This is a genomic window from Stenotrophomonas sp. GW821-FHT02D01 (assembly GCF_059421765.1).
The window spans coordinates 57,672-115,342 of record NZ_JBWKVP010000005.1; the positions used below are offsets into that span (position 1 = coordinate 57,672).

Below are 57,671 nucleotides of genomic sequence, written 5' to 3' on the forward strand. Positions count from 1 at the left end.
CGGTGCGTCAGGCCGCGCAGTCGATGGGCAACTTCGGTGTGCAGTACCTGCGGCACCAGAAGGGTTATACGCCCGGCCAGCAGGCGCACTACATCCAATTGGTACAGACCCTGGCGGCCTGGGCACAGGACGCGCCCATCAGCGACCGTGCCAGGGCCCGCAGCAGCATCGCCGCCCTCGTAGGCGCCGCGGCCAAGGTCGGTTTCCATGACGACGCCGGCCTGCAGGCCGCAGGCATGGAAGGCAGCCTGCAGCAGCTGGCGCCGTTCATCCAGACGGTGAAGGCCGTGCTGGCCAGCTACGGGCTGGGCGTGGACGAGGCGCTGCGCAGCGTGCGTGGTGAGCTGTTGTCGGTGGAAGGCGACAATGCCCTGGTGCGCCTTCAGTACGAGCTCGCCGGCCGCGCGATGACCGTGCAGGTGCCGCTGAGCCGGCGTGAGGGCCACTGGTACCTGACCCGCACCCTGGCCGATACCGACGCCCTGCTGCGTCAGGCTGATGCGGCGCGCGCCGCCGCTGCTCCGGACCCTGTCACCCCCCCGGCAACCGATGGGGAAGCGGCAACGCCATCGGCTAAGCCATAATGACGTCGATGTCGAAACAGAACCCGCTGCCGTTCCCCGGCGAAGAATCCCAGCCGACGCCCGCCGATACGGCGCCGGCGTCCCCCTCGACCGACGCCGGCACGCCGCCGGCGGCGACGCCTGTGCACGCGCGTCCTGCCGGCCGCCGCCCGCTTTGGGCGCGCCTGCTCGGGCGCCTGGTGGAACCCTGGCTGTCGCTGAAGATCGAGCCGGAAGACCCGGGCCAGTACAACGATGGCCGCCCGGTCATGTACGTGCTGGAAGACTACGGCCTGTCCAACGCGCTGATCCTGGACAAGGCCTGCCGCCAGGCCGGCCTGCCCTCGCCGCTGGTACCGCTGGCCGGTGACCCCACCGGCCGCAAGCGCGCCTATCTGGCCCTGTCGCGCCGCAGCTCCAGCAACTCGCTGATTCCCGAGCAGCGCGGCGCCAAGACCCATTCCGATTCGCTGGCCAAGGTCCTGCAAGCCCATCGCGTGCGCGACGACCTGGATGTGCACCTGGTGCCGGTGTCGATCTTCGTCGGCCGCGCCCCGGACAAGCAGAGCGGCTGGTTCGCCGTGTTGTTCTCGGAAAACTGGGCGCTGGTCGGCCGCTTCCGCCGCCTGCTCGGCCTGCTGCTGAACGGCCGCAACACCATCGTCCGCTTCGCACCGCCGATCTCGCTGCGCAGCACGGTCGACGAGGGCCTGGAGCCCGAGCGTACGGTGCGCAAGCTGCAGCGCGTGCTGCGTACCCATTTCCGCCGCATCCGCGAGTCGGTGATCGGTCCGGACCTGTCGACCCGGCGCCTGCTGGTGGACCAGGTGCTGGCCGCCGAGACGGTGCGCGAGGCGATCGCCTCGCAGGCCAAGCGCGACAACAGCAAAACCAGCGATGCCTGGAAGAAGGCGCATGCCTACGCCTGGGAAATCGCCGCGGACTATTCCAGCCCGGTGGTGCGCTCGGCCAGCTTCATGCTCAGCCATGTGTGGAACCGCATCTACGCCGGCGTGCTGGTGCACCACCTGGACAAGTTCAAGGCCGCAGCGCCGGGCCACGAAGTGGTCTACGTGCCCAGCCACCGCAGCCACATGGACTACCTGCTGCTGTCCTACCTGCTGTACGACCGCGGTATCGTGCCGCCGCACATCGTGGCCGGTATCAACCTGAACCTGCCGGTGGTGGGCACCCTGCTGCGCAAGGGCGGTGCGTTCTTCATCCGCCGCTCGATCCGCGGCAACGCGCTGTATTCGGCGGTGCTCAGCGAGTACGTGGCGCAGCTGGTCGCCGGTGGCTATTCCATCGAGTACTTCGTCGAGGGCGGGCGCTCGCGTACCGGCCGGTTGCTGCAGCCCAAGGGCGGCATGATCTCGATGACCCTGCGCGCGTTCCTGCGCCAGCCGCGCAAGCCGGTGCTGTTCCAGCCCATCTACATCGGCTACGAGAAGCTGATGGAGGGCGGCAGCTACCTGGATGAACTGTCCGGGCGGCCCAAGGAGAAGGAATCGATCTGGCAGCTGCTGTGGGGCATCCCCAAGGTGCTCAAGCAGAACTACGGCCAGGTGGTGGTGAACTTCGGCGAACCCATCGCGCTGAACGATGTGCTGGCCGAGAAGGCTCCGGAGTGGGGTGGCGAGGCGGTGTCCGAGGACGAGAAGCCCTCGTGGCTGTCGACCACCGTCGACACCCTGGCCGAGCGCATCCAGGTGCGCATCAACGGCGCCGCCGACGTCAATCCGATCAACCTGCTGGCGCTGGCCCTGCTGTCCACGCCCAAGCATGCGATGGGCGAGGCCGACCTGATCGCGCAGATCGAGCTGTGCAAGACCCTGCTGGTGGAGATGCCGTATTCGGGCCGGGTGACAGTGACCCCGCACTCGCCGGAGCGGATCATCGCCCACGCCGAAGAGATCAACGTCCTCACCCGCATCAAGCACCCGCTGGGCGATGTGCTCAGCGTCAGCGGCGACACCGCGGTGCTGCTGAGCTACTTCCGCAACAACGTGGTGCACCTGTTCACCGCGTCGTCGTGGGTGGCCTGCTGCTTCCAGAACAACCGCCGCATGAGCCGCACCGGCCTGGTCCAGCTGGGCCGCACGGTGTACCCGTTCCTGCAGGCCGAACTGTTCCTGCCGTGGACCGAGGACGAGTTCGCCCAGCGCATCGACCAGACCATCGACGTGTTCGTGCGTGAGGGCCTGCTGCAGAACGTCAACGAAGACGACGGCGGCATCCTTGCGCGCAACACCGGGCAGACCGACGAAGTGTTCCGCCTGCGGGCGATCGGCCATTCGCTGCAGCAGGCGTTCGAGCGCTATTACATCGCCATTTCGGTGCTGGTGAAGAACGGCCCGGGCACGCTCGGCGCCGCCGAGCTGGAGAGCCTGTGCCAGCAGGCCGCACAGCGCCTGAGCCTGCTCTATGCGCCGGCCGCGCCGGAGTTCTTCGACAAGTCGCTGTTCCGCGGCTTCATCCAGAAGCTGCGCGAGCTGCGCCTGGTGTGGCCGGACGAGAACAGCAAGCTGCTGTTCGACGAGCGCCTGGATGCCTGGGCCAAGGATGCCAAGTTCATCCTCGGCCGCGAACTGCGCCACACCATCGAACGGGTCAGCCCGGAAGCGGCGCGCCCGGACGAACCGGCACCGCAGGATTGAACCTGCGGCGCCTGTCGGGCCTGGCCGCGTTGATCGCGGCCGGAGGCCTTGCGGTTACTTCGGTGCAGGCTGCAGAAGCCTGCGTTGACGACAACCTGCCCGGGCGACTGGCCGATGCGCCGGTGCGCCTGTGTCTGCAGGCAGAGACCGGGCAACAGGCGCACTACCGCCTGTGGCTGGCCGGCGAGGTGCGTATCAGCGGTGATGAATCCGCCGCTCGGCAGGGTCTTGCCGGCGACTGGTACGGGCACCCGCTGGGGCTGCGCTGTTCCGGTGCCGACAACGTGCGGCGCTGCGACCTGACCGTGGACGGTGAGGCGGCCTGGAGTGCGGAGCTGGCGCTGCCGCGTTGATGCAGGGTCCCATCCACGCATGGCGTGGGTCCATAGGTGGCCGCTGTGCCATCGGCGTTCGGGGCGGCGTGGGCCAGTAGATCCACGCCATGCGTGGATGGGCCACCGGTTACGCCGGTTCGTCCGGAATCTGCAGGCTTTCCAGCTTGGTGATGCAGTCCTTCAGCTGCAGCTTGCGCCGCTTCAGGCGCTTGAACTCCAGCTCATCTTCGCCGTTGGCGGCCATGCGCGCGATCTGTTCATCCAGCGACCGGTGCTCGGCGCGCAGGGCGACGAGGTGTTCGACGATTTCGGCGGGGTTGTAGGTGTCCACGGTCTCCGAGCATACACAGCGACGATGACTGCCGGGAGAGGGGAATCCCGACCCCGGGTCCGGGCTGCCACAAGCCGGTAGAATGGCGCCATGTCCGCCGTGATCTCCCTGCCCGATCCCCCGCAGCGCGTTCCGCGCGATCCGCGCGTGGACGGGCTCGGGGCGGACAAGCTGGGCAAGCGCCTGCGCCGCCAGGTCGGCCAGGCCATCGCCGACTTCGGAATGATCGAAGCAGGCGACAAGGTCATGGTCTGCCTGTCCGGCGGCAAGGACAGCTACACCCTGCTGGACATGCTGCTGCAGCTGCAGAAAAAGGCGCCGGTGCCGTTCGAACTGGTGGCGGTGAACCTGGACCAGAAACAGCCCGGTTTCCCCGAGCATGTCCTGCCGGAGTACCTTGCCGGGCTGGGCGTGCCGTACCAGATCATCGAGCAGGACACGTATTCAGTGGTCAGCCGGGTCATTCCGGAGGGGCGCACGATGTGTTCGCTGTGCTCACGCCTGCGCCGTGGCGCGCTGTACAACCATGCCAGGACGCATGGCTTCAGCAAGATCGCACTGGGCCACCATTGTGATGATGTGGTGGCCACGTTTTTCCTGAACCTGTTCCACCATGCCAAGCTGGCCGCCATGCCACCGAAGCTGCTCAGCGACGATGGCCAGCACGTGGTGATCCGCCCGCTGGCGTACGTGCGCGAGCACGACATCGCGCAGTACGCGCAGGCACGCCGTTTCCCGATCATTCCCTGCACCCTGTGCGGCAGCCAGGAAAACCTGCAGCGTCGGCAGGTCGGCCTGATGCTCAAGCAGTGGGACCAGGACCATCCCGGGCGCATCGAACAGATCGCACGGGCGATGGCCGACGTGCGACCTGCGCAGCTGGCCGATGCCGCCTTGTTCGATTTCATGGCCCTGGGCCGCCGTGGCGATGCGGCACATGCCGATGCCTGGCTGGCCGACGCAGTTCCCGAGACGCCTGCCGTTTAAGGTCGGGCGCCCTTCTTCTTCAGACACCGGAATTCCATGTTCTTTCGCAACCTGACGTTCTTCCGCTTCCCGACCTCCACTGATTTTTCCGAAGTCGACACCCTGCTGCCGCACGCCCTGCTCAAGCCGGTCGGCGCGCTGGAAATGAACTCGCGTGGTTTCATCTCACCGTTCGGCCGCGAAGAGAAGGAAGCTCTCTCGCACCGCATTGCTGAACACCTGTGGCTGACCGTCGGTGGCGAGGACAAGATCCTGCCCGGCGCGGTGGTCAACGACCTGCTCGAGCGCAAGCTGGAGGAGATCGAAGAGAAGGAAGGCCGCCGCCCCGGTGGCCGCGAGCGCAAGCGCATGAAGGACGACCTGCTGCATGAACTGCTGCCGCGCGCCTTCGTGAAGTCCTCGCGCAACGATGCCTTCATCGACCAGCTGCATGGCTACGTGGTGGTGGACACCTCCAGCCGCAAGACCGGCGAATACTTCATGTCCGACATTCGCGGCCTGCTCGGCAGCTTCCCGGCGATGCCGCTGAACGCCGAAGTCGCGCCGCGTTCGATCCTGACCGGCTGGATCGCCGGCGAGCCCCTGCCCACCGGCTTCAGCCTGGGCGAGGAGTGCGAGATGAAGGACCCGGTGGAAGGCGGCGCGGTGGTCAAGTGCCAGCACCAGGAACTGCGCTGCGACGAGATCGACAAGCACCTGGATGCCGGCAAGCAGGTGACCAAGCTGGCCCTGGTGTTCGAGGACAACCTGTCCTTCGTGCTGGGCGACGACCTGATCGTGCGCAAGCTGAAGTTCCTGGACGGCGCGCTGGACCAGCTGGAACATGCCGACGAAGACGGCCGCCGTGCCGAGTTCGACGCCCGCTTCGCCCTGCAGAGTGCGGAGATCCGTCGCCTGTTCCTGCTGCTTGAAGAAGCCTTCAAGCTCAGCAAGGCTGACTGAACAGGCAGGCCGTCGGCCGCCGGTCATCCGGCGGCCTCGCACGGCGCTATGCTGGGACCATGAGCCGTCTGCTGCGCCGCCTGATCTCGCCGGTCCCACCCGCCACCGTGCAGCGCGATACCGTTCGCCTGCGCCTGGATGATGTCGAGATCGAGATACTGCGCGTGCGTGATCCGCGCGCGCGCCGGATCAAGCTCAGCGTCGATGAGCGCGGCGCACGACTGACGTTGCCGCCACGTGCCAGCCTGGTGATGGGCGAGCGCTTCCTCGAACTGCATCGCGAATGGCTCGGGCTGCAGCTGCGCCACTACCAGGGGCATGGTCTGCCCGCCGCGTTGCAGCCCGGCGTTGAAGGGGTGCTGCCGCTGCGCGGCGAGTTGTTGCCACTGCGCTGGCAGGAAGGCCGCTACGCGCGGCTGGAAATCGACGGGCACGGTGCCTGTGTGCAATGGCCGAGCCGGGGCGGCGATGCGACCCTGCGCCGCCTGCTGCGCGAATTCTACGAAGCACAGACCCGCGCCGATGTCGGCCGCTGGTTGCCGAAGTACCTGCCCGGCCTGCCGCGCGCGCCCAGTCGCCTGCGGTTGAAGGTGATGTCCTCGCAATGGGGCTCGCTGGCCCCCGACGGCAGCATGGCGCTGGACCTGGCACTGGTACTGGGCCGTCCCGCCGCCTTCGAGTACGTGCTGGTGCACGAACTCTGCCACCTGATCCAGGCCAACCACTCGCCCGCGTTCTGGCACGAAGTGGAACAACGCTTCCCCGACTGGCGCGAGCAACGCGACTACTTCCAGCTGGAAGGGCGCAGATTGAAAGCAATGCTTCGGCAGCTGCTGTAGTGCCTGCGCTACAGCACCTGCCCACGCATTCCTCCTCTACCCCCGCCTTCGGCGCGCCCCTTCAACAGAAGGGGCTCCACTCCATAGAGCCGGCGGCGCAGTCGAGCAAAATCGGCTCTACAGAAGCGCGCATAGCGCGCGACCCGCTTTGCTCCTGCTCTTCCTTTTCTCTTCCGTGGTCAGCACGGAAACCATCCGTGGCCGGGCGGGGTGGGTTGCGCAGGGGCGTGAGCCGCATGGATGCGGCGACCGAGCTTACATGGACGTACTTGCAGCGACCCCTGCGCAATCCACCCCGCCCGGCCAAGCACGGCTTTTGATCTGAACGGCCACCACGAGGGGCTCAGCCGTTGGCCGCAAACCTCATCGACCCGCGCGCAGGACCGCCGCCTCCGCCCACCGCGCCGCCACGCGCGGCGCAGTGATGCACACCGCCTGATCGGTCACCGTGGTCACCGCCCGCTCCAGCAGCTGGATGTCCGCTTCGTGCTGGCGCGCCACATGCGGATCCTCGAAGAAGATCGCGCGCTGGCAACGACCTTCCAGCACGCGGTCGGCAATCTGTGCATCGCCGCCCAACGGGCCGCTCTGGTAGCGCGTCACCCACGCCGCATCCGCTGGCCAGCCGCGGCTCCAGGCCAGCTCGTTCAAGCGCTGGCCGGTGGTACCGGTGGCGACGCGTTCGCCGAAGCGCGCCAGTACGTCGAAGTGTTCATCGGCGAACGCCAGCATCGCCGGCTTCATCGCATCGTGCGCGATCAACGCCAGCGTCTGCCCTTCGAATGCATGCAGGTCGTCGGCGCCGGCATCGGCGGCCAAGCCCGCATGGAGGCGCTCCACCTCGATCCAGTCGCGGGCCGTGGCTACGGTGGAAATGAAAGGCTTGCCGTGAATCACGCACTGGCGCTTGAGCGCGGTCGCTTCAGGGAACACCGAGGAAGGGTCCACCGGATCCATCAGATAGACCGCACCATCCAGCGTACGCTCGGCACCCATGCCCACCACTTCGGCCACCAGCTTCATCAACCCGCCTTCGCGACCGTACGGATAGCGCTGCAGGCCGTCGTAACCGGCAAGGAAACCGTTGCGCTGGATCGCATCATGGGTACGGCCGACCGCACACAGTGTCACGCCCAGTTCGCGCAGCCCCGGTTCGCTGGCGCGCAGCCAGCGGAACAGTGCGGCGCGCGCGTCGTTGTGATGGAGACGGTTGGCGGCCAGGCCGATGCGCATCGAAAGCTCCGGGATCGGTAGAAGCGGCAGTGTATGTCGCTATTGGCGGTTTCGGAGGGTTTTACAAATTTCCTCATTGTTGCTGGGAAGGGCGTCGCTAGCGTGGCAGGAGGTCGTATCGCGATGCGGCCACGCCCCTGGCTGCGACATGAGGATGTCCACCGTGAATGTCGCTGGCCGCCTGGCCCGCATCGTCGCCCTGTCGCTGTTGTCGGCGCCGGCCTGGGCCGGGCAGTGCGAAGGTCCCATCCTGCTTGCCTATCCGGGCGATCGTGCACCGTTGTCGTCCAGTCTGGACGACCAGCCCCACGGCCTGGTGGCCGCCTACCTGGCGCTGCTGCAGGAACAGTACCCCACGCTGCGCGCCACACCGGTCGCGGCGACGGCGCTGGCCGCCGCTGCGCTGCCTGCCGGGACCCACGCCGTGCTCGGTTGGCCGCGTGCGCAGAAGCCGAAAGGCTGGGTGGCCAGCGTGCCCTACCTGCAGGTACCGCAGGTGATCGTGCGACGCCCCGATACGCGGTCGATCATCGGCCTGGACGGACTGCACGGTCAGGGCGTGGCCAGCCCCGACATCGTGCCGCTTGCCAAGGTACTGGAGGAAACGGGCGCGGATGTGCCGCTGCTGCAGGTGGCGGCATTGGACAAGGCACTGCAGCTGCTGATCAGCGGGCAGATCGATGCGGTGGTGGGCAACCTGGTGGAAGTGGAAGCCACCCTGCGCAATCAGCCTGGCGACGTGCTGGACGTGGCGGCGCCAGCCGGCTTCAGCGACGCACTGGTCCTGGCCGCGCTGCCGGCGTGCGCGCATCTGGTAGCCCGCTTCAACCAGTTGCAGGCAGGCATGACGCACGAGCAGCGCGAGGCATTGCAGGCACACTGGATCTCGACATCCCCTCGCCCCGGCCACGCGCCGGTGTCGCCGCTGCGCGGGTCGATCGCGGTGCTGCTGGTGCTGCTGACAATGGGCCTGGTGTATGCGTTCGGACACTGGCGACTGCACCGCGAAGGCCTGCGCAGGCAGGCGTTGGAGCAGCGGCTGCAGGAGGTCACCGCCAACCTGCCGGCGGTGGTGTACCGGGCGCGGCGCAGCAGTACCGGCGAGTACAGCGTTCCCCACATTGCCGGCGATGTGCATGCCCTGTTCGGGATCAGCGTGGATACCGCACGGGTTGACCATGGAAGCCTGCTGGCGGCAGTCCATCCACAGGATCGCCGCCCGGTGCTGGCCTGCGTCGATGCCGCCGCGCTGTTGCGCGGGCCAATCGACATCACCTTCCGCACGCGCGGTCCGAACGGCTGGCGCTGGGTACGTTCACACGGGCGACCGATTGCCTGCAGCGACAGCGGCGTGGAATGGAGCGGGTACTGGATGGACGTTACCGAGGCGCGCACGCGTACGCAGGCATTGAACGATGCCCGGCGCGACGCGGAGCAGGCCGCTGCCGCAAAGACCCATTTCCTGGCCACCATGAGCCACGAGATCCGCACGCCAATGAGCACCTTGCTGGGAATGCTGGAGCGCTTCGGCAGCGGTGCACTGGATGCGCGCCAGCGTCAGGTATTGGCGACCATCGATGATGCGGCGCAGATGCTGCGGCAGATCCTCGATGACGTGCTGCACAGCCAGCGCCTGCAGTCTGGCCCACAGCCATCGCAGTGCATGCCCATCGACCTGGCCGAGCTGTTGCGGGCGGTACAGCGACTGCTGGTGCCGGTGGCGGCAAGCAAGGGATTGCATCTGCGCTGCGAGGTGGATCCTGCGCTGCAGCGGGGATCGTTGGCGGATGGGCTGCGCCTGCGCCAGATCCTGTTCAACCTGACGGGCAACGCGCTGAAGTTCACTCTACAGGGTGGCGTGGATCTGCAGGTGCGGGTGCAGCAGCAGCGCGAGCATGGCCAGCTGGTGCGGCTGCAGGTGACCGATACCGGTGTGGGCATCAGTCGAGAGCGCCAGCGGGCGGTGTTCGCAGCGTTTACCCAGGCCGATGCCTCCACCACCCGTCGCTTCGGTGGCAGTGGCCTGGGCCTCGCGATCTGCCGGGAACTGGCGGCGTCGATGGGCGGGCAACTGCAGCTGTGCAGCACGCCGGGCGCGGGTACCACGGTGTGGCTGGACCTGTACCTGCCGGCCTGCGACGCGCCATCGGCGGAGCATCGTGGCGAGGCCGCTGACCTGCCAACGCTGCCGCCGGTGCGGGTACTGGTTGCCGAAGACCATCCCACCAACCTGCAGCTGCTGGTCCGGCGCCTGCGGGAACTGGGCCTGCAGGTGCATGCCACCGCCAATGGCGAGCAAGCCTGGCAGGCGTGGCAGACACAACGGTTCGCGTTGGTCATCACCGACTGCCACATGCCGGGCATGGACGGCTTTGCCCTGGCCCGCGCGATCCGCGCCGATCCCCGTGCCGACGCGGCAAGGGTGCCGATCATCGCGTTGACCGCCAGCGTGCTCGACAGTACCCGTCAGGCCTGCCTCGACGCTGGCATCGATCATTTCATCGCCAAGCCGGTCGACCGCCAGGCACTGCATGCCACCCTGGCCGCAGTGCTGATGCCGCTCGATCTGTCAGTGCGCCAGTAGCCGGGCGATGCTGGCGGCGGCGTCGCGACCTTCGGCCACGGCGGTCACCACCAGATCGGCACCGCGCACTGCGTCACCACCGGCGAACAGGCGGGGATGGGCGGTCTGGAAGGGCAGCTTGCCCTTGCCTCCGGCGAGGATGCGGCCGTTGGCCTGGCCCTCCACGCCATGCTCGGCCAGCCACGACGGCACGCTGGGCGAGAAACCGAACGCGATGATCACCACGTCCGCTTCCAGCAGCGACTCGCTGCCCTCGATCGGCACGGCGTTCTGGCGGCCGTTGGCATCGGGTTCGCCCAGGCGCGTCTCGACCACCGTCACCCCGATCACTTCGTCATCGGCGCCGGCTTCGATCGACAGCGGCTGGCGGTTGAACAGAAAGCGCACGCCTTCCTCGCGAGCGTTGGCCACTTCGCGCGCGCTGCCCGGCATGTTGGCTTCGTCGCGGCGGTAGGCACAGGTGACCTTGGCCGCGCCCAGTCGCACCGCGCTGCGCACGCAGTCCATGCCAGTGTCGCCACCGCCGAGGACTACCACGCGCTTGCCATTGAGGTCGGGCAGGGCGATCTGGTCTTCCCAGCCGGCGATCGGCCGACCCTGCGGATCATCGCCGCCGACGATGCGGCTGTTCTGCACCAGGAACGGCAATGCCGGCAGCACGCCCTTCAGGTCCTGGCCGTCGAGGCCCCCATCGGTGTAGCGATACGCGCCGGTACCGACGAACACCGCATCGTGGGTGTCCAGCAGCTGCTGCAGGCTGATGTCGCGGCCGATCTCCACGCCGAGGCGGAACTGCACGCCCATGCCTTCAAGCACGTCGCGACGACGACGGATCACGTCCTTGTCCAGCTTGAAACTGGGGATGCCGAACTGCAGCAGGCCACCGACCTGTTCGTAACGGTCGTAGACCACCGCGGTGATGCCGGCATGCGCCAGGCGGTCGGCACAGGCCAGCCCCGCGGGGCCGGCACCGATCACCGCCACCGTGTGGCCGGTGGGCTGCACCGCCGTCATGTCCGGCCGCCAGCCGGTAGCCAGCGCGGTATCGACGATGTACTTCTCCACCGCGCCGATGGTGACCGCACCAAACTCTTCCAGCGTGCAGCTGCCCTCGCACAGGCGATCCTGCGGGCACACCCGGCCGCACACTTCCGGCAACGGGTTGGTGCTGTGGCACAGCGTGGCTGCTTCGTGGATGCGGTTTTCCTGCACCAGCTGCAGCCATTGCGGAATGGCGTTGTGCACCGGGCACTTCCAGCTGCAGTACGGGTTGCCACAGTCCAGGCAGCGACCGGCCTGGTACTGCGCATCCTCCTTGCCGAATTTTCCGTACAGCTCGCCCCAGTCGCCGGAGGTGCGCAGTTCAACCGGGATGCGCTGCGGCATGGTCCGGGGCAGGTCGAGGAACTGGAAGGCGTGCTTGCGGCTCATGGCGGACTCTGTGGATTTCCGGATGCCGGCCAACGGCCGGCACTACAGCGGTGGGGAAGCCGGTGCGCCCAGTGCATGCGGCGCATCCGTCACGTGCGGTGTGTCACGCCGCGCGGCGCAGGGTTTCGGTCAGCGACTCGATGCTGGCGGCCTTGGGTTTGACCAGCCAGAACTTGCCGATGTAATCGCGGAACTCGTCCATGATCTGCTGCGCCCAGATGCTGCCGGTCAATTCGCGATGACGGCCGATCAGGCGGTGCAGGTGCTGGCGGTAGTTCTCGAACCCTTCGGCGGAGACGCGATGGATGTCGATCAGCTCGTGGTTGTAGCGGTCGACGAAATCGCGGTCCACGTCCAGCACGTAGGCCAGGCCACCGGTGAAGCCGGCACCGAAGTTCAGGCCGACCTTGCCCAGCACCAGCACCACGCCGTCGGTCATGTACTCGCAGCAGTGATCGCCTGCGCCTTCCACTACCGCCAGTGCGCCGGAGTTGCGCACGGCGAATCGTTCACCGGCACGGCCAGCGGCGAACAGCTCGCCACCGGTTGCGCCATACAGGCAGGTGTTGCCGATGATGGCGGTGCTGCGCGCCTCGAAGCGTGCGCCACGCGGCGGACGCACCACCAGGCGGCCACCGGCCATGCCCTTGCCGACGTAGTCGTTGGCTTCACCTTCCACTTCCAGGTGCAGGCCGCCGACGTTGAAGGCGCCGAAGCTCTGCCCGGCGCTGCCGCGGAAGCGCAGTTCCAGCGGCGATTCGGCCATGCCCTGGTTGCCGTGCGCGCGCGCCACGGCGCCGGCCAGGCGAGTGCCGATGCTGCGGTCGGTGTTGTGGATCAGGAAGCGATGCTCGCCACCGCGCTTGTGTTCGATGGCCTCGGCCAGCAGGCCGTCCATCTGCGTGGCCAGGCTGTCCGGAGATTCATACAGGCGCTGTGCGGCGCAGTGGCTGCCTGGGTAACTGGCGTCGGCCAGCAGCCGCGACAGGTCCACGCGCACGTCCTCGCGCGGCGAGACCTCCAGCTGGCGCAGCAGGTCGGTGCGGCCGACGATTTCCTGCAGCGAACGTGCGCCCAGTACCGACAGCCAGCCGCGTACTTCCTCGGCCAGCAGGCGGAAGAAGTTCTCCACGCGCTCGGGTTGGCCGGTGAAGTGGTTCTCGCGCAGGCGCTCGTCCTGGGTGGCGACGCCGGTGGCGCAGTTGTTGAGGTGGCAGATGCGCAGGTACTTGCAGCCCAGCACGATCATCGGCGCGGTGCCGAAGCCGAAGCTGTCCGCGCCCAGCAGCGCAGCCTTGACCACGTCCAGGCCGGTCTTCAGGCCGCCATCGGTCTGCAGCAGGGTGCGCCCGCGCAGGTCGTTGGCCACCAGCGCCTGGTGCGCCTCGGCGATGCCCAGTTCCCACGGCACGCCGGCGTAGCGGATCGAGCTGACCGGCGAAGCACCGGTACCGCCGTCATGGCCGGAAATGGTGATCAGGTCAGCACCGGCCTTGACCACGCCCGCCGCGATCGTGCCGACGCCGGCATGGCTGACCAGCTTCACCGACACCAGCGCGGTCGGGTTGACCTGCTTGAGGTCGTAGATCAGCTGCGCCAGGTCTTCGATGGAGTAGATGTCGTGGTGCGGCGGCGGCGAGATCAGGCCGATGCCCGGCCTGGCATAGCGCAGGCGTGCGATCAGTTCATTGACCTTGTGCCCGGGCAGCTGGCCGCCTTCGCCGGGCTTGGCGCCCTGCGCAACCTTGATCTGCAGCACTTCAGCATTGACCAGGTATTCGGCGGTGACGCCGAAGCGGCCCGAGGCCACCTGTTTGATCTTGCTGCGCTTGTCGGTGCCATAGCGCGCCGGGTCTTCGCCACCTTCGCCGGAATTGCTGCGGCCGCCGAGGCGGTTCATCGCAATGGCCAGCGCTTCATGCGCCTCGGGAGAGAGCGCACCGAGGCTGATCGCGGCGGTATCGAAACGCGGGAACAGATCGCTGGCGGGTGCCACTTCGTCCAGCGGTGTCGGCGTTGCCGCCGGCACCAGCTGCAGCAGATCGCGCAGCGCCGACGGCGGGCGCGCATGCACGGCATCGCAGTACTGCTGCCACGCGCGCGGGTCACCGCTGCGCGCTGCGCGCTGCAGGGTGGTCACCACGTCCGGGTTGTACATGTGGTACTCGCCGCCGTGCACGTACTTCAGCAGGCCGCCGACATCCACGCCCTGCTGGGCGTCCCAGGCCTGCGCGCACAGTTCGCGCGCGTCGGCATCCAGGCGCGCGAAGCCGGCGCCACCGATGCGCGACGCGGTATCGGGGAAGCACAGGTCCACGACCTCCGGCTCCAGGCCGATGATCTCGAACAGCTGCGCACCGCGGTAGCTGGCCACGGTACAGATGCCCATCTTCGAGATGATCTTGGACAGGCCCTTGTAGATGCCCTTGCGGTAGCGGCGGCCGATCTGCGACTGCTCACCGCCCTTGCTGAGCTTGAGGATGCCGCGTCGGCCGAGGTCGAACAGGGTCTGGTAGGCCAGGTACGGATACACCGCCGTGGCACCGAAGCCGAGCAGGCAGGCCATGTGGTGCGCATCGCGCGCGGTGCCGGTCTCGACGATCAGGTTGACGTCGCAGCGCAGGCCCAGCCGTGACAGGTGGTGGTGGATGGCGCTGGTGGCCAGCAGCGCATGCACCATCGGCCGCCCGGCCACCGGGTAGCGGTCGGACAGCAGCAGCATCACCATGCCGTCGCGCGCAGCCTGTTCGGCCTCGACGCAGATGCGTTCAATGCCCGCACGCAGGCCTTCCTCTTCGCTGTAGGACAGGTCGAGCAGGCGGTTGGCCTGCACGTACTGGTCCATCTTCAGCAGCTGGCGCAGCTTGCGCTGGCTCAGCACCGGCGAGTTGAGGATGACGTGGTTCACCGTCTCCGGGCCGGCATGGAAGATGTTGGTCTCCTTGCCGAGCTGGGTGGACAGGGACATCGCGCAGTCTTCGCGCAGCGGGTCGATCGGCGGGTTGGTGACCTGCGCGAAGGCCTGGCGGAAATAGTCGTACAGCGGACGGCTGCGCTGGCTGAGCACGGCCATCGGCGTGTCATCGCCCATCGAGCCGGTGGCTTCCTGCTCGGTCTCGGCCAGCGGCCGCAGCACCTGTTCCACTTCCTCGCTGCTGAGCTGGTACAGCTTGTGGTAACTGCGCAGCGTGCCTTCGTCGAACGGCTCTTCCACCAGCGACGGATCGATCAGTTCGGTCTGCAGGTAGGTGACGCCCTGCTGCAGCCACTGCTTGTACGGTGCACGGCCGCGGTTGATGCGGTCGATGGCCTCCGAATCGAGCAGGTCACCGCGCTTGAGGTCGATGGCGATCATCTCGCCCGGGCCGAGCTTGCCCTTGCGCACCACGCGCTCGGTCGGTACTTCCCAGACGCCTGCTTCAGAGGCGACCAGGAAGTGGCGATCAGCGGTCAGCATCCAGCGCGCCGGGCGCAGGCCGTTGCGGTCGAGGGTGCACACCGCGTAGCGGCTGTCGCAGGCGACGATGCCGGCCGGGCCGTCCCAGGGTTCGCTGTTGAGGCCGTGGAACTCGTAGAACGCGGCCAGGTCCGGGTCCTTGAACTCCAGCGACTGCGTTGCCGGCGGCACCAGGATGCGCAGCGCCTGGATCAGCTCCATGCCGGCGGACACCATCAGTTCCAGCATGTTGTCCAGGCTCTGCGAATCGGAGCCGTGCATGGAGATGACCGGGTCGAACTCGCCGATGTCGAAACGGGGTGTCTTCCACACCTTGCTGCGCGCCTGTGCCCAGCGCCGGTTGCCTTCGATGGTGTTGATCTCGCCGTTGTGGGCGAGCATCCGGAACGGGTGCGCCAGCGGCCAGCGCGGCAGCGTATTGGTGGAGAAGCGCTGGTGGAACACGATGGCGCTGGAGGCCAGTTCGCGCCGCTGCAGGTCCGGGAAGAAGCGGCTGAGCTTGTCCGGCAGCACCATGCCCTTATAGCTGATGGCGTTGGGGCTGAGCGTGGTGACGTAGTAGTCGGCGTGCGCGCGCAGCTGCTGTTCGCTGCGGCGGCGGGCCAGGAACAGGGCCAGGCCGAAGCCGGCGTCATCCTGGCCGACGCCGGCATCGACGAACACCTGCTCGATGCGCGGCAGAGTGTCGCGTGCCAGTTGGCCGCAGACGCTGTCGTCGGTGGGGACTTCGCGCCAGCCGGCCACCTTGCAGCCGACCGCCTCGATCTGCTGCTGCAGCTGTACGCGGCAGGCCTGCGCGGCGTCGGCATCGTGCGGCAGGAACACCAGGCCCGCAGTGAAGCGCGCGCCGACGGCGATGCCGGCTTCACTGGCCAGCAGTTTCAGGAAGGCATCGGGGCGGCGCAGCAGCAGGCCACAGCCATCGCCGGTGAGCCCATCGGCGGCGACACCACCACGGTGGGTCATGCGCGAGAGCGCAGCGATGGCGGTATCCACCAGCAGGCGCGAAGGCTGGTCGTCGAGCTGGGCGACCATGCCAAATCCACAGGCATCGCGCTCGGAGCGCGGGTCGTAAAGCCCTTGGCGGTTGCGGGGGGCCATCTCTACCTCGATGCAGATTGAAATGAACGGGGACACTCCTGCCCGCCCAATCCTTGGAGCGCATCATGAGGCCACCGGATGCCTCGACTAGATCACAGGTTGCTGCAACGCCGCAATACACGGTTGCAGGCGCAACCAAAGCGCCGGCAAACGCTTTGCCGGCGCGGGGTTCCTCAGCCGCAGCGGACGCCGCTGACCACGTCCTTTGCGTCCACTTCGATGTTCAGGCGGTCGCCCAGGAACTCCATCGTGGTGACGTCATTGGGGTGCAGCACGCGCAGCTGCTTGGCCGCGGCATCTTCCTGGGCCTGCTTGCCGAGCGTTTCGGTATAGGGCTGTCCGACCAGGCTCTGCACCTGGCTGGCGTCACAGTTGCCGACCGGCGGTGCTTCGGTGGCCTTGCCGGCTTCGTCGGCCGGGGCCTTGGCGGCTTCGGCGGCCTGCTGTGCGTGGGCGGTGGCCGAATCCTGCTCATCCAGCGACGGCGCCTGGCAGGCGGTCAGGGCCAGCACGGCCGGCAGCAGCAGGGCGGAGAGGGAACGGGCGCGGATCGGGAACGACATCATGACTCCGGAATGGAAGGGACGGTGAAAGGCCGAGCATAGCGGCGAACCCGCCCTCACGTGTTTGTCTTGCGTTATTGACGTGGCCACGCCGCGCCGATCGGCAGACTGCAGGCATGCCAGCAACCTCCACACCCGAACGCACCGCCGCGCGCGCCGCCGGTCTGCGCTACGTCGATGACACCCAGCCTGGTTTCAGCCGCGTCCGCGCCGGTAAAGGCTTCTCCTATCGCGATGCCGATGGGCACGCCGTGCGCGATGCCGCCACGCTGCAGCGCATCCGTTCGCTGGCCGTGCCCCCGGCCTACACCGCCGTGTGGATCTGCGCGCATGCCAACGGCCATCTGCAGGCGACCGGCCGCGACGCACGGGGGCGAAAGCAGTACCGCTACCACCCCGATTGGGCGGCCGTTCGCGATGCGGGCAAGTTCGACCGCACCATCGCCTTCGGGGAAGGGTTGCCGAGCCTGCGCCGGCGGCTCAGCCGCGACCTCAAGCGCAGTGGCTTCCCCCGTGAGAAGGTACTCGCGGTGGTGGTGGCGCTGCTGGCCGACACGCTGGTGCGGGTGGGCAACGAGACCTATGCCAAGGAAAACAAATCCTACGGCCTGACCACCCTGCGTAACCGGCACCTGGACCTGTTGCGGGGCGGCCGCGTGCGGATGCGTTTCCGGGGCAAATCAGGACAACTGCATGAGGTGACAGTGGGCGACCGCAAGCTCGGCGCTCTGGTGCGCGGCGTGCAGCAGCTGCCGGGGCAGGCGCTGTTCCAGTACCGCGACGACGAGGGTGTCGTGCAGCCGGTGGATTCAGGAGCGGTGAACGACTACCTGCGCGAAGTGATGGGCGAAGACTTCACCGCCAAGGACTTCCGTACCTGGGGCGGAACGCTGGCGGCCGTGCAGACCTTCGCCGCCACCGAGCTGCCAGAACCGGCCAGCCAGCGCGCGCTGGCCAAGGCGCAACGCGAGGTGGTGTGCCAAGTGGCTGCGCGGCTGGGCAATACGCCAGCGGTATGCCGCAAGGCCTACATCGATCCGTGCGTGTTTGCCGGTTGGGAAAGGGGCGAGCTGACTGCACTGGCGGGCCTGCGCGGCCCGCGGCAGTGGGAGCAGGCGACATTGAAGGTCCTGCGCCGCGCGCGCCGCTTGGCCAAGCGCGCCGGCGCGTCGTAACGGTCAGCCGCAGTAGATGGCAGTGATGTTGTTGGTGCGGCCCTTCTCGATGGTGAGTCGTTCACCGCCTTCGCTGGCGGGCGGCACACGCGGACCGTCGTGACGCAGCACCTGCACGTGCAGGCTGTCGCTGTCGACGCGGGCGCGCTCGACGGTCGCATCCGATGCCGCCAGGCCCACCGCGCCGCGCACCATATCGGAATGGCACTGGCCGGAAATCACGCCATCGATGGGCTGGATCTGGGCGACGGGGCTGCTGCTGCAGGCGGCGAGGGCGAAGCAGACGGCGGCGGTGGCAATGACATGTTTCATGGGGGGCGTTCCTCGTGTTGTGGCCTGCAGGGTGCGACGACACGCGTGGTGGCGGAATGAATGCCGTGCACGCGATGGACACAACGCGCTCACTGCCGCCAACAGCCTGCGTGGAGACACTGCACGAGCGGCGCACGCCGCCCCCGGTACTGCGGCGCACGCGCCCCGGTAGTGCCGGCCGCTGGCCGGCAACCCCCATCCTCCCGAGGAGACCTGCATGGCCACCACCAAGAAGACCCCCGCCCGCCGCAAGGCATCGCCGAAGGTACGCAAAGGCACCCAGGCAGCGCCCGCCGCCGCCGAAGCCACCACGGCCGAGCGCCCGCGCGTGGTGAAGACCGCCACCCGCAAGGCCGCCGCTTCCGATCCGCGCGCGGCGCGTGTCGCAGCACGGCAGCGGCGCCTGCAGGACCAGGAAAAGGCGAAGGATGTACGCGTAGCGAAGAAGGCGGCAAAAAAGAAGACCGCCACCCAGGCCGGACCGCGCCATCAGCCGGAGAAGATGCCGGCGCAGCATCTGGCCAAGCCCGGCCATGAGCACGCACTGGAACTGGCGCCGCGCTTCCTCGCGCCGGATTACGTCGGCAGCGGCAAGCTGCAAGGGATGCGAGCCATCGTCACCGGTGGTGATTCCGGCATCGGCCGTGCGGTGGCGGTACTGTTCGCCCGCGAAGGCGCCGACGTTGCCGTGCTGCATCTGGACGAAGCCAAGGACGCCGAGTTGACGCGTCAGCACGTGGAAAAAGAGGGCGGCCGCTGCGTGGTGATCGCCGGCGACGTGCGCGACCCGCGCTTCTGCAACAAGGCAGTGAAACAGGTGGCCAAGGCGTTTGGTGGCATCGACATCCTGGTCAACAACGCGGCGTTCCAGCTGCACTGCGAGCGCCTGGAAGACCTGGAAGACGCGCACCTGCAGGAAACCCTGCAGACCAACATCGGCGGTTACATCCAGATGGCACGCGCAGTGCTGCCACACCTGGGCGAGGGCGCCAGCATCATCAACACCGGCTCGGAAACCGGCCTGTTCGGCAGCAAGGCACTGATCGATTACTCGGCTACCAAGGGCGCGATCCATGCGTTCACCAAGGCGCTGGCCAGCCAGTTGCTGCCGCGCGGCATCCGGGTCAACTGTGTGGCGCCGGGGCCGGTGTGGACGCCGTTGAACCCGGCCGACAAGCAGGCGAAGGATGTGGCCGAGTTCGGCAAGGACAGTGACATGGGCCGGCCGGCACAGCCCGAAGAACTGTCGCCGGCCTATGTGTTCCTGGCCTCGCCGGCCTGCGCCAGCTACATCAGCGGGGTGATCCTGCCGGTGATGGGCGGGCCGCGCGGCTAGCGCGCGGCGGCAACGCCCTTGGGCGCGGCAGTGTAGAAGCCGGCGATGCGCGGTATGAACTGCTGCGGATTGGCGCCGACCAGATTGGTCAGCACGACAACGGCGAGTTCGCGCTCGGGATAGACGATGAAGGCTGAGCGCGCACCGCCCATGCCACCCACCTGCAGATCGGGTGCGGTGTTGAACACCGGCCAGCCTGCGGCCCAGTCACCGGCGCTGCCGTCGTTGAGGCGCTCGGCCGTCCACATCTGCTGCACCGCGCGCTGCTCCAGCAGGCGTCCCTCCTGCAATGCAGCCAACCAGCGCGCGGTGTCATCGGCCGTGGTGAGGATGCCGCCGCCGGCCCACAGGCTGGGCGGCATGTCGTAGAACCAGTGCGACAGGCGCGGCGTTGCATCCTTTGCATCGGTGGCGCGTGGCAGGTAGCTGTACATCGTCGCCACATCCGGGATCAGGTCGTAGCTGTCGCCAAAGGTGGTGCGTGCCATGCGCGCGGTGGAGAACTGGCCGGTGGCCAGGAAGCGTTCGTAGGGCATGCCGGATTGCCGCGCGATGATCCGCGCCAGCAGCAGGTAGTTGGTCTGGTTGTACTGGAAACGCTCGCCGGCCCTGGCCTCTGCCGGCAGCGCGCGGACCGCCTGCCATGCGTCCTGTTCCGAACCCCCACCCAGCAATCCCTCTGCATCGAGGATGTCGGGCAGGCCGGAGGTGTGGGCGAGCAGCTGGCGCACCCGCACTGCCCGCCAGCTTTCGGGCAGGTCGTCGAGATAGCGCGCGATGGGCGCGTCCAGATCCACTCGCCCGTCCTGTGCCAGCTGCGCCAGAGCGACGCCGGTGAAGGATTTGGTGGCCGAGTTGAGCGGGAACCGGGTGCTGCGGGTGGCGACCACGCCGTTCTCGACGTTGGCCAGCCCATAGGTTTCCGACAGCACCACCTGGCCATCCTTGACCACCGCGATCTGCAGGCCCGGGATGCGCTGTTCCTGCATGGTCTGGCGGATGAAACGACGGGTCTGGTCGTTGGCCTGGTCCTGGTTGGCGGAGACGGCGGCGAAGGGCAGCAGGCTGATGATCATGAGCAGGGTTCGTAGCGTCTGGCGAGGCATGCGGGTTCCCGGAGGGCGGAAAGATCGGCGGCGATGACGGCTGCCGCAGGCGACAGGCCATGGGTCGGATGCGCGCCCGGCGTAAAAGGTTTAAGCCGGCTGCGCGCCCTACCGTTCGTCGGCCCAGGACTTCCGGGGGGTTGACTACAGGTGTCGTCATGGCAACAGTAGCGACACGTGTAGTCAAGGGAGTGTTGTCATGCGTGGCAAGACCATCGGGGACCAGGAACTGGCCCTGCTGCAGTATGTGGATGAGCAGGCACCGGCCAGCGTCGGCGAGGTCGCCAGCGGCTATGGCGAACCGCGCGGACTGGCCCGGTCCACGGTGTTGACGATGATGGAGCGCCTGCGCGCCAAGGGTTACCTGCAGCGCGGGCAGCAGCAGGGTGTCTACCGTTACCAGCCCACCCGTGGCCCGGAGAGCGTGCTGCAGGGCGCCGTTGCCCAGTTCGTCGACAACACGCTGCAGGGCTCGGTGTCGCCATTCGTGGCGTACCTGTCGCAGCGGCAGAAGGTCAGCGACAACGAACTGGCCGAACTGGAAGCGCTGGTGGCCGAACTGCAATCGCGTCGCCAGGAGGACTGAGCCATGGATACCTCGATGTTGATTCCGATGCTGGAACGGCTGGGCTGGACGAGCCTGCAGACCGTGCTGCTGGTGGCGCTGGTGTACCTGCTGTGCCGCGCGCTGCCGGCACTGTCGGCGGCCACCCGTTGCCGGTTGTGGTGGCTGGTGTCGCTGCAGGCGGTGGTCGGTCTGTTGTGGAGCCAACCGCTGCAGCTGGCCTGGTTGCCCGCACCCGATGCGGTGGCCATGACGACCGTGGATCTTGCGGCGGACGCGATATATACGATGGCACCGGAGGCATCGGCGCACCTGCTGGCGAACACGCCGATGGGTGATGTCGGCAGCACCCCGGTGGCCTGGTGGGCAGTGGCCCTGGCCGCGCTGTGGATGTCCGGTGTACTGCTGATGGCGTTGCGGACCTTCGGCGAATGGCGCCGTTGCCGTGCGCTGCTGGCGGCGTCGTATCCGTGCGAGGACCAGGCGCTGGTGCAGGCGCTGCAGCTGGCCTCGGATGCGCACGGCCTGCGCCGCGCGCCGCGCCTGTGGATGAGCGACCAGGTGGACGCACCGCAGCTGGTCGGGCCGTTCCGTCCGGTGCTGCTGCTGCCGGCGGGAATGAACGCGCTGCAGGGCGATGCGCTGGACCTGGCGCTGACCCACGAGCTGCAACACCTGCAGCGTCGTGACCTGCAGTGGGGGCTGCTGCCTGCCTTGGCCCAGCACCTGTTCTTCTTCCATCCGCTGCTGCGCCTGGCCGTGCGCGAATACGCCCAGGCCCGCGAGGAAGCCGTGGATGCGGCGGTGGTCGGCCAGCACGGTGCCAGCCGCCATGCCTATGGCCGGTTGCTGCTGCAGCTGGGTGTGGCGCCGCAGCCACACCTCGGCGTGGCCAGCGCAGCGCCCAGCACCACCAGCCTCAAGCGCCGCCTGCTGTCGCTGCAGTCGCATCGGGCGTGCCCACGCCTGCTGGCCGTCGGCTTGACGCTGGTTGTATTGGCCGTGGGTGTGGCGCCGATGCGGCTGGTGGCCGCGCCGGTCCCGCCTGCACCGCCGGCACCGCCGCGCGCTGTGCCAGCGCCGCCGTCGCCGCCCGCAGCACCCCCGGCACCGGCAGCGCCGCCTGCCGCAGCGGTACCGGCAGAGCCGGCCGACTGGGTCGAGCCGGCAGAACCCGCCGAGCCTGAGGAACCTGCCGACGTCAATGAAGACGAGGAGCAGGACGCAGGCACCCATGCGCACTCGCAGACCACCATCGTCACCCATGGCCAGCTGGATCTGGGTACGCCGCCACAGCAGGCCTTCGTCCTCGTCGATCACGGCCAGGCGTTCGCCAATGCCGGCATGGACGATGTGATGCAGGCGCGCAGCCGGCTTGGTGACGGCCCCGCCCTGTGGTTCCGCCAGGGCGACAAGCGCTACGTCGTGCGCGATCCGATGCTGATCCAGTCGTTGCAGCGTGCCTATGCCGGCGCCGTCGACCTGAGCCGCCAGCAGAGTGAACTGGGGCGCCAGCAGAGTGTGCTGGGTCGTCAGCAGGGCCAGCTCGGCCGCGAGCAGGGCGAGCTGGGCAGGCTGCAGGGCGAAGAGGCGCGTGAGATCGCCCTCGCCGCCGCACGGGCTGCACGCAGTGCGATCAACGATCGCGACATCAATCGCGAAGCGGCAGCCGAAGCGGCGTGGGCTACACGCGGCGCGGTGGATGATGCGGCGATTGCACGCAAGGCTGCGGCCGAAGCACAGCGCGCATCACAGGTTGCCCGCAGCCAGGCGCTGCAGTCCGAGCGTAGCCGCGAGATGAGCCGACTCGCCAGCCAGCAGGCCGCGCTGGGAAGCCAGCAGGCGGCACTGGGCAGTCAACAGGCCGCGTTGGGTGAGCGTCAGGCACGGCTGCAGGCACAGGCAGCGAAGCAGGCAGAGCAGGTCATCGCGCGTGCGCTGGCCAGTGGCAAGGCCGAGCGGCTCTGACAGAGCGGAGCGCCGGGCCATGCCCGGCGCCCGCAGCGGCGCGTATGCGAATGGAATCCGCCGGGCAGGGCCCGGCGCTACCCCATCAGCCGCAGCTGGCGCGCTCGATACGGTTCTGTGCGTCCACCTGCACGGTCACCCGGTCCTGGCGGAAGTCCATGGTCACCGCCATCCCCGGTTTGACCACGCGTGCGTTGCGCGCGCCACTGTCGGCCACCAGCTTCTTGATCGTCGCTTCGTCGGCGGTCTTGCCGGTGAATGCGTCCAGCGCCTCGGGGCGGCACTCCTGCGGACCATCGGACACCTTGGCCGGCAGGCTGCCGGCATCGGCGGAGGCGTTGCCACCGGCATGGCTGCAGGCGGCCAGCGGCAGGATGGCCGCAAGCAGCAACAGGGGGGATCGACGCATGGCAGTACTCCTGGGTGGTGTTCAGTAGCGGCAGTGTCGCCGAGCCCTGTGTCAGTGATGTCAACGCGGCCTGGATCCGCCCTCTCCGTTCATCCGCTTACCAGCGCCAGGGTCTCCCGTTCGCGCTGCTCTTCCCGCACCAACCGCTGCAGCAGCAGGGCCAGGGTCACCACGTCCTGGTGGTTGTGGTCGGCCACCCGGCGCAGATTCACCGCATCACCGCCACGCAGGTAACGCAGCCATGCGGCGGGGGCTTCCGAGCCGGGCAGGTCATCTTCGCGCACCACGCGCAGCAGTTGCCGCTCGATGGTGGACAGCTTGCAGTTCTCCCACGTACCGCGGTAACGGCGGCGAGTGGGATACAGCAGGTCGACATGGTCCAGCGCGGTGATGGGATCGGCCTGGCGGGCCAGCCGATAGCGCGTCTTCAGCAGAGGGGCGTCGTAGCTGCGGCCGTTGTAGCTGCAGAACACGGTATGCGGCTGCAGCCAGCTGGCGAAAGCGGCCAGCATCTCCTCCTCGGCAGCCATCGTCGACATCAGCAGCTGGCGGATGCGCAGGCCTTCGCCACGCTGCGGGCACACATGCCAGTCGGCGGCGCCGATCATGAAGGCGCGGGTGCCGGTGCCGCCGGCCAGGCCGGTGGTCTCGGTATCGAAGAACAGCAGGTCGCGCGCAGCCACGTGCTCACCCTCGCGCTTGGCGAAGGCCAGCGACAGCGGCATGGCGGGAATCGGCTGCGGCAGCAGTGACTCGATCAGGAACAGGCCGGGCGCAATCTCGTTGCCGGGCAGTTGGCGATCCTGCGCGCTGGCGCGTGCCGGCGCAGGGCCACCCCGCGAGCGCATGCCGAGCAGGCGATGCAGGCTGCCGACCTCGGGCCGTCGCAGTGTTGCCGGCGCAGGCGTGGTGGTGGCGGTGCCGGTCGGCTTGTGGCGGATCTCCTGTTCCACCCAGGCAAACACCGAACGCTCGGCCGGTGGCTGCCGCGCATCGTTGGCGGCCATCAGTGCCGGCGGCGTCTGCTGCGTCGGCGCGGCAGGCGTGGCTGCTTTCGGGTCACCCGCCTGCTTCCGCAGCAGGCGCAGCTTGTCCAGGCTCAGGCTCACGGAGCGATCAGCTCCATCGGGTCGCGCGTGCTCACCACCACATCGGCCACATGCTGGCAGGCCTGCGCATCGAACAGGTCGAGCACGCGCAGCGCCAGAGCACGCGGCGATGTTTCATCCTGTTCCTGCGCGGCCAGCACCGGGCCGACGCAGGCGGGGCAACCCGCCTTGCAGTCGCAGCGCTGCACCAGTTCGCGCGCGCGCTGCACCAGCTCGGCCTGGCGCTGCCACAGCGGCTCGCTCAGACCGACACCACCGGGGAAGTTGTCGTACAGGTATACGGTCGGCACGAATTCCTGCAGCAGTTCCACCGCGCCAAGCTCGCCATCGCTGCCCCGCAGCTGGCCGCGCCCGCTCTGGTCGGCAATTGCGATCCAGGTGCCATCGCCGTTGCCCACCGACTTCTGCAGGTCGCGCGCATCGGCCATCACCGCCACCGTGGCAACGATGTGCAGCGCATAGGCGGCGCCAAGGAAACCATCCAGCGCATCCTGCTTGCTGGCGAAGGCGCGCAGCAGCAGCGCCTGTGGCAGCTGCCACCACACCGCAGTGGTGTGCAGTTCCTGGTCGGGCAGGTTGACCGGGCCGTAGCCGATGTTCTCGTGAGTGTAGTAGCGGATCTTCTTGTAACCGGCCACGCGGCGCACCACGTGCACTTCGCCATGGTGCGAATCACCACGGCCAGCCACGCCGCCATCGAAACGGTCCAGCACTTTGAGCTTGGTGAAGTCGATGCTGTCGGTGTAGTAGTCCACGTGGGTGCGGGTGACATAGGCCTTGCGGCCTTCCCAGTCCAGCGTTTCCACCTGGTAGGGCGTGGACTGCACCATGTGGATGGCGCCCTCGTACAGGGTCAGCGCGGCAGCGGAGTAGTCCACCTCGGCGATGATCTGCTGGCGGCCATCGCTGCGGTCGACGACGACGAAGTTGCCATCGGCCACGGCGCGCAGGCTGACTGCGTTGGCCGGATAGCTGTCGGCGATCCACTCCCAGCGTTCGCCTTCGCGGTGGATCACTTCGGTTTCGGCCAGTGCTTCAAGGAACACCTCCGGATCGATCGGGCCGAAGCCATCGCCGACCCGGAACGGCAGTTCGAACGCCGCGCAGCGGATGTGATCGAACAGGATCAACGGCTGGTCGGGCGCGATGCGTGCGTGTTCCGGCGACGCCTCGGCGAAGAAGTCCGGATGGCGCACCACGTACTGGTCCAGCGGCTGCGAACTGGCCACCATCACTCCGAGTGCTGGCTGCTGGCGGCGTCCGGCGCGGCCGAAGCGTTGCCAGGTGGCAGCCACGCTGCCGGGATAACCGTTGAGGATCACCACGTCCAGGCTGCCGATATCCACGCCCAGTTCCAGCGCCGAGGTGCTGACGATGCCGTCGATGTTGCCCGCCCGCATCGCACGCTCGGTCTCGCGGCGCTCGGTGGGCAGGTAACCGCCGCGGTAGGCGCGGATGCGTGGTGGCTTGCGTGGGTCGTGGTCGAAGATGTCCTTCAGGTACTTGGTCAGCACCTCCACCATCAGCCGGGTCTGCGCGAACACCAGCGTCTTCAGGCCGGACTTGATCGCGATGCGGGCGATGCGGTTGCTCTGCGAGCGCGCCGAGGCACGCAGGCCCAGGTCGGGGTTGATCACCGGTGGGTTCCACAGCAGCACCTGCTTCGGCCCGCTGGGTGCACCGGATTCGGTGATGGCGGTGACCGGTGCCTCGATCAGCGCCTCGGCATGCGCCTGCGGGTTGCCGATGGTGGCCGAGCACAGGATGAACTGCGGTTGCACCCCGTAGAACGCGCAGATGCGCTTGAGCCGGCGCAGCACGTTGGTGACATGGCTGCCGAACACGCCGCGATAGGTGTGCACTTCGTCGATGACGATGTAGCGCAGGTTCTCGAAGAACTGCGCCCACTTGGTGTGATGCGGCAGGATCGCCTGGTGCAGCATGTCCGGGTTGGAGACCACGATGTCGCCATGCAGACGGATCGCCTGCCGCGCGTCACCCGGGGTGTCGCCGTCGAAGGTGAAGGCCTTCACCCCGAGGTCGCCGGCGCGGTTGAGCTCCAGCAGTTCGGCCACCTGGTCCTGGGCCAGTGCCTTGGTCGGGAACAGGTACAGCGCCTTGGCCTTGTCCTGCATGGCGGCGCTGACCACCGGCAGGGTGTAGCACAGCGACTTGCCGCTGGCAGTGGGGGTGACGATGGCCACGTGCTCGCCACGCTGGCTGGCCTCCCAGGCCTCTGCCTGGTGGCTGTAGAGCTGTTCGATGCCACGTGCCTTCAGTGCTGCAGCCAGGGCGGGTGGCACGGAATCGGGAATCGGCGCGTAGCGGCCTTCGCGGCCGGGAATGGCGAAGCTGCCGGTGATGCGGTCCTGGTAGCGGCGCTGCAGGCGTGCACTGAGCAGTGCGCCATCGCGTGCGGGCAGGCCATCACGGGTGGCGAGCTGCTGCTCCGCATCGGCGGTGCGCTTGGCGAGTTCGTAGGCCATGGGAAGTCGATTTTCAGGGGTTCACATGGCAACACAGATGGATCTCAGCATGTGAGACGCCGCGACGGGATGGCGTGAATCATTCAGTGCCGGGGGCCGGGCGCGCCTTGAGCGCCGCGCCAAGTGCGGCAGTGCGGCCGACGGACCGACGAACACACACGACGAGCATCAGCACGTGCCAGCCCGCCGCCAACAGCGCGAACAGCTGCCAATGGAATACGCCCGGCCAGCCCAGGTCCGGCCGCTGCGGCAGGGGCAACCAGATGACGCCGAGCACTTGTAAAAGCAGCAGCAGGCCGAGCCAGGCCAGGTGCCAGAACCCCCCGCTGGCCGGGTAGCGCAGCCGGTCGCTGGCCAGGCACCATCCTGGTCCCGCGGCCAGCACCTTGCCATCACAGGCGCGTACATCCAGGCGCATCGAGCGCCCCGTGGAAAATCCCGCGACGTTCACCCACTCCCATGGAAGCTGCACGCGCAGGTCCTTGCCCAGCAGCCACGCCTGCGATGTCTGTCCGTTCCGCTGGTACGCGCGCAGGCGCCCCTGCACCTGCAGCACGCACTGTGCCGTCGCAGGGCCACTGCGGCGCGGTCGACCCAGCCAGAAACCCAGGCCGGCAATGGCGAGCAGGGGCACTCCTGACAGGTAGCTGACATCACGCGGCAGGGGCAGGCAGAGCAGGCCGGACGCATCGGCAGCGGCCCATAGCGCCAGTACCGCGATCAACAGCGCGGACGGGCGCAATCCGGGTCCGCGTCGCATCGCGACTTCTTCCGGTGTCTCCAGACGCTCGCCCCGGATCCGGCTGGCGGCTGCAACCGGTCGCATTGCGGCCACATGGAATCCATTGAGACGCACCACAACGGCCCAGCGTTCGCCCAGCACCACTTCGGCGTCATTGTCCGCGGCAAGGTGTGGGCATGCCTGCCGCGGCAGCAGCACGGGAATGCCACCCAGCAGGCCGTCGCAGACCGGGTAGTGGCGGCTGACGGAGCCTGCGGTGAACTTTCCGCGCAGTACCTGCACCTGGTCGTCATGGATGCAGCCGGTCAGTGCGCGCACCGTTGCCAGCGCCGCGTGTTCATCGGCATCCAGCGTTCGCAGTGCGCTGCTCCGGCGCAGCGAGGCCAATCCGGTGCGGACGCGGGACGTCCATTCGGCAACGGCGGCAACGATCATCGCCAGCAGCAATGCGAGTACGACCAGCAGCGCAGCGCGGGACATCAGCGGCCGAACCGCTGCAGCGACGTGGAGGTGGAGGGCGGTGCCATGGTCGACAGCGGAATTGGGAAATACCGCAGCTTGTCGGCCCAGCGTCCTGATGGGAATGACGATTGTTGCAAACTTCGGCGCGTCGGCCGGGTCCGGTGATGCGGGACACAGCCTGAACGCCCACGTGGTTGCCAACGAAATCTGAAGCCCGCATCCGTATCCTCGACACTTGGACGCAACAGGCAAAGGCGGATGGCTGTGGCAAAACGCGCAACGCAGGGAGCACTTCTGGCCGGCCTGCTGCTGGCCGGCATCGCGCAGGCGCAGCAGGCGCCGGTCGCAGTGCCCGATCCTGCCCCTGCAGCCCCTGCAGACGCACCGGCGGCAACCACGCCGGTTTCCAGCACCCTGCCGCAGGACACCGTTACCACGCTGGGCGAAGTGCGTGCGCTCAAGCCCGAAGACGACCAGCCGCTGGACCTGTACCGCTTCAAGAATCCGCTGAAGGCCGAGAACAACCGCTTCAGCCGCGACTGGAGTGAGCCGCCGTCGCCCGAGCAGGTCAGCATGGGCGGCGGTTACATCATGATGGGCGTGGTCAAGGGCGTGATGGCCGCGGCCAAGGGCCTGAACAAGATCACCGGCGGCCCGGACCAGATCCAGTCGGCCATCGCGCGGCCGCCACCGGAACTGAGCGCCGAGCAGCAACGACGTGCGCTGCAGTTCTGCGCCCAGCAGGACGGTTGCGGCGCGCCGCCGGAGAAGTAGGCGTTATCCTGCGGGTCTTCCCTTCGAGGCTGCCTGGATGCCGCTGCGTACCTTGTTTCTGCTTGCAACGCTGAGCCCGCTTGCCGCGTTCGCCAGCGACCTGACCGATGGCGGTTCGTGCCGCAATGGCGCGTTCCCTTCGGAACAATCGGGCTTTGCCCTGGCCAAGGTGGTGGGCACGCCGCGCCTGTACCTGCTGGGCGACATGGACGGCTGCCCGGCCAAGGGCGAACCCGCCTGCCGCCAGCGCAGCTACGTGGTGAGTGGCGATACGGTGGTGACCGGGCGCGATCTTGGCGGTTACCGCTGCGCCTTCTTCCCGAACAAGGTGGGTGGCAGCGCAGGCTGGGTGGATCGCAGCAAGCTGCAGGTGGTGCCGGTGCCCGCACCGACGCTGCAGGCCTGGTCCGGAGACTGGAAGGACAGTGACAACGGCCTGCGCATCCGCGTGCGTGACGGCCAGCTGCAGGTGGAAGGCGATGCCTACTGGCCCTCGGCCAACCCGACGCCGGCAGAACGCCCGGGCGGCCCGAACATCGGCGCGGTAAGCGCGCAGGCAGTACCACGTGGTGCCCAGGTCGACTTCGTGGAGGATACCTGCACGGTGCACGCGCAGCTGCTGGGCGATGTGCTGATCGTGGCCGACAACAGCGAGTGCGGCGGCATGAACGTGCGCTTCAACGGTGTGTATCGGCGCAAGTAGAGCCAGGCCATGCCTGGATGAAGCGCGCGGACGGCCCGGCGCCAGCCAAGGTTGGCATCTACCCTGCACGGCGTCAGGAGATCCACGCCATGCGTGGATGGTGTTCGCGATCCAAACGGTGGGGGCAGAGCCCTTTCGCACGTGAAAGGGATCCGACCCCGGGATCAAGCCCGGGATCAGCGTCGGCGCTCCAGCCACCACAGCAGCGATGCGCACAGCACGAACGCCACCCACCACGGCCAGCGCGGCCCCGGCATGCGCTGGTCCGCCTGCGCGGTTGCCGGCGCAGCAGTGGCCAGCCGTTGCGTGGTGGCATCGATCATCGCCTGCCGATGCATCGCAGGGGCCTGCTTCGGATCGAACACGTACCGCCAATGCGTGCGGTCGCCGTGCTGCAGGCGCTGCCAACCGGCCTGGCGCGGCCACCAGCCCGCGCATCGTGCTGTGCCGGTGGTGCTGTCGACAATCAGCGGCACGCCATCGCCGCGTCCGTCGAAGGCCCGCAGCGGTGCCTGCACGCCGCACAGCGACTGCCGTTCGCCGGCCCAGGCCAGTGCCTGTGTCGACCATGGACCTTCGGTCCCCACCTGCGCGCGTGCGAGGGCGGCGAACACCGTGCTCCACAACTCGCCGTGGCGATCCTCGCGACCGGCCAGTACCCAGCGCCAGCTGTCCGTGATCGGCAGCAGCCCGATGCGCCCCTTGCCGACGGCACGCCAGCCGCCGATGGCCTTGCCCTCGCGATCCTGCAGCAGGGGGCGGCTGTCGGCTGTCTGCAGCGCCAGGTACTCCAGCGCCGGCAGCGCCGCGGCGTGCGACGCGCGGTCGGCTTCTTCGCCATCCGTGGTGGGCAGGGTGCCGGCGGCAAGCGGCCCGCGACGTGCCTGCAACATCGTTGCGTCACCCTCGCCGGGCATTGCCGCAACCTGGCTGCCGGCATCGCCCTGCACGGGCAGGCCGAGATCGCGCAGGCGTTGCCGTGCGCTGGCTGATGGCGCGCCGGTACTGCGCACCAGCAGGCCCAGGCCATCGCGCAGGGCCTGGCGCACGGCCGCCAGCTGAGCGGCACCGAGCGCAGCCAGGCTGCGTTCGTCGAGCAGCAGCAGATCGCTGCGCGCCAGCGTGGAGGCGTCCAACGCCACGTTGCCGTCGCCCAGCCTGAGGCCTGCGCCGGTCTCGGCCTGCACCTGCACGCGGATGCCGGCATCAGTGGCCCAGCGCCGCAGGTACTTCAGTTCGGCGCCGGGGGCAGCCGAGCGCACCAGCACGCGCAGCGGAGCGGCGGCCAGCGTCTGCTGGGGCACCGGCACGCTGTCGGCCACATGGCCCTGCGCATCCAGCAGGCGCAGCTGGAACACGCTGCGGCCCTCGGCGCGGGCGATGCCGCTGAGCTGTACACGGCCATCCGCTGCCAGCGTTGCACGATCGACCACGGCACCGGCCGGGTCCAGCAGTTCGGCCTGCGCTCGGTCTACGCCGCGTGCCTGTGCGTGTACGTCGAAGCGCGCACCGGGAGCGGTGTCCACGGGCGGCTGCAGGGCGATCCAGCCGTTGGCTGCAGAGGATGCCTGCCAGCGCGTGTCGGCGGGCAGTGCGGCATCGCGGTCACGCGCGGCCAGGCCGGCACCGATCAGTGTCACCGTGGAGGACGGATAGCGGCGCAGTGCGGTGGCCAGGTCCGGCACGCGCGCTGCACCGGCCATATCGGTTGCTTCCGGCAGCAGCACCCGGGTGCCGCCGGTGGGCAGTGCACCGGTCTTGTTGGCCCCGGCGCCGATCACCACCAGGCCGGCCAGGGAGGCGCGCTGTGAGGGCGGCAGCAGGCAGACGTACAGCAGCGCAGCGGCGGCCGCCTGCAGCGTGAGCACGGCGATAAGACGGCCGCGCCTCTGCGTGGGCGAACGCAGCTGGCGTGCACTGGCCACGAGCACGATCAGCGCCAGCGCCACTGCGACCCACACGTTCAATGCCGATGTACTCATAGCTGTGCCTGCAGCGCGTCGAGGTAGCGCTGCCCCATGGCATCGGCCGCACGGCGTCGCATCACCTGCGGCAGTGGCCGCTGCAGTGCGCGCCACAGCTGCGCGCGCAGGCGCTGCCGGCAATCGGTGCAGCCGGGTTCGATGCGCAGTTGCTCGATGGCGGCGGCCAGGTCCAGTGCATCGGGCAGGAACGCGTTGTTGCGCTGCTGCCAGGTGGCGAGCATGTCCAGATCGGGCGTGCCGTCCTCGTCGCCCAATCGCTGCCAGGCCTCGACGACGGCCGGATCGGGCGGCGTGCGCGCGGCCAGCGGCAGGTCGCGGCTGGCCAGCCCGGCACGGTCGCCGCTCAGGCGCCGGCTCTCGTCGATCGGCGGCAGCTCCGGGCCGACGCGCGCCAGATAGATGCGCTCGGCCTGCTGCACCTGCTTGATGAACGCCAGCGCCTTGTAGGCAAATGGCAGGGCCTGCTCGGGGCGGCCCTGGCGCAGCTCGCCTTCGGCCGACCACATCTGGTCCAGCGCGGCCTTCAGCGTGGCTCGCGTCTGCGGGTCAAGCAGCGTCGCCGCCTCGGCGTGGTCGTGGGTATGCCCGTACTCGGACAGCACGTCGGTGGCGCTGCCGAACACCGGTGGCGTGTCGCTGCCGCTGGCTGCGCCGCCGTGGTCGTGGCCGTGCTCGTCGTGTGCGCCGGCCTGCGCCTCGTGATCGTGGTCATGATCGTCATCGTGTGCGTCTGCCGCGGGCGTATCGCTGGTGGGCAGGTCGCTGGTCGGCGGCGGCTTCGGCGCGCCCTCGCTTTCCTCGCCCAGGAACTGGCCGTAGCGCAGGCGCAGGATGCGCTGGTCGACGCCGATCGCATCGCTGCGCTTGACGAAGGTATCGGTGGCCACGCCCCGGCGTTCGCGGATCAAGGCCTCGGCATCGATGATGATCTGCCGCTGGCTGCGGAAGTACGCAGGCAGGGTCTTCTTGATGCGGCCTTCCAGTTCGGCACCGAGCACCGCTTCGGTGCTGGGCAGGCGCAGGATCACGCTGCTGCTGCGGCCGAGCTGTGCTGCCGGCGCGTGGTTGTCGCGCACTTCCAGCTGGGCGATCACATCGTTGCCGGGCTGTGCGCCCAGCGCGGCCAGATCAAGGGTATGGGCAAAGCGCCGTGCCTTCGCCTCGCCGCTGCCGCTGAGCGTCACGCTGCGGCGTACGAAGGTGATGTTCTCGCCGCTGCCCTGGGTGATGGTGATCGACAGCGTCGCCTGCGGGAGGACACCATGATCGTCGCTTGCCTCGAAGCGCAGCGTCCACTGCCGTTGCCCGGGGGTGCCCAGCACCAGGCTGGTGGCAGGCTCGATCACGCGCACCGTCGGCGCACGGTCGGCGACCACGTCGAGCCGATGCAGGCGGGTTTCGGCCAGCGCCGGTTCGCTGACCACGCGATACAGCACCGGGGTACGCGCTACGTCCTGCGCCTGCCATTCACCGTCGTGCTCGCGCAACGGCAGGCGTCGACCGTCGTGGAACTGTAGCCAGGCGTTGCTGGGTGCACGGTCGAAGCGCAGTGACCAGGACAGGCGACTGTCGGCGGCGACCTTGGCGTCGAGTGCGTTCTGCGTACGCGTGGGTTGGCCGGTATAGACCGGTGCGTCGATGCGCAGTCGAGTGGACTGCAGGCGCAATGGACCGGCCTTGGTGCTGCTTTGCGGCGAGGCAGGTGCCGTGGGGCGCGGTGCGCCGCTGTGCGGCCAGCCCAGTGCCAGCACAGCGACGGCGATGCCGCCGATCCAGCACAGCGCCACTGCCCTGCGTGGCCAGCGTGGTCGCAGCTCGGGGAGGTTGCGTTCAAGCGCAGCCAGCACGTGGGTGCGCTGGCGCTGCTGCAACGGGTTGAGCGTGCCGGCGTCGGCAAACAGCAGATCGGCGCTGTCTTCGCTGGCGCCACTGGCATCGAGCCTGCGCTGCAACCAGCGTCGGTCCAGCTGCCGGGCGCGCATCGTCGCGGCGGCCGCAATGATCAGCAGGGCCACGGTCGCCACGACGCAGGCGATATCAAAACCTGACAGGCGCAGCGCAATTGCCGCTGCGGCCAACGCCCACGGCAGCCCCAGCAGCAGGGTGATCGCCGCGCGGCGCCGACGTGCGCGCTGCCATGCCTGTTGCAGCGTCTTCATGGTGCAGCCCTGCGTCGCGCGCTGCTCGCCATCCAGCGCTCAAGCGCGAACAGCAGCACGATCACCAGCAGCAGCCAGGCGGTGGGTTCCCGCAGGGGCGGCGTTGCGGCGGGCAGGGCCGCCTGGCGTGGTGCCTGGTCCCGCGCATCACCCAGCTGCGGCGTTGATGGCGGTTGCAGGGCCTGCAGCAGGTCGCGCGGCAGGCCGTCATCGCGCAGTGCACTGTTGCGGGCCACGTTCCATTCGCCGGGCAGATGCAGCAGGCGGCCCTGGCCGATGCGCTGCTGCCACAGCAGCGGGGCATTGTCTGCATCGCGCAGCAGTACGGGTGCACCCGCTGGCGGTTTCGCAGCGGTCAGCACCGTGCCGCCCTGCTGCAGCCAGCGCTGCCAGGGGCCAGGCAGCGCATCGGTGGCGGTCCATACGCCGATCTCACCGCGGGCAGGCAAGGCGTCGTCGGCCAGGGGGGCCGCCAATGGTTGCGTGCTCCACGCGCGCTGCAACGCGCCCAGCCATTGCAGCGCAGCGGCCGGTGCATCGCTGCGCGTACGCAGGCGTGGTGCCGGGGAAGCGTGTGGCGGTGCGGTGACGGCCAGCGCGTGTGGCTGCCACTGCACCTCGCGCGACAGCTGCAGGCGGGCACCATCAAGGCCGGGCAAGGGGTCGGGTACGTGTACGGTCAGCGCGGTGCCGGCCGGCAACTGCGCGTCCAGCTCGCGCAGCAGGCTGGGCAGGGCAGCAGCGTCTGCCGGCGCGGGCTGGTCGATGGTGGGGAAGCCCGGCGCCAGCCAATGCCAGTTGCGCGCATCGGTGCTGCCGCGCAGCGCGGTCGCGTCCAGGCCCGGTGCCACCACCGTCCACGCTGCTGGCACGGGCGCAGGACCGGTCAGCGCCGGGCGCGCCAGCAGCAGGGCCAGTGCGGCCAGCAACAGCAGGCGCACCAGCAACAGCGGCCAATCATCGAAGCGGATGCGCTGGCGCGGTCGTACCTGGGCGCGCAGCCAGCGCAGCGCAGCGAAATCCAGCGGCGTGTAGGGATGACGGCGGGCGAGGTGGATCAGCAGTGGCAACAGCCATGCGGCCAGCGCCGCCAGGCCCAGCGGAAACAGCAGGCTCATGCGCCACCCCTGCGGCCGAACAGCGCCTGCAGCGGCTGGTCCAGCGGCTGGTCGAGCCAACCGGTGGCGATGGCGATGCCACTGGATTGCAACCGCGATTGCAGCGCGGCGCGGGCCTCGGCGAAGCGCTGCAGGTAGTCGGCGCGGATCGCGGCGCCATCGCCGAGAAGTTCATCGCCCGTCTCCGGATCGCGGAAACGATGGCCTGCGTCGAAGGGGAAATCGCGCTCGTCGGCCGTCAGCACCTGCAGCAGCATCACCTCGCGGCGCGCGCTGGCCAGTTGCTCCAGCAGCACGATGCCCGCGTCGTCGAAGCCATCGCCGATGGCCAGCAGCAGATCGCCGGGCCGCACGCGCTCCCACAGCGGTCGCAGCCGCTCTGCGGCCGGCCATGCGCCGCGCGCCTGCAGGGCACGCAGCTGCAGATGCACGCGGTCGCGCTGGCGCGCGCCATGCGCGGCCGGCACCAGCTGCAGGCCTTCGCCGTTGATCGCCAGCAGGCCGAAGCGATCACCCTGCTGCAGCGCCAGCTCGACCACGCAGGCAGCCAGCTGCCGCATGTGATCCAGGCGGCTGCGTCCGGGCGCTGTACGGTCGGACTGGCCCGCTGAGGCCGTGGCATCGAGCAGCAGCCAGACGGTGATCGGGCTTTCGCGCTCGGATTCACGCACGAAGAAGCGATCCGAGCGCGCGTACAGCTTCCAGTCGATCTGGCGCAGTTCGTCACCGGGCTCGTAGGCGCGGTACTGGGCGAACTCCAGGCCGGCGCCGCGGCTGCGGCTGGCATGTTGGCCGATGCCGCTTGCGCCGCTGGCCAGGCGTGGCCACAGCCGCAGCGCACGCAGTCGCGCACGCAGGTCGGGTGGCAGCAGCAGCGGCGTGCCTGCGGACACCAGTGCATCAACCCGGGAAGGGAACGGCCTGCAGCAGTGCGGCGACCACATCGTCGGCCCGCTTCTGCTCGGCTTCGGCGGCAAAGGACAGCAGCAGGCGATGACGCATCACCGGTGCGGCCAGTGCCTGCACATCCTCGCGGGTGGCGGCGAAGCGTCCCTGCAGCAGTGCGCGCGCTTTGGCGGCCAGCACCAGCGACTGCCCGGCACGGGGACCTGCGCCCCATTTCACCCACTGGTTGATCGCCGCCGGTGCGCCCTCGCCGGGACGGCTGGCGCGGACCAGGCGGGTGATCCAGGCCAGCACGTCGGGGCTGACATGCACCTGGCGCACCGCCGCCTGCAGCGCGATCACCGCTTCGGCATCCATCACCTTCGGCACGCTTTCCGTGGCACCGCCGGTGGTCTGTTCGAGGATCTGCCGCTCTTCTTCCTCGCTGGGGTAATCGACCAGCACATGCAGCAGGAAGCGGTCCAGCTGTGCTTCGGGCAATGGGTAAGTACCGGCCTGTTCGATCGGATTCTGCGTGGCCAGCACGAAGAACGGCGCCGGCAACGTGTAGGTCGTGCCGGCGTAGCTGACCGTACGCTCCTGCATCGCTTCCAGCAGCGCCGCCTGGGTCTTGGGCGGGGTGCGGTTGAGCTCGTCGGCCAGCAGCAGGTTGGTGAAGATCGGGCCCTGCTGGAAGCGGAAATGGCGATGACCGGTGCCGTGGTCTTCTTCCAGCAGTTCGGTGCCCAGGATGTCGCTGGGCATCAGGTCGGGGGTGAACTGCACGCGCCGGAACTGCAGTTCCAGTGCCTGCCCCAGCGAGCGCACCAGCAGGGTCTTGCCCAGCCCCGGCGCGCCTTCCAGCAGGCAGTGGCCACCGGCCAGCAGGCCGATCAGCAGCTGCTCGACCACGGTGTGCTGGCCGACCACGGCGTGGGCCAGGGCGCTGCGCAGCGCGTGCAGGCGCGGCAGCAGGGAATCGAGGTCGGGGGAGGTCATGGGCGTGGTCCGTTCAATTGTTCAATGCGTACATAACGATGTTGACGCCGAAGCGGGTGTTGTCTTCGGCCAGGAAACGCTTGTTGCGCCAGTCGTAGTCCCACTCGCAGCCGTAATCCTTGTTGCTGTAGAGCAGACCCAGCCGGCCATCGACCTCGATGCCTTTCAGGTAGTCGTGCACCAGGTCATCGCCCCAGCCGTTGAGCTCGAAGCTGGTCGCGGGCGGGCCGTCGGGGAAGCGGAAGAAGCTGCGGTACAGCGCGTGGCTGTTGGGCAGTTTCTGCAGCGCCTTCGGCCCGAACAGCCGGCCCATCTGCGCTTCGAACGAGGTGGCGAACAGGCCGTCGATATCGTGGTTGCAGTCGTCGACGAAGACGAAGCCACCATTGCGCACGTAGCGCACGAAGTTCTGCCGTTCGGCCGCGTTGAACTCGACCAGGGTGTGCCCGGCCAGGTAGCAGAACGGCGCTTCCAGCATGCGCGGGTCGGCCAACGCCACCACGCGTTCCTGCGGGTCCACCCGCAGGGAGGTGTAGTCGATCAGCGAGGTGATCAGGTTGGACGGCATGCGCGCGTCCACGTCCCAGTCGCCGGAGTCGTACTGCAGGCGGGTGAACCAGAAGTCGTAGCGCGAACTGCGCGGGCCTGCCTGCGCCCATGCTGGCAGCGCCGCCGCCGAAGCGGCAGCGGCCAACCAGCGCAGGCAGGCCCGCCGATCCATCAGACCGCGTCGGACAACGAGGTAAAGGTGAAATCGCGCAGCTTCATCGGCGGAATCATCATCACGAAGCTGGACTCGTCACCGGCCACACGCACCGGCTTGCCCAGCTCTTCGATGTTGTTGAGCATGATCACCGGTGATTCGTTGAAGCGGAAGTTCTTCACCGGGTACTTGATCTGCCCGTTCTCGATGTAGAAGGTGCCATCGCGGGTCAGGCCGGTCAGCAGCACGGTCTGCGGATCGACCATGCGGATGTACCAGGTACGGGTGACCAGGATGCCCTTCTGGGTGCCGCGCACCAGTTCGGCGGTGCTCTTCTCGCCACCGCTCATCAGCAGGTTGCCGGGCGTGGCCTTGGCGGTCTTGCCCTGCTTCTGTGCCCAGAAGCGCGAGTAGTCGAGGTTGGCGACCTTGCCGTTCTCGATGATGGCGATGCGCTCACGCGGCATGCCCTCGTTGTCCCACGGCAGCACCGGCGCGTCCGGGTGCCACGGGTCGGCATGCATGTTCACGCGCGGATCGTAGACCTGCTCGCCCAGCTTGTTGCCACCGCCCTTCTTCGACAGGAAACTGCGACCTTCATCGGCCGAGCGTGCGCTGAAGAAGTTCATCATGAAGCTGATCAGGCCGGCGGCTGCTGCTGGCTCCAGGATCACCGTGTACTTGCCGGGTTCCAGTGCCTTGGCTTCCTGCGACTCGGTCGCCTTGCGCATGGCGATGCGGATGTCCTGGTCGGCCTTGAAGTCGGCAGCGTCCTTCAGGTTGCGACCCACCCAGCCCGAACCACGGCCGTCTTCGGTGCGCACGGTGCAGGTGTAGTCGAAGTTGGTGGTGCGCTGGTAGCCGAAGTTGCCATTGCTGTTGGCCGTGGCGTAGAAACCCTGGCCGTCTTCGAGGAAGCCTGCAGCGATCAGCCCGTTGCCACGGCACGGCGCGATCGAATCGGCGGCGACCTTGGCGCGGAAGGCCGGATCGATGGCGGCGGTGGATTCGCTGAAGGCCGGGCTGGGGCGGTAGGTCTGCTTGCCGATGGCCGGCATGAACTCCGGGTTTTCCGGGGCCAGGCGGGCCAGGTCTTCGGCGCGACGCACCACGCGCTGCAGCGCCGCGTCGTCGAACTCGTTGATCGAGGCGGTACCCACGCGCTTGCCGAAGGCCACGGTGACGGCCAGTTCGGTGTTGTCGACGATGCCGCTGGTGGACACGTTGTTCAGGGCGAAACGGATGTTGCCGTTGATGGAACCGGCCAGTACGGCCGTGCACTCATCGGCCTTGGACAGGGCGATGACCTTGTCGAGGATGGCCTTGGCCTGGGCTTCGGTGAAGATACTCATGGTGTAAGGGCTCCTGACCGGTCAGCCGAGGCTGCGTGCGGTGTTGATGACGTTGATGCCGTTGAAGCGCGCGGTGGACGAACCGTGCGAGACCGCCGAGACCTGGCCGGGCTGGCCCTTGCCATCGAAGAACGAACCGCCCAGGCGGTAGTCGCGTTCATCGGCCACGGCGCTGCAGGCATTCCAGAATTCCGGCGTGCGGATCTGGTAGGCCACGTCTTCGAGCATGCGGGTGATCTTTCCGTTCTTGATCTCGTAGAACAGCTGGCCGCCGAACTGCGCGTTGTAGCGCTGCTGGTCGATCGAGAACGAACCATCCCCGATGATGTAGATGCCGTTCTCCACGTCCTTGATCATGTCCGACACGCTCAGCGGCGACTTGCCCGGCGCCATCGACACGTTGGCCATGCGCTGGAACTGCACGCTGGACCACGAGTCGGCATAGCAGCAGCCATCGGATTCGGCCTTGCCGAGGATGTGGGCCTGGTCGCGGATGGTCTGGTAGTCGACCAGCTTGCCGTTGCTGATCAGGTCCCAGCGCTTGCACTTCACGCCTTCATCGTCGTACGCCACGGCGCCGAGGCTGCCCGGTTGGGTCTTGTCGGCGAAGATGTTGACCTTGTCGCTGCCGTACTGGAAATGCTGCTCGCGCTTGTCCAGGGTGGCGAAGCTGGTGCCGGCGTAGTTGGCTTCGTAGCCGAGCACGCGGTCCAGTTCCAGCGGGTGGCCGATCGACTCGTGGATGGTCAGCCAGGTGTGCGACGGATCCAGGATCAGGTCGTACTTGCCGGGCTTCACCGACGGCGCCTTCAGCTTCTCCTGCGCCTGCTTGGCCGCCGCGATGGCATCTTCCTTCATGTCGTAGGACGAGCCGTAGTTGACCACGCCATTGGGCGTGAGCACCTTGCCGGCAGCCGCGCCATCGAGGTACTCGTAGCCCAGGCCCATCGGTGCGGACAGGCCTTCGCGGGTGCGGAACTTGCCGCTGGCCTTGTCGATGGCGGTGATCGTCATCGGTGCCCAGATGCGGTGCACGTCCTGGTCGATGTAGGAACCGTCGGTGGAGGCGAAGTACTTCTGCTCGTTCACCAGGAACAGCATCGAGTTGACGAAGCTGGCACCGGCGCCCATCGCCGCAGCGTTGACGTCCAGCAGCAGGTCGACCTTCTCCTTGATCGGCACCTCCATCGCGTTCTTGCGGATCGGCGTCTTCCAGCTGACCTCGCCGACGCCCGGCGCCTTGGCCAGCTGCACCGGCGCGGTCTGCACGCCCGCGTTGGCCTTGGCGATCGCCGCGGCCTGCTGCGCGGCACGGGCCACGTCGGCGGTGCTGAGCGCATTGGTGGCGGCAAAGCCCCAGGCGCCGTTGACGATCACGCGGATGCCCACACCGGTGGACTCGGTGTTGACCACGTTCTGCACCTTGTCCTCGCGGGTGATCACGAACTGCCGCAGGTAGCGGCCGATGCGCACGTCGCAGTAGGTGGCGCCGGCGCTGCGAGCAGCCTGCAGGGCGGCATCGGCCAGGCGCTTCTTCAGCGCAGGGTCGAGGCTGGACTGCAGTTGCTCGGCGGCGATCGCCTTGCCGAAGAACGACGGCACGATCAGGCCGCCAGCGGTAAGCCCGGTCAGGGCCAGGAAGTCACGTCTGTGCAAGGCTGCTCTCCATGAAGGACGGGTGGCTCAAGCGCCGAGACTGCGCGCGGTGTTGATGATGTTGATGCCGTTGAAACGGGTGGTGGACGAACCGTGCGAGACCGCCGACACCTGGCCGGGCTGGCCCTTGCCGTCGAAGAACGAACCGCCAAGGCGGAAGTCGCGTTCATCGCAGATGGCGGTGCAGGCGTTCCAGAACTCCGGCGTGCGGATCTGGTAGGCCGCATCCTCGACCATGCCGGTGATCTTTCCGTTCCTGATCTGGTAGTACAGCTGGCCGCCAAACTGCGCGTTGTAGCGCTGCTGGTCGATGGAGTACGAGCCGCGGCCATGGATGTAGATGCCGTTCTCCACGTCCTTGATCATGTCCTCCACGCTGAGCGGCGTCCTGCCTGGCGCCAGCGAGACATTGGCCATGCGCTGGAACTGCACGCTGGACCACGAGTCGGCATAGCTGCAGCCATGCGAGGCGTCGCGGCCGAGGATGTGGGCCTCATCGCGCGTCGCCTGGTAGTCGACCAGGATGCCGTCGCGCACCAGGTCCCAGCGCTGGGTCTTCACCCCTTCGTCGTCGTAGCCGACCGCGCCGAGGCTGCCCGGCTGGGTCTTGTCGGCGAAGAAGGTGACGATGTCGCTGCCCCAGCGGAAACCGGCATCGCGCTTGTCCAGGGTGGCGAAGCTGGTGCCGGCGTAGTTGGCCTCGTAGCCGAGCACGCGGTCCAGTTCCAGCGGGTGGCCGACATTCTCGTGGATGGTGAGGAACAGGTTGGACGGATCCAGCACCAGGTCGTACTTGCCGGGCTTCACCGAGGGCGCCTTCAGCTTCTCGCGCGCCTGGCGGGCGGCGGCGATGGCGTCCTCGACCGGGTCATAGGAATCACGGTACGCAGTGATGCCACCGGGCAGCTGCACCTTGCCGCGTGCATCGCCATCAAGGAACTCGTAGCCCATGCCCATCGGCGAGGACAGGCCGGCGCGGGTGCGGAACTTGCCGCTGGCCTTGTCGATGGCGGTGGCGGTGAACGGCAGCCAGATACGGTGGATGTCCTGGTCGATGAATGAGCCGTCGCTGGAAGCGAAGTACTTCTGCTCGTTGACCAGGAACAGGGTGGAATTGATGTAGTCGGCACCCGCATTCAGTGCGGCCGCATTGAGCGCCAGCAGCAGCTCGACCTTGTCCTGGATCGGCACTTCCATCGCATTGCGGCGGATGGGTGTCTGCCAACGCACCTCGCCGACGGCCGGGGTGGGCGCCAGCTGCACCGGGCGGGACTGGATGCTGGCATTGGCGCGGGCGATGGCGGTGGCCTGTTCGACGGCGGTGCGCACCGCCGCTTCGGTCTGCTGGTGGGTGGCGGCGAAACCCCACGCACCGTTGACGATCACCCGCACGCCCACACCGGAAGATTCGCGGTTGGTCACGTTGCCGACCTGGTGCTCACGGGTGATCACCGACTGGTTGAGGTAGCGCCCGATGCGCACGTCGCAGTAGCTGGCCTTGGCCGAACGCGCGGCGGCAAGGGCGACCTCGGCCAGGCGCCGGCGCTTGGCCGGGTCGACCGGGGCCAGCAACTGCTCGGCGGCGATCAGCCGCGAATGCGGCAGGGCCAGGCCCGCCAGGCCCAGAGCGGAAAATGCCAGGAACTCACGTCGTTGCACAGCGTCTCTCTCTCACTTCCGTGCGGCCGGCAAAGGACCGATCCGATCACGTCAACTCCTCGACTTTCGCCAGCGGCGGACATTCGGGCAAGTGACTGCAGTCATGGTCGGGGAGGGTTTCGGCAGGGCTTGCAGCCCTGCACCTGCTGTAGTGCCGGCCGCTGGCCGGCAACCTCAGCAGCAACGTCAACGTCAAAAGCGGTCATTCCGTGGGTGGGCGGGGCGGTGTCGGAGTGCGGGGACGCCGTGAATCCGTCCATGGAGGCTTGGCAGCCGCATCCATGCGGCTGACACCCCGCACTCCGACACCGCCCCACCTCTGACAGATCTCCGCGGCTGTTGGTAGGTGTCGACCTTGGTCGACACATCTGTCAGGTATCGAAATGAATCTGGGGTCAGATCTGTTTTCCGCAGGAAAACGGATCTGACCCCAAGATCCCTTCCAGCAGATCGCGGAAAACTGTCGAAGGCGGGGTGGATCCGGTTGCGGGGGACGCCGTGAATCCGTCCATGGAGGCTCGGTCGCGCCATCCATGGCGCTCACGCCCCCGCAACCGGATCCACCCCGCCGACCCACGGAATGCCGCCTTTTGACGTTGCTCTGGCTCCGGCTTCTGCAGGTGCAGGGCGCAGCCCTGCCGAGCAATACCCCCCTCGTGCACAATGAGACCGACCCCGCCTGGACGCCGTCTCGATGTCGAGCAAGCCGTATTCAGAAGCCTGCGAACGCAACCGCGAACCGATCGCCGCTGCGCTCGACCCGTGGATGGGAGATCGCCACCGGGTGCTGGAGATCGGTAGCGGCACCGGGCAGCATGCCGCTTTCTTCGCCGAGCGCTGGCCATGGCTGCGCTGGCAGCCCAGCGACCATCCGGATCATCTGCCCGGCATCGAGTCCTGGCGCGCGGAGGCGGCGCTGCTGAACCTGCTGCCGCCGGTGGTGCTGCAGGTGGAACTGCCGCCAGCGCCCGGCCTGAGCTTGCCGGAAGGCAGCATGTTCGACGCTGCCTTCAGTGCCAATACCCTGCACATCATGAGCTGGGAGCACGTGCAGGCGTTGTTTGCAGCACTTCCACCCCTGCTGCGCCACGGCACGTTGCTGGCGGTGTACGGCCCGTTCAACTACGGCGGTCGCTACACCAGCGACAGCAATGCGCAGTTCGATGCGTGGCTGAAGGCGCGTGATCCGCGCAGCGGCATCCGCGATAGCGAAGCGGTGCAGGCGCTGGCCGCAGACAACGGCTTTACCCGCTTGGGGGACGTGGCGATGCCGGCCAACAACCGCCTGCTGCTGTGGCGGCTGGGCTGAACCACCGGTAGCGCCAGCCGCTGGCCGGCAACACATTGTCCGGGAAGGGCAGATGCCGGCCAGAGGCCGGCACTACCACCTGCCGCTATTACGCCACCTGCACGATATGCAGCGCCTTCGGGTTGCGCCACTGCGCCAGCAGCACCGCTTCGCGGGCCTTGGCCTTCTCGAAGTGCGCTTCCTTGACGTGACCGAAGCCGCGGATGTGCTCGGGAATGCTGGCGATCTCCACCGCCAGTGCCAGGCGGTCGTCATCCAGTCCGTCGATCAGCTGCTGCACGGTCGCCTCGTAGTCGGTGATCAGCTGGCGCTCCATGCGACGCTCTTCGGTGCGGCCGAATACATCCAGGCGACCACCGCGCAGGAACTTCAGCTTCGCCAGCAGGCCGAACGCCTTGAACATCCACGGGCCGTACTCCTTCTTCTGCAGCCGGCCCTGTTCGTCCTTCTTGGCGAACAGCGGCGGTGCCAGATGGAAGCGCAGCTGGTAATCGCCTTCGAACTGCTGCTGCAGGCGCCGCTGGAAGTCGCCGCTGGTGTACAGGCGCGCCACTTCGTACTCGTCCTTGTACGCCATCAGCTTGAACAGGTAGCGGGCCACGGTTTCGGTCAACGCGGTGGAGCCGCCGATGCGCTCGGCTTCGGTCGCGCGTACACGCTCGACCAGCGTGCGGTAGCGGTTGGCGTAGGCGGCATCCTGGTAGTCGGTCAGGAAGGCCGAGCGGCGCTCGATCATCTCGTCCAGCGAGCGCGACAGGCGCGCGTCGTCCAGCGGCAGGAAGGCGACATCACCACCGTGCGTCGGCAGTCCACGCAGCTCGCGCTCGTCACCGGTGTTGCGCGGTGCGGCGGTGGCGCCCCACTCGTTGCCTTCCCATTCGCCCGGCGGCAGCGCATGCAGCGGGCCCGGCGTGTTCTCGGTGTCGGTGTGGCGGTTACGCACCAGGCCGGCGGCCTGCTGCACGGCCTGCGGATCGACCGCGGCCAGGCGGCCCCAGGCGAAGGCCTGCTGGTTCATCGCCACGGCCGCGCCGTTGAGTTCGATGGCGCGCATCAGCGACTCGAACGACAGCGGCACCAGGCCCTGCTGCCAGGCGTAGCCGAGGATGAACAGGTTGGCGGCGATCGCATCGCCGAGCAGCGCGGTGGCCAGCTGGGTTGCGTCCAGCAGCAGCGGCTCCTCGCCACCCAGGGCCACGCGCACGCCGGCGATGATGTCGGCGGCGGGGAACTGCATGTCCGGGCGGGTGGTGAAGGTGCCCGGCATCGCTTCGTAGGTATTGAGCACCACCTGCGAACGGCCGGCGCGTACCTTCGACAGCGCCCAGTAGTCGTTGACCACCACCATGTCGCAGCCCAGCACCAGATCGGCTTCACCAGCGGCGATGCGCACCGCATGGATATCGTCCGGGCGGCGGGCGATGCGGATGTGCGTGGTCACCGCGCCACCCTTCTGCGCCAGTCCGGTCTGGTCGAGCACCGAGGCGCCCTTGCCCTCAAGGTGACCGGCCATGCCCAGCAGGGCGCCGATGGTCACCACGCCGGTACCGCCAACGCCGGTGATCAGGATGTTCCAGGGTTGCTCCAGGGTGCCGCGCACCACCGGTGCCGGCAGGTCGTCCAGCAGCGTGGAGGCATCGCGCTTGCTGCCCTTGCGCGGTTGCCCACCGTGCACGGTGACGAAGCTCGGGCAGAAGCCGTTGACGCAGGAATAGTCCTTGTTGCAGTTGGACTGGTCGATGTCGCGCTTGCGACCGAACTCGGTCTCCTTCGGCAGCACCGACACGCAGAAACTCTTCTTGCCGCAGTCGCCGCAGCCTTCGCAGACCAGCGAATTGATCATCACCCGCTTGGCCGGGTCTTCCAGCTTGCCGCGCTTGCGGCGGCGGCGCTTCTCGGTGGCGCAGGTCTGTTCGTAGATCAGGATCGAAACTCCCTTCACTTCGCGCAGGCGCTTCTGCACCGCATCCAGCTCGCTGCGGTCGTGGAACTCCACGTCGCTGGGGAAATGCTCGCGCTGGCGCGTCCACTTGGCGATGTTGTCCGACAACACCATGATGGTGTGGATGCCCTCGGCCCGCATCTGCTTTGCGATGTCCGGCACGCTCAACGGGCCGTCCACCGGCTGCCCGCCGGTCATCGCCACCGCGTCGTTGTAGAGGATCTTGTAGGTGATGTTGACGCCGGCGGCGATCGCCTGGCGGATGGCCAGCGAACCGCTATGGAAATAGGTGCCGTCGCCCAGGTTCTGGAACACGTGCTGGGTGTCGGTGAACGCTGCCTGCCCGGCCCACGTCACGCCTTCGCCACCCATGTGGGTGAAGGTGTCGGTGCTGCGGTCCATCCAGGTCACCATGTAATGGCAACCGATGCCGGCCAGCGCACGCGAGCCGTCCGGCACGGTGGTGGAGGTGTTGTGCGGGCAGCCGGAGCAGTAGTGCGGCACGCGCGGGAAGCTGGCGCGCGGCAACGCAAGCTCGGCTTCCTTCTCCTGCATCCACTGCAGGCGCTGCTCGATGGATTCGTTGTTGAAGAACTTCTGGATGCGGCGACCGATCACGCCGGCGATGGTGGCCGGGGTCAGTTCGCCGGTGGACGGCAGGATCCACTCGCCGGCCTCGTCGTACTTGCCGACGATGGACGGGCGCTGGCCCCAGCTGGCCGGCCAGTTGAAGAACTGCTCCTTCATCTGGCGCTCGATGAAGGCACGCTTCTCCTCCACCACGATGATGTCTTCCAGGCCCTGCGCAAAGCGCGCGATGCCTTCCGGTTCCAGCGGCCAGGTCATGCCGACCTTGTACACGCGGATGCCGATGTCGGCGCAGGCCTGCTCGTCCAGGCCCAGGTATTCCAGTGCCTGCAGCACGTCCAGGTAGCTCTTGCCGGTGGTGACGATGCCCAGCCGCGCACGCGGCGCGTCCATCACCACCTTGTCGATGCCGTTGGCACGCGCGAAGGCCTGCGCGGCTTTCACCGCATAGCGGTGCAGGCGCATCTCCTGGTCCAGCGGCGGATCGGGCCAGCGGATGTTGAGGCCGCCGGCGGGCATGTCGAAGTCCTCCGGCAGCACGATGCGCCGGGCCAGCGGATCAACCTCGACCGAGGCCGACGATTCCACCGTCTCGGCGATCGTCTTGAAGCCGACCCAACGCCCGGTGTAACGGCTCATCGCCCAGCCGAGCAGGCCCATGTCGAGGATGTCCTGCACGCCGGCCGGGTTCAGCACCGGCATCATCGCGCTGACGAATTCGTCCTCGCTGCCATGCGGCAGCGTCGAGCTGCGGCAGGCATGGTCATCGGCGGCCAGTGCCAGCACACCACCATGGCGCGACGTGCCGGCGGCATTGGCGTGCTTGAACACGTCGCCGCAGCGGTCCACGCCCGGGCCCTTGCCGTACCACATGCCGAACACGCCCTGCACGTTGGCACCGGGGAACAGGTTGGTCTGCTGGGTACCCCACACCATGGTGGCGCCCAGGTCCTCGTTGAGGCCCGGGGTGAACTTCACCTTGGCCGTTTCCAGGTGCTTGCGCGCGCGCCACAGTTCCAGGTCGAAGCCGCCCAGCGGGCTGCCGCGATAGCCACTGATGAAACCGGCGCTGTCGATGCCCGCAGCTTCGTCGCGCAGGCGCTGCATCAGCGGCAGCCGCACCAGCGCCTGCACGCCACTCAGGTAGATCCGCCCTTCGTTGCGGGTGTACTTGTGGTCGAGCGTGTAATCACGGTCGAGCAGGTCGGCGGAAGCGGGCGAGGTGAGTTGCGCGGTACTGGTCATGGCTGGCCTGTCAGGATCGGCTGGCACCGGCCGCGCAGGTGCACGCGGCGGGAAAGGCGCGAATTGTAACAGTGGGGGGCCAAGGCCCCAGGCACTCGCGCCGGGGCCGTGCTGGGGTTAGGATCGGGGAGAGAGAGGGAGGGTTGGTGTTTCAACCTTGGGGGAATTGGGATGTCAGTTGCAGGACAGTTCCTGGCCGGCGTGTTGCTGGTTTCGGGAGCGGCCACTGTGTGGGCCGCGCCGGCATTGCCGGCACCGCAGGAGTTCTATTTCGACAGCGACGCCGCTGCCGCGCCGATCACGGTGGTGCAGGGTGAAGGCGAAGACCTGGTGGCACAGCTGCTGAAGCATCGCGAGCGTGGCCGCAAGGGGCTGGAAGCCACGGCGCAGCTGGCGTCGGTGGCCATCGCGCAGGGGCGCGCGGAACTGGGCGACAAGCTCTATCGCGAGGCACTGGCCGAGGCGCCGGTGCAGAGCGCGCTGGGCCGCAGCGTACGCTGGAACTATGGCTGGGACCTGTTGCGGCAGGGCCAGGCGCTGGCCGCGCTGGAACAGTGGCAGGCCGCTGCCAGCACCCTGCGCAGCAATCCGGGCTGGGTACCGCCGAGCTATGCGTTGGCGCTGTGGCGGGCCGGCCAGCAGCAGGAGGCGGTGAAGTGGTATGCCGCCGCCGTACGGACCGAGCCGGGGCAATGGCGCGACAGCAGTCATTACGCGCAGCTGTTGCCGCAATGGCGCGATGACGAACGCGCGACCTTGGCCGAAGTACAGCAGGCCTGGGCGGCCGCACCTCCAGCCTGGCCCTGACAGCGGCCGGCCGCTGGCGGCGTGCAAGGGGGCCTACAATGGTTGGCCCTTCGCTGCCATGAGCTCCGGATGCGCCAACGCGCTACCTTGCTGTTGTTCCTGTCGCTGCTGCTGCCAGGGGGACTGAATGCTCAGGACCGGTCCGTGCCGGACTGGCTGCAGCCGGTCGTCACCCGCATCGCCGCCCTGCAGGCCAGCGATGTCCCGGCCGAGCGCTGGCAGGGGGCCGAGTTGTCGCTGGCATTGGGCGTACAGGCCGACGGCCAGCGCCTGACCGATGCCGATGCACTCACGCCGGTTTTCCTGGACGCCTGGCAGGCCGCGCCAGCGCACCGCTTCCACCGCCACCGCCTGTTGCGGCTGTGCCAGGGCACGCTCACCTGCGGTGACCCCGTCGGTCGCAATCTTGGCTTGCCCACGGCTGCGCCCACAGGTGCCGGGCTGTTGCCGGCACTGCTGGAGGCGCAGCGTGCGGACGATCAGGACAACGGCGAGGGCGCGTGGCAGGCGGTGCAGGTGGCCTGGCGGTTGGAAGAAGTCGGCATGGCGACACAGCAGCTGCGCGCCGCCGCGGAACGGCAACCGTTCGGTGATGGGACGCGGCGGCTGCTGGCGATGCAGCTGCAGGCGCTGGCAGGGGTGTCGTTGTCCGACACGCCGCTGGAGGAGGCGGACCGCAGCCCGCGGCAGATCGTCGAAGACGCCCTACTGGGGTCGCTGGAGGAACGCACCTTGTGGGACTTCGCCGGCATTGCGCTGTGCGGGCAGGCACAGCACAGCGCAACGTGCAGGAGGCTGGCCACGCAGATGACAGCCAGTGGCGATCTGGGTCTGCAGGAACTGGCACTGCGGCTGGTGCCCGCCGATCCTGATGCCCAGCGCGCACTTGACTGGCTGCAGTGGCAACAGCTGAGTGCGCGGCGGCGGGGGCTGCCCGCCGGCTACCTGCAGCGCGCCGCGCGCGAAGGCACGACGGCAGCCATCAGCCGCCTGTTGCAGGAAAACGGTCTGCCGCTGACCCCGCCCGCTGGCTGGAGCCCAGACACCGCACCCTGACCGACAGGGAATCCACGCCCTGCGTAGATGGACGCGGTGGCGGCGACCCTCAGTCGTCCGCGGACACCGTGCGCCCCGACGCCCATTCCCGCAACGCCGCCACCTGCTCGGCCATCAGCACCGACAGCGGCCGTGTCGTGCGGATCTCGCCCATCAGCAGCTCGGTATCCAGTGGCCGGCCTTCGGCATGCGCCGAATACAGTCCCGCCACGATCGCCTGCTCGATTTCCGCACCGGAAAACCCGTTGGCCGCTGCGGCCAGTGCCGGCAGCGCGAAGTCGTCGGCATTGAGCTGGCGCCGTCCCAGGTGCAGGCGCAGCAGTTCCACGCGCACATCGGCCGAGGGCAGGTCGACGAAGAAGATCTCGTCGAAGCGGCCCTTGCGCAGCAGCTCGGCCGGCAGCTCGTGCACCTGGTTGGCGGTGGCCACGATGAACACCGGCGCCTTGCGCTCGGCCATCCAGGTCAGCAGGTAGCCGAGCACGCGGCGCGACACGCCGCCATCCTCGGTGCCGGTGGCCAGGCCCTTTTCGATCTCATCCATCCACAGCACGCACGGCGCCAGCTGCTCGGCCGAGGCCAGTGCCTGGCGCAGGTTGGCTTCGGTCTCGCCGTGGTACTTGTTGTACAGCGCGCCCACGTCCAGGCGCAGCAGCGGCACGCCGAAGCCGGCGGCGGTGGCCTTGGCCAGCATCGACTTGCCGCAGCCCTGCACGCCCAGCAGCAGCATGCCGCGCGGCGGGTCCAGCCCGGCCGGTGCCGAGCCGGCGATGAAGGCGACGCGACGCTGGTTGATCCAGCGCTTGAGCCGGTTGGCGCCGGCCACATCGCCGAAGCGCGCGCTGTCATGTTCAAAGAACAGGTGGCCGCTGCGGTTGAGCAGCTCGAACTTCAGCCGCGCCAACTGTGGCAGGTCATCGTCGCGCAGCGCGCCATCGGCATAGATCAGCTGCCGCGCGATGCGCCGCGCATCGACCAGGCTCAGGCCCTGCAGGTTCTTCAGGATCTTCTTGACCGCCTCGCTGTCCACTTCCACCCGGCGCCCGCCGTGTTCGCGTGCATAGGCATCGGCTTCCTCGCGCAGCATCTTCAACAGCGCATTGGCGTCGGGCAGGCGCGGGTTGAAGCGCACCGCCAGGGCTTCCAGTTCGGCGGGCAGTTCCACCTTGGCGCCGATCAGCACCAGCACGTGCGGTTCGCTGTGGCGGCGCTGGATCAGGTCGCGCAGGGCACGCTGGTGGCTGGCGTAGCCCAGGTAGGGGTGGAAATCGAGCAGCAGGTACACGCCGCGCTGGTCGGCCTGGCGGATCATCTGCAGTGCGGCGCTGGCATCGGGCGGACCGACCGGCTCGTCCTCGCGCTCCAGGTCGATGCGACGCAGGCCCTCGGTGATCGACCAGCGGTGCAGGGCCCGCCAGACATGCATCAGCGTCTGCCGGAACAGCTCGACGATGCGACCCTCATCCTGGGTCTCGACCACGATCAACGGCGTGTTGGCGCGGATCAGTGCGCTCAGGTCCTGCAGTTCGCTCATGGCGGTTCGATCCTTCGGGGGCGCCACGATAGCAAAGGCCGGGGGCACGGGTTCAGCACGGCTCTACCTTCCGTCACCATCGGCGGTGTACGCTCGGGGCACGTACCCGGAAGCGAGGCTGGCATGAAGACGATCCTGGTGGCCGGTTCCAAAGGCGGGGTGGGCAAGACCACCATCGCCACCCACCTGGCCGCGTACGCGGCATTGCAAGGCAAGGCCACGGTGATCGCCGATGCCGACCCGCAGGGCTCCAGCACCCGCTGGGCACAGCGCCGGGCCGGGCTGGAAAGCGCGGTGCTGCCGATCGACGTGTACCGCAAGAAGCAATGGGCGCAGAAGCTGCCCGACGGTACCGATACCGTGGTGATCGATGCACCGGCCGGCGCGCTGGCCGACGATATCCCGCATTTCCTCGACGCTGCCGATGCCGTGGTGGTGCCGGTGCTGCCCTCGGCACTGGACATCGAAGCCATCGTCGGCTTCCTCAACAGCCTGGCCCAGGTGCCCCGCGTGCACAGCCGCAAGCTGCCGGTCGGGCTGGTGCTGAACCGCACCAAGCCCTGGACCCAGACCTCGCAGCAGGCCCTGCAGATGCTGGCTGACTGGCCCTATCCGGTGGTCGCCCAACTGCGCGACAGCCAGAGCTATGTGGTCATGACCGGCCTGGGCCGCAGTCTTTTCGATTACCGCTCCGCCCAGGTGCGCGAGCACCAGGCCGACTGGGAACCCCTGTTGGCCTGGCTGAAGCTGTAACAGCCGTAGGTCTCCATCCCTTCATTGGAATCCCGCAATGCGCGAACTGATCCTGCTCCGCCACGCCCACGCCGAACCGGCCACCACCGGCCAGGCCGACCTCGACCGGCCGTTGTCGCCGGTCGGGCTCGCTGAAGCCGAAGCCGCCGGCAAGTGGCTGAAGGAGAACAACCTGCTGCCGGACTGCGTACTGTGTTCACCTTCGCGGCGGACCCGCGAAACCCTGGAAGCGGTGATGGCAGCCATCGGCTATGTCGAAAAGCGCCTGGAAGACCGCATCTACGAGGCCACCCCCGGCACCCTGGCCGCGCTGGTGGACGAGCGCCGTGACCTGGACCGGGTGCTGATCGTCGGCCACAACCCCGGGCTGGAGCAGCTGGTGGCGCTGATGACCGATGGCACCAGCAGTGATTACCGTGGCATGCCGCCGGGCGGCGTGGCCGTGCTCGGTTTCGCCCGCGAGGCGACGATCGAGCCGGGCGTGGCCAGCCTGAACGCCTTCTGGTGGCCGTGAGCCGATGAGGTTGGCGTTGCCGGGCCGCTGCCTGCTGCCAGTCGTTCTGGCGATCGGCCCGGCCTGGGCCGCCACACCGCCACCGACCGCGCTGCCGGCGGTCGTGGCCGAACCGCCGCGTACGCTGCAGCTGGATGTGGTGCGCTCACAGATCGGTTTCGAAGTCCGCACCCGCTTCGGCCAGCGCATCGAGGGCGTGTTCCCCCGTTTCGAGGGGCGTATCGAGGTGCTGTCCGATGGCCGCCACCAGGTCCACCTGAAGATGTTCACCCGCACCGTGGAGATTCCCGGCAAGGACCGCTATACCGGCTGGATGCGCGGCCCCGAGTTCTTCGATGCCGGCCGTTACCCGTTCGTGGAGTTCGACTCGCTGCCGTACTGGCCGGAGACGGTTGCCGAGGGCGGCGGTATCGACGGCCGGTTGACCCTGCGCGGGGTCAGCCATCCGGAGACGCTCAAGGTCGAGAAAGCGGAATGTGCCCGACCCGGCTATGATTGCGACGTCGTCAGCCGCGGTACCGTGCAACGAGGTCGGTATGGCATGGACAGCTGGCAGCTTGCCTTGAGTGACCGAGTGACTTTCGTATTGCGTGCGCGCCTCAGCGAGGCGCCGAAACCGTGAATCCCTTGCTGCGTGTATTGGCGCTGGCAACCGTGTTGCTGGGCAGCGGCTGCGCGTCGCTGTCGCATGCCCAGCGTGATCGCGCCGAGGCGATTGCCGTGCAGGCGCGCTCGACCCAGGTCGATTGCCTGCAGGCCGACCGCTGCGCGCTGGATTCGCCCCTGCGGGCACTGGCCGGCCGGGCGTTCAGCGAATCGACCCCGGACCAGCCGCGGCACTACGCCACCCTGCTGGACGAGGGCGAAGGTGCGCTGGTCGCGCGCCTGAACCTGCTGCGCAGCGCCACCCGCAGCATCGACCTGCAGACCTACATCTTCGACAAGGACGACAGCGCCCGCCTGGTCATCGACGAGCTGCTGGCGGCGTCGCGGCGCGGGGTGAAGGTGCGGCTGCTGATCGACCAGCTTTCGGCGATCTCCGACCTGCAGATCCTCGGCGCACTGGCCGGTGCCCACGAGAACTTCCAGCTGCGGGTCTACAACCCCACCTTCGGCAAGGCCCGTCTGAACTACTTCGACTATGCCGGCAGCGTGCTGTGCTGCTTCCGCCGCTTCAACCAGCGCATGCACAACAAGCTGCTGGTGGTTGACGATGCGATCGGCGTGGTCGGTGGGCGCAACTACCAGGACGACTATTACGACTGGGACCGCGAGTACAACTTCCGCGACCGTGACGTGCTGATCGCCGGCCCCGAAGCACGGGCGATGGCGGCCAACTTCGATGCCTTCTGGCGCGCGCAGCGCAGCGTACCGGCCGAGCGGCTGAACGATGTCGGCCGTACCCTGCTCAAGCAGGGCGTGCCGCTGCTGCCACCGGCGCAGTTCCGCAGGCCCGAGCGGGTGGAGCGGGTCAGCGAGGAAGCCAACGACGTCGCCTTCGTCACCCGTTCGTTCGTGGATACCGCCCTGCCGGTCGCCTCGGTGCGCTATGTGGCCGATCTGCCGCGCAAGCACCGGCGTGAGCGCGCCGACGCCCCACTGGCCGGGCAGCATGTCACCGAGCCGCAGCTGGACGCACTGATCTCCAGTGCGCAGCACGAAGTGATCCTGCAGACGCCCTACCTGGTGCTGTCCAAACCGGCACAGAAGCTGTTCCGCGAGCTGCGCAAGCGCCCGCAGCCGCCGCGCGTGGTGGTCTCCAGCAACAGCCTGGCCGCCACCGACAACCCGATCGTGTATGCGCTGTCCTACAAGTACAAGCGGCGCAACATGCGCGAGCTGGGCTTCAACATCTTCGAATTCAAGCCGTTCCCGCTGGATGCGCCAGTCGATTACCGCAACCTGCTGCCCGACCCGATCGCAGCGCCGGGCAGCGATACCGGCCGCAATCCGCTGCTCGGTGGCAGCGCGGCGGGCAGCAATGCCGGTGGCGGTAGTGGTGGTGATGCGGTGGCCGCTGCGGATGTGGACGACCGGCCGGCGCGGGTGATCCATCCGCGTACCGGCAGTGCGTATGAGAATGCCCGTGCGCGCCGGCGTGCTGCCGGCAGCGAAGTCGAGACCCGCCTGCTGCGTACCGAAACGCGCCCCTCGTTCCTGGGCAGCAAGGCGGTCAACAAGCCGCTGCCGGTCACCCGCAAGGGCGCGCGCATGGGCCTGCATGCCAAGTCGCTGGTGGTCGACCGCCGCATCGGCGTGGTCGGCACCCACAACTTCGATCCGCGCAGCGAGAACTACAACACCGAAGGCGCGGTGATCATCGACGATCCGGCCTTCGCCGAGCAGCTGGCCCAGAGCATCCTGCGCGATACCCACCCGCAGAACTCCTGGACGGTGGCGCCGCGTGCCAAGCCGCCGGTCCTGTCCGGCCTGAACTACAGCGTCGGCAAGGCCTCCGAGGCGCTGCCGATCCTCGACTTCTGGCCGTGGCGCTATGCCACCGACTACGAGTTCAAGCCCGGCCCGGACTGCCCGCAGCCACTGCCGCGGCAGAGCGCCGATTTCCACCGCTGCTATGTCGCGGTGGGCGACTTCCCCGAGGTCAATGTCGGGCCGAAGTGGCTGCTGGTGCGCATGCTGACCGCATTCGGCGCCGGCCTCGTTCCCATCCTCTGAAGGTAGCCGCATGACCCAGGTATTCCGCGAAGCCGTTTCCATCGAGCAGCTCAACGCACTCAGCCGCAATACCGCCATCGATACCCTCGGCATCGTCTTCAGCGCCGCTGGCGAGGACTGGCTGCAGGCGACCATGCCGGTGGATGAGCGCACCCGCCAGCCGTACGGCATCCTGCACGGTGGCGCCTCGGTGGTGCTGGCCGAAACCCTCGGCAGCAGCGCCGGCAACCTCTGCGTGGATACCGCCAAGCAGGTCTGCGTGGGCCTGGAGATCAACGCCAACCACGTACGCGCCGTGCGTTCGGGTACGGTCACCGGCACCGCGCGCGCGGTGCACGTGGGCCGCAGCACCCAGCTGTGGGAAATCCGCATCGAGGACGAGCAGGGCCGGCTGGTCTGCATCTCGCGGCTGACCCTGGCCGTGGTGGCGGCCGGGCACGGTTGAGCCGTCGCGGCATCGGTGACGGCGGCGGAACCCAGCGTTCCCCACCGATGGCCGCCGTCAATGAGACTTATGGCCGAATTCGGCTGGCAGCGATGGCAGCCCTCCGGTATCGTGCGTGGATGACTTCCCCCACTCCGGCCCCCCGCGGCGGCGTGGCGCGTGTGTGCCGTTACCTGTACCGCGTACCGCTGCTGTTGGTCCACATCACCGTGTTCCTGCCGCTGATCCTGATCGGCATGCTTCCGCCATGGGGCGAGCTGCGCGTGGGCGACGATACCTTCGGCGCCAAGGTAGTGAACTGGTGGCAGGGCGGCCTGATGTGGATCTTCGGCTTCCGCCTGTCGCGCGTCGGCCAGCCACTGCCGGGCGCAGTGCTGTTCGTCGCCAACCATGTCAGCTGGGTCGATATCTCCATCCTGCACAGCCAGCGCATGATGGGCTTTGTCGCCAAGCGCGAGATCGCCAGCTGGCCGGTGGTCGGTTGGCTTGCCGGGCGCGGCCAGACCATTTTCCACCAGCGTGGCAACACTGAATCGCTGGGTGGGGTGATGCAGGTGATGGCCGACCGCTTGCGCGCCGGCAAGGCCGTTGGCGTGTTCCCGGAAGGGCGTACCCGCGGTGGCCACGACGTTGGCCCGTTCCATGCGCGCATCTTCCAGGCGGCGGTCGAAACCAGCGTGCCAGTACAGCCGGTGGCGCTGGTCTATGGCGTGCGCGGGAATGCACAGACCATCGTGGCCTTCGGCCCGGGCGAGAGTTTCTTTGCCAATTTCCTGCGCCTGCTCGGTGAGCCGGCGCGGCCTACCGAAGTGCATTTCCTGGAGCCGATCGGCACCCAGGACCTGGAAGGCCGTCGGCGCATCGCGGAAACTTCGCGCGCGCGCATCGTGGCGGCCATGAGCGGGGATTGAGGCGAGGGTGGCCGTGTCCCCGCCACCGACCCTCGACGCTGATGCGCCGATGCTCACCGCGTCCGACTATCAGCCGCCGCGCTGGCTGCGCAATCCGCACCTGCAGTCGATGCTCAGCTCCAGCCGCATGCGCCTGCAGCGCGGCCTGCTGCTGCTGGCCGCCACCGGCGCGGTCAGCGAGGAGCTGATCCTCGATGGTGGCGAAGGTGTGCGCCTGCAGGGTTGGCACAGCCATGTCGAAGGGCGCGAACCGCGCGGCATTGCCCTGCTGCTGCACGGCTGGGAAGGCAGCGCCGAATCCAGCTACATGCGCATGGCCGCTGCCCGCATGCTGGAGCAGGGGTTCGACGTGGTGCGGCTGAATTTCCGCGACCACGGCAACACCCATCATCTCAATCCCGGCATCTTCCACTCCAACCTCATCGACGAAGTGGTGCATGCCGCAGGCGATGTCGCCCAGCGCTGGCCCGATCTGCCGCTGGTTGCAGCCGGCTATTCGCTGGGTGGCAACTTCGTGCTGCGGCTGGCCCTGCGCGCACCGGCCGCCGGTGTACCGCTGCAGCACGTGGCCGCGGTCTGCCCGGTGCTCGACCCCGGGCTGACCATGGAGAACATCGAGAACGGCCCGGCGATGTACGACTGGTACTTCCGCCGCAAGTGGGCCGGCTCGCTGCGGCGCAAGCGCGATCTGTTCCCCGAACTGAGCGACTGCGACGACCGTGTGCTGAACATGGACATCCGTTCGCTGACCGCCTGGCTGGTCGAACGGCACACCACGTTCGGTTCGTTGCAGGCCTATTTCGATGGCTACTCCATCGCCGGCGACCGCCTGTCCACGCTGCAGGTACCTGCTGACATCCTGATGGCGCAGGACGATCCGGTGATCCCCTACGCGACCTTCCGCGATTGGCAGCTGCCGCAGCAGGCGCGGCTGGAAACCGCCTGCTGGGGCGGCCACTGTGGCTTCCTGGAGAACTGGCGTGGCGATGGGTTCTCCGAGCGCTGGGTCGCACAGCGCCTGCGGCGGGTCCTGCCGGGCTGAACCGGCACCGGCGCGCGGCCCGCTACAATGCGGGTTTGACCTTGAACCGGACGGCCATGCAAGACCAGATCCTCCAAGCGTTGCGCCAGAACGATGCCGGCCAGGCCGTGCAGCTGGCCCAGGCGTGGACCCGTGACGAACCCGGCAAGGCCGAGGCCCACCG

Annotated in this window: 46 protein-coding genes (2 of these 46 cut by a window edge); 24 read left to right on the forward strand and 22 right to left on the reverse strand. The window is 68.1% G+C overall.

Features of this window, described 5'->3' with window-relative positions; genetic code table 11:
- The 3 genes in view from AC07UW_RS11855 to AC07UW_RS11865 are tightly spaced (each overlapping or abutting the next) and all read left to right on the forward strand, a layout consistent with a single transcriptional unit that may run on beyond the window.
- Positions 1-584 carry the 3' portion of a hypothetical protein gene (locus AC07UW_RS11855; RefSeq protein WP_336023035.1) on the forward strand. 370 nt of this gene lie to the left of the window's left edge, so the window shows 584 of its 954 coding nt (coding positions 371-954); the start codon falls outside the window, past its left edge; the stop codon is at positions 582-584.
- Entirely contained in the window at positions 584-3,220 is a 2,637-nt protein-coding gene (gene plsB / locus AC07UW_RS11860) for a glycerol-3-phosphate 1-O-acyltransferase PlsB (RefSeq protein WP_025875424.1), read from the forward strand. Before AC07UW_RS11855 ends, plsB begins: the two co-directional genes overlap by 1 nt.
- Positions 3,217-3,573, forward strand: a complete 357-nt coding sequence (locus tag AC07UW_RS11865) for a hypothetical protein (protein WP_495212115.1) — start codon at positions 3,217-3,219, stop codon at positions 3,571-3,573. Before plsB ends, AC07UW_RS11865 begins: the two co-directional genes overlap by 4 nt.
- A gap of 109 nt (positions 3,574-3,682) precedes the next feature.
- On the opposite strand, the gene AC07UW_RS11870 is transcribed toward AC07UW_RS11865, so the two are convergent.
- Positions 3,683-3,886, reverse strand: a complete 204-nt coding sequence (locus AC07UW_RS11870) for a YdcH family protein (RefSeq protein WP_032978412.1) — start codon at positions 3,884-3,886, stop codon at positions 3,683-3,685.
- A 90-nt stretch (positions 3,887-3,976) separates the two neighbouring features.
- Between AC07UW_RS11870 and ttcA the strand changes: the two genes are divergently transcribed.
- Genes ttcA through AC07UW_RS11885 form a run of 3 tightly spaced genes read left to right on the forward strand, consistent with a single transcriptional unit; the run spans position 3,977 to position 6,654 of the window.
- A complete protein-coding gene (gene ttcA / locus AC07UW_RS11875; protein ID WP_313251463.1) occupies positions 3,977-4,873 on the forward strand; it encodes a tRNA 2-thiocytidine(32) synthetase TtcA in 897 nt (298 codons plus the stop codon).
- A 36-nt stretch (positions 4,874-4,909) separates the two neighbouring features.
- Positions 4,910-5,815 carry a recombination-associated protein RdgC gene (locus AC07UW_RS11880; protein WP_089241793.1) on the forward strand — a complete coding sequence of 302 codons (906 nt, stop codon included), beginning with the start codon at positions 4,910-4,912 and terminating at the stop codon, positions 5,813-5,815.
- Positions 5,816-5,874: 59 nt separating this feature from the next.
- Positions 5,875-6,654 carry a M48 family metallopeptidase gene (locus AC07UW_RS11885; RefSeq protein WP_495212116.1) on the forward strand — a complete coding sequence of 260 codons (780 nt, stop codon included), beginning with the start codon at positions 5,875-5,877 and terminating at the stop codon, positions 6,652-6,654.
- 363 nt (positions 6,655-7,017) lie between these two features.
- Here the strand turns inward: AC07UW_RS11885 and AC07UW_RS11890 are convergent, their stop codons facing one another.
- On the reverse strand, positions 7,018-7,887 hold the full coding sequence (locus AC07UW_RS11890) for a methylglyoxal synthase (RefSeq protein ID WP_495212117.1): 870 nt from the start codon (positions 7,885-7,887) through the stop codon (positions 7,018-7,020).
- A gap of 154 nt (positions 7,888-8,041) precedes the next feature.
- Between AC07UW_RS11890 and AC07UW_RS11895 the strand changes: the two genes are divergently transcribed.
- Positions 8,042-10,471 carry a response regulator gene (locus AC07UW_RS11895; RefSeq protein ID WP_495212198.1) on the forward strand — a complete coding sequence of 810 codons (2,430 nt, stop codon included), beginning with the start codon at positions 8,042-8,044 and terminating at the stop codon, positions 10,469-10,471.
- Here the strand turns inward: AC07UW_RS11895 and AC07UW_RS11900 are convergent.
- From AC07UW_RS11900 to AC07UW_RS11910, 3 genes are all read right to left on the reverse strand, one after another.
- Positions 10,457-11,902 (reverse strand): FAD-dependent oxidoreductase, encoded by a 1,446-nt coding sequence (locus AC07UW_RS11900; protein WP_223497401.1) that lies wholly within the window; start codon positions 11,900-11,902, stop codon positions 10,457-10,459. The genes AC07UW_RS11895 and AC07UW_RS11900 overlap by 15 nt on opposite strands.
- 103 nt (positions 11,903-12,005) lie before the next feature.
- Positions 12,006-16,460 (reverse strand): glutamate synthase large subunit, encoded by a 4,455-nt coding sequence (gene gltB / locus AC07UW_RS11905; RefSeq protein WP_495212118.1) that lies wholly within the window; start codon positions 16,458-16,460, stop codon positions 12,006-12,008.
- A 173-nt stretch (positions 16,461-16,633) separates the two neighbouring features.
- The gene (locus AC07UW_RS11910) at positions 16,634-17,023 is read right to left on the reverse strand and encodes an I78 family peptidase inhibitor (RefSeq protein WP_223497403.1); all 390 of its coding nucleotides are present in this window, start codon (positions 17,021-17,023) and stop codon (positions 16,634-16,636) included.
- 116 nt (positions 17,024-17,139) lie between these two features.
- On the opposite strand from AC07UW_RS11910, the gene AC07UW_RS11915 reads away from it, so the two are divergent.
- Entirely contained in the window at positions 17,140-18,198 is a 1,059-nt protein-coding gene (locus AC07UW_RS11915) for a DNA topoisomerase IB (RefSeq protein ID WP_495212119.1), read from the forward strand.
- Between the two features lie 3 nt (positions 18,199-18,201).
- On the opposite strand, the gene AC07UW_RS11920 is transcribed toward AC07UW_RS11915, so the two are convergent.
- On the reverse strand, positions 18,202-18,510 hold the full coding sequence (locus AC07UW_RS11920) for a putative periplasmic lipoprotein (RefSeq protein WP_223497405.1): 309 nt from the start codon (positions 18,508-18,510) through the stop codon (positions 18,202-18,204).
- A 217-nt stretch (positions 18,511-18,727) separates the two neighbouring features.
- On the opposite strand from AC07UW_RS11920, the gene AC07UW_RS11925 reads away from it, so the two are divergent.
- On the forward strand, positions 18,728-19,846 hold the full coding sequence (locus AC07UW_RS11925) for an SDR family oxidoreductase (protein ID WP_495212120.1): 1,119 nt from the start codon (positions 18,728-18,730) through the stop codon (positions 19,844-19,846).
- Here the strand turns inward: AC07UW_RS11925 and AC07UW_RS11930 are convergent.
- Positions 19,843-20,922 (reverse strand): serine hydrolase domain-containing protein, encoded by a 1,080-nt coding sequence (locus AC07UW_RS11930; protein ID WP_495212121.1) that lies wholly within the window; start codon positions 20,920-20,922, stop codon positions 19,843-19,845. The two genes, AC07UW_RS11925 and AC07UW_RS11930, sit on opposite strands and share 4 nt — an antisense overlap.
- Positions 20,923-21,151: 229 nt before the next feature.
- Here AC07UW_RS11930 and AC07UW_RS11935 point away from each other — a divergent pair, with 229 nt between their 5' ends.
- Positions 21,152-21,538: a BlaI/MecI/CopY family transcriptional regulator gene (locus tag AC07UW_RS11935; RefSeq protein ID WP_495212122.1), complete on the forward strand. Its 387-nt coding sequence runs from the start codon at positions 21,152-21,154 to the stop codon at positions 21,536-21,538.
- Positions 21,539-21,541: 3 nt separating this feature from the next.
- A complete protein-coding gene (locus AC07UW_RS11940; protein WP_495212123.1) occupies positions 21,542-23,485 on the forward strand; it encodes a M56 family metallopeptidase in 1,944 nt (647 codons plus the stop codon).
- A gap of 85 nt (positions 23,486-23,570) precedes the next feature.
- Here AC07UW_RS11940 and AC07UW_RS11945 read toward each other — a convergent pair whose 3' ends face one another.
- The 4 genes from AC07UW_RS11945 to AC07UW_RS11960 all read right to left on the reverse strand — a co-directional run bounded on the left by AC07UW_RS11945 (position 23,571) and on the right by AC07UW_RS11960 (position 28,711).
- Positions 23,571-23,894, reverse strand: a complete 324-nt coding sequence (locus AC07UW_RS11945; RefSeq protein ID WP_025876032.1) for an I78 family peptidase inhibitor — start codon at positions 23,892-23,894, stop codon at positions 23,571-23,573.
- Between the two features lie 89 nt (positions 23,895-23,983).
- A complete protein-coding gene (locus AC07UW_RS11950) occupies positions 23,984-25,003 on the reverse strand; it encodes a ribonuclease H-like domain-containing protein (RefSeq protein ID WP_223497409.1) in 1,020 nt (339 codons plus the stop codon).
- Entirely contained in the window at positions 25,000-27,489 is a 2,490-nt protein-coding gene (locus tag AC07UW_RS11955; RefSeq protein ID WP_495212124.1) for a DEAD/DEAH box helicase, read from the reverse strand. The genes AC07UW_RS11950 and AC07UW_RS11955 overlap by 4 nt, the downstream gene beginning before the upstream one ends.
- 79 nt (positions 27,490-27,568) lie before the next feature.
- On the reverse strand, positions 27,569-28,711 hold the full coding sequence (locus AC07UW_RS11960) for a hypothetical protein (RefSeq protein ID WP_495212125.1): 1,143 nt from the start codon (positions 28,709-28,711) through the stop codon (positions 27,569-27,571).
- A 240-nt stretch (positions 28,712-28,951) separates the two neighbouring features.
- Here AC07UW_RS11960 and AC07UW_RS11965 point away from each other — a divergent pair, with 240 nt between their 5' ends.
- Complete coding sequence (locus tag AC07UW_RS11965; RefSeq protein ID WP_495212126.1) at positions 28,952-29,467, forward strand: hypothetical protein; 516 nt, start codon at positions 28,952-28,954, stop codon at positions 29,465-29,467.
- A gap of 37 nt (positions 29,468-29,504) precedes the next feature.
- Positions 29,505-30,170: a hypothetical protein gene (locus AC07UW_RS11970; protein WP_223497413.1), complete on the forward strand. Its 666-nt coding sequence runs from the start codon at positions 29,505-29,507 to the stop codon at positions 30,168-30,170.
- Between the two features lie 176 nt (positions 30,171-30,346).
- Here the strand turns inward: AC07UW_RS11970 and AC07UW_RS11975 are convergent, their stop codons facing one another.
- From AC07UW_RS11975 to AC07UW_RS12015, 9 genes are read right to left on the reverse strand one after another with little or no spacing between them, the layout of a single operon-like run.
- Positions 30,347-32,152 carry a hypothetical protein gene (locus tag AC07UW_RS11975; protein WP_495212127.1) on the reverse strand — a complete coding sequence of 602 codons (1,806 nt, stop codon included), beginning with the start codon at positions 32,150-32,152 and terminating at the stop codon, positions 30,347-30,349.
- Positions 32,149-34,314, reverse strand: coding sequence for a hypothetical protein (locus AC07UW_RS11980; protein WP_495212128.1), 2,166 nt, complete (start codon positions 34,312-34,314; stop codon positions 32,149-32,151). Before AC07UW_RS11980 ends, AC07UW_RS11975 begins: the two co-directional genes overlap by 4 nt.
- A complete protein-coding gene (locus AC07UW_RS11985) occupies positions 34,311-35,432 on the reverse strand; it encodes a BatA domain-containing protein (protein ID WP_495212129.1) in 1,122 nt (373 codons plus the stop codon). The genes AC07UW_RS11980 and AC07UW_RS11985 overlap by 4 nt, the downstream gene beginning before the upstream one ends.
- Positions 35,429-36,325, reverse strand: a complete 897-nt coding sequence (locus AC07UW_RS11990; protein WP_495212130.1) for a DUF58 domain-containing protein — start codon at positions 36,323-36,325, stop codon at positions 35,429-35,431. The genes AC07UW_RS11985 and AC07UW_RS11990 overlap by 4 nt, the downstream gene beginning before the upstream one ends.
- Before the next feature lie 7 nt (positions 36,326-36,332).
- Positions 36,333-37,316: an AAA family ATPase gene (locus AC07UW_RS11995; RefSeq protein ID WP_223497418.1), complete on the reverse strand. Its 984-nt coding sequence runs from the start codon at positions 37,314-37,316 to the stop codon at positions 36,333-36,335.
- Between the two features lie 13 nt (positions 37,317-37,329).
- Positions 37,330-38,037: a DUF4159 domain-containing protein gene (locus tag AC07UW_RS12000; RefSeq protein WP_025876014.1), complete on the reverse strand. Its 708-nt coding sequence runs from the start codon at positions 38,035-38,037 to the stop codon at positions 37,330-37,332.
- Positions 38,037-39,371: a TldD/PmbA family protein gene (locus AC07UW_RS12005; protein ID WP_495212131.1), complete on the reverse strand. Its 1,335-nt coding sequence runs from the start codon at positions 39,369-39,371 to the stop codon at positions 38,037-38,039. The genes AC07UW_RS12000 and AC07UW_RS12005 overlap by 1 nt, the downstream gene beginning before the upstream one ends.
- A 21-nt stretch (positions 39,372-39,392) precedes the next feature.
- Complete coding sequence (locus tag AC07UW_RS12010) at positions 39,393-41,027, reverse strand: TldD/PmbA family protein (RefSeq protein ID WP_495212132.1); 1,635 nt, start codon at positions 41,025-41,027, stop codon at positions 39,393-39,395.
- Positions 41,028-41,054: 27 nt separating this feature from the next.
- Positions 41,055-42,686, reverse strand: a complete 1,632-nt coding sequence (locus AC07UW_RS12015) for a TldD/PmbA family protein (RefSeq protein WP_025876008.1) — start codon at positions 42,684-42,686, stop codon at positions 41,055-41,057.
- A gap of 694 nt (positions 42,687-43,380) precedes the next feature.
- Between AC07UW_RS12015 and AC07UW_RS12020 the strand changes: the two genes are divergently transcribed.
- A complete protein-coding gene (locus AC07UW_RS12020; protein WP_495212133.1) occupies positions 43,381-43,995 on the forward strand; it encodes a DUF938 domain-containing protein in 615 nt (204 codons plus the stop codon).
- An 88-nt stretch (positions 43,996-44,083) separates the two neighbouring features.
- On the opposite strand, the gene AC07UW_RS12025 is transcribed toward AC07UW_RS12020, so the two are convergent.
- The gene (locus AC07UW_RS12025) at positions 44,084-47,770 is read right to left on the reverse strand and encodes an indolepyruvate ferredoxin oxidoreductase family protein (protein ID WP_495212134.1); all 3,687 of its coding nucleotides are present in this window, start codon (positions 47,768-47,770) and stop codon (positions 44,084-44,086) included.
- A 171-nt stretch (positions 47,771-47,941) separates the two neighbouring features.
- Between AC07UW_RS12025 and AC07UW_RS12030 the strand changes: the two genes are divergently transcribed.
- Together AC07UW_RS12030 and AC07UW_RS12035 are read left to right on the forward strand one after the other, a co-directional pair.
- Positions 47,942-48,577, forward strand: a complete 636-nt coding sequence (locus AC07UW_RS12030; RefSeq protein WP_033832697.1) for a tetratricopeptide repeat protein — start codon at positions 47,942-47,944, stop codon at positions 48,575-48,577.
- A gap of 69 nt (positions 48,578-48,646) precedes the next feature.
- Positions 48,647-49,633: a hypothetical protein gene (locus AC07UW_RS12035; protein WP_059063136.1), complete on the forward strand. Its 987-nt coding sequence runs from the start codon at positions 48,647-48,649 to the stop codon at positions 49,631-49,633.
- 49 nt (positions 49,634-49,682) lie between these two features.
- Here the strand turns inward: AC07UW_RS12035 and AC07UW_RS12040 are convergent, their stop codons facing one another.
- Positions 49,683-51,167, reverse strand: coding sequence for an AAA family ATPase (locus AC07UW_RS12040; protein WP_025875996.1), 1,485 nt, complete (start codon positions 51,165-51,167; stop codon positions 49,683-49,685).
- 123 nt (positions 51,168-51,290) lie between these two features.
- Here AC07UW_RS12040 and AC07UW_RS12045 point away from each other — a divergent pair, with 123 nt between their 5' ends.
- The 8 genes from AC07UW_RS12045 to AC07UW_RS12080 all read left to right on the forward strand — a co-directional run.
- Positions 51,291-51,920, forward strand: a complete 630-nt coding sequence (locus AC07UW_RS12045) for a ParA family protein (RefSeq protein ID WP_336023115.1) — start codon at positions 51,291-51,293, stop codon at positions 51,918-51,920.
- A gap of 37 nt (positions 51,921-51,957) precedes the next feature.
- On the forward strand, positions 51,958-52,434 hold the full coding sequence (locus tag AC07UW_RS12050) for a SixA phosphatase family protein (protein WP_032977995.1): 477 nt from the start codon (positions 51,958-51,960) through the stop codon (positions 52,432-52,434).
- Between the two features lie 4 nt (positions 52,435-52,438).
- Positions 52,439-53,056, forward strand: coding sequence for a YceI family protein (locus AC07UW_RS12055; protein ID WP_033832699.1), 618 nt, complete (start codon positions 52,439-52,441; stop codon positions 53,054-53,056).
- Positions 53,053-55,110 (forward strand): phospholipase D family protein, encoded by a 2,058-nt coding sequence (locus AC07UW_RS12060; RefSeq protein ID WP_495212135.1) that lies wholly within the window; start codon positions 53,053-53,055, stop codon positions 55,108-55,110. Before AC07UW_RS12055 ends, AC07UW_RS12060 begins: the two co-directional genes overlap by 4 nt.
- Positions 55,111-55,120: 10 nt before the next feature.
- Positions 55,121-55,555 (forward strand): hotdog fold thioesterase, encoded by a 435-nt coding sequence (locus AC07UW_RS12065; RefSeq protein ID WP_025875986.1) that lies wholly within the window; start codon positions 55,121-55,123, stop codon positions 55,553-55,555.
- Between the two features lie 119 nt (positions 55,556-55,674).
- Complete coding sequence (locus AC07UW_RS12070; RefSeq protein WP_312110958.1) at positions 55,675-56,466, forward strand: lysophospholipid acyltransferase family protein; 792 nt, start codon at positions 55,675-55,677, stop codon at positions 56,464-56,466.
- Positions 56,467-56,473: 7 nt separating this feature from the next.
- Complete coding sequence (locus AC07UW_RS12075; RefSeq protein WP_025875982.1) at positions 56,474-57,508, forward strand: YheT family hydrolase; 1,035 nt, start codon at positions 56,474-56,476, stop codon at positions 57,506-57,508.
- A gap of 56 nt (positions 57,509-57,564) precedes the next feature.
- Positions 57,565-57,671, forward strand: partial view of a tetratricopeptide repeat protein gene (locus tag AC07UW_RS12080; protein ID WP_154878994.1) — the beginning only. The gene runs 1,972 nt beyond the window's last position; the window shows 107 of its 2,079 coding nt (coding positions 1-107); it begins with the start codon at positions 57,565-57,567; the stop codon falls past the right edge of the window.

Bases quoted from the DNA above. Each gene is read 5' to 3' on its own strand.
- AC07UW_RS12030 (WP_033832697.1), top strand. From the start codon at position 47,942: ATGTCAGTTGCAGGACAGTTCCTGGCCGGCGTGTTGCTGGTTTCGGGA.
- AC07UW_RS11970 (WP_223497413.1), top strand. From the start codon at position 29,505: ATGCCGCTGCGTACCTTGTTTCTGCTTGCAACGCTGAGCCCGCTTGCC.
- plsB (WP_025875424.1), top strand. From the start codon at position 584: ATGACGTCGATGTCGAAACAGAACCCGCTGCCGTTCCCCGGCGAAGAA.
- AC07UW_RS11935 (WP_495212122.1), top strand. From the start codon at position 21,152: ATGCGTGGCAAGACCATCGGGGACCAGGAACTGGCCCTGCTGCAGTAT.
- AC07UW_RS11910 (WP_223497403.1), bottom strand. From the start codon at position 17,023: ATGTCGTTCCCGATCCGCGCCCGTTCCCTCTCCGCCCTGCTGCTGCCG.
- AC07UW_RS11940 (WP_495212123.1), top strand. From the start codon at position 21,542: ATGGATACCTCGATGTTGATTCCGATGCTGGAACGGCTGGGCTGGACG.
- AC07UW_RS11930 (WP_495212121.1), bottom strand. From the start codon at position 20,922: ATGATCATCAGCCTGCTGCCCTTCGCCGCCGTCTCCGCCAACCAGGAC.
- AC07UW_RS12065 (WP_025875986.1), top strand. From the start codon at position 55,121: ATGACCCAGGTATTCCGCGAAGCCGTTTCCATCGAGCAGCTCAACGCA.
- AC07UW_RS12020 (WP_495212133.1), top strand. From the start codon at position 43,381: ATGTCGAGCAAGCCGTATTCAGAAGCCTGCGAACGCAACCGCGAACCG.
- AC07UW_RS11915 (WP_495212119.1), top strand. From the start codon at position 17,140: ATGCCAGCAACCTCCACACCCGAACGCACCGCCGCGCGCGCCGCCGGT.
- AC07UW_RS11955 (WP_495212124.1), bottom strand. From the start codon at position 27,489: ATGGCCTACGAACTCGCCAAGCGCACCGCCGATGCGGAGCAGCAGCTC.
- gltB (WP_495212118.1), bottom strand. From the start codon at position 16,460: ATGGCCCCCCGCAACCGCCAAGGGCTTTACGACCCGCGCTCCGAGCGC.
- AC07UW_RS11960 (WP_495212125.1), bottom strand. From the start codon at position 28,711: ATGTCCCGCGCTGCGCTGCTGGTCGTACTCGCATTGCTGCTGGCGATG.
- AC07UW_RS11965 (WP_495212126.1), top strand. From the start codon at position 28,952: ATGGCTGTGGCAAAACGCGCAACGCAGGGAGCACTTCTGGCCGGCCTG.
- AC07UW_RS11985 (WP_495212129.1), bottom strand. From the start codon at position 35,432: ATGAGCCTGCTGTTTCCGCTGGGCCTGGCGGCGCTGGCCGCATGGCTG.
- ttcA (WP_313251463.1), top strand. From the start codon at position 3,977: ATGTCCGCCGTGATCTCCCTGCCCGATCCCCCGCAGCGCGTTCCGCGC.
- AC07UW_RS11920 (WP_223497405.1), bottom strand. From the start codon at position 18,510: ATGAAACATGTCATTGCCACCGCCGCCGTCTGCTTCGCCCTCGCCGCC.
- AC07UW_RS11925 (WP_495212120.1), top strand. From the start codon at position 18,728: ATGGCCACCACCAAGAAGACCCCCGCCCGCCGCAAGGCATCGCCGAAG.
- AC07UW_RS12000 (WP_025876014.1), bottom strand. From the start codon at position 38,037: ATGGATCGGCGGGCCTGCCTGCGCTGGTTGGCCGCTGCCGCTTCGGCG.
- AC07UW_RS11895 (WP_495212198.1), top strand. From the start codon at position 8,042: ATGTCCACCGTGAATGTCGCTGGCCGCCTGGCCCGCATCGTCGCCCTG.
- AC07UW_RS11890 (WP_495212117.1), bottom strand. From the start codon at position 7,887: ATGCGCATCGGCCTGGCCGCCAACCGTCTCCATCACAACGACGCGCGC.
- AC07UW_RS11995 (WP_223497418.1), bottom strand. From the start codon at position 37,316: ATGACCTCCCCCGACCTCGATTCCCTGCTGCCGCGCCTGCACGCGCTG.
- AC07UW_RS11980 (WP_495212128.1), bottom strand. From the start codon at position 34,314: ATGAAGACGCTGCAACAGGCATGGCAGCGCGCACGTCGGCGCCGCGCG.
- AC07UW_RS11900 (WP_223497401.1), bottom strand. From the start codon at position 11,902: ATGAGCCGCAAGCACGCCTTCCAGTTCCTCGACCTGCCCCGGACCATG.
- AC07UW_RS12025 (WP_495212134.1), bottom strand. From the start codon at position 47,770: ATGACCAGTACCGCGCAACTCACCTCGCCCGCTTCCGCCGACCTGCTC.
- AC07UW_RS11975 (WP_495212127.1), bottom strand. From the start codon at position 32,152: ATGAGTACATCGGCATTGAACGTGTGGGTCGCAGTGGCGCTGGCGCTG.
- AC07UW_RS12070 (WP_312110958.1), top strand. From the start codon at position 55,675: ATGACTTCCCCCACTCCGGCCCCCCGCGGCGGCGTGGCGCGTGTGTGC.
- AC07UW_RS12035 (WP_059063136.1), top strand. From the start codon at position 48,647: ATGCGCCAACGCGCTACCTTGCTGTTGTTCCTGTCGCTGCTGCTGCCA.
- AC07UW_RS12045 (WP_336023115.1), top strand. From the start codon at position 51,291: ATGAAGACGATCCTGGTGGCCGGTTCCAAAGGCGGGGTGGGCAAGACC.
- AC07UW_RS12005 (WP_495212131.1), bottom strand. From the start codon at position 39,371: ATGAGTATCTTCACCGAAGCCCAGGCCAAGGCCATCCTCGACAAGGTC.
- AC07UW_RS12055 (WP_033832699.1), top strand. From the start codon at position 52,439: ATGAGGTTGGCGTTGCCGGGCCGCTGCCTGCTGCCAGTCGTTCTGGCG.
- AC07UW_RS11945 (WP_025876032.1), bottom strand. From the start codon at position 23,894: ATGCGTCGATCCCCCCTGTTGCTGCTTGCGGCCATCCTGCCGCTGGCC.
- AC07UW_RS11880 (WP_089241793.1), top strand. From the start codon at position 4,910: ATGTTCTTTCGCAACCTGACGTTCTTCCGCTTCCCGACCTCCACTGAT.
- AC07UW_RS12050 (WP_032977995.1), top strand. From the start codon at position 51,958: ATGCGCGAACTGATCCTGCTCCGCCACGCCCACGCCGAACCGGCCACC.
- AC07UW_RS12040 (WP_025875996.1), bottom strand. From the start codon at position 51,167: ATGAGCGAACTGCAGGACCTGAGCGCACTGATCCGCGCCAACACGCCG.
- AC07UW_RS11885 (WP_495212116.1), top strand. From the start codon at position 5,875: ATGAGCCGTCTGCTGCGCCGCCTGATCTCGCCGGTCCCACCCGCCACC.